This window comes from Collinsella sp. BA40 (genome assembly GCF_008014645.1).
GTDB lineage: Bacteria > Actinomycetota > Coriobacteriia > Coriobacteriales > Coriobacteriaceae > Collinsella.
In genome coordinates this window covers 1-57671 of record NZ_VOWY01000010.1, presented here as the reverse complement: position 1 = coordinate 57671, position 57671 = coordinate 1, and the positions used below count along the sequence as shown (strand labels likewise).

Here is a 57671-nt window from a genome sequence, read left to right as displayed (position 1 = left end):
GCCGGCAACACGCCCGTCGTCCTGGACGATTCCGCCGACATCAAGCTCGCCGTCAACTCCATCATCCATTCCAAGACCTTCGACAACGGCATGATCTGCGCCTCCGAGCAGTCCGTAACCGTTATCGACACCATTTATGACGAGGTCAAGGCAGAGTTCGCTCGCCGCGGCTGCTACTTCGTGAAGAAGGGCGCCGAGATGGAGGCCCTGCGCGAGGCCATGTTCAAGAACGGCGCCCTTGACCACCGCATCCCCGGCATGCCCGCCGCTAAGATCGCCGAGCTCGCAGGCATCGAGGTTCCCGCTAAGACCAAGATCCTCATCGCCGAGGTCGAGTCCACCGATCCCGAGAAGGAGGAGTTCTCCCACGAGAAGCTTTCTCCCGTCCTCGCCATGTACCATGCCAAGGACTTCCAGGAGGCCGTGGACAAGGCCGAGCACTTGGTCCTCGCCGGCGGCCCGGGCCACACCGCCTCGCTGTACGTGCACCCGGCTCAGAGCGATAAGATCGCCCTGTTCGAGAACACGATGAAGGCGTGCCGCATCGTCATCAACACCCCCTCTTCGCAGGGCGGCATCGGCGACCTGTACAACTTTGGCATGAAGCCCTCCCTCACGCTGGGCTGCGGCTCCTGGGGTGGCAACTCCGTTTCCGAGAACGTAGGGGTGAAGCACTTGCTGAACGTTAAGACCGTGGCCGAGCGCCGCGAGAACATGCTCTGGTTCAGGGCTCCCGAGAAGGTCTACTTCAAGAAGGGCTGCACGCCCGTCGCCCTCGACGAGCTCGGCACCATCATGGGCAAGAAGCGTGCCTTCATCGTTACCGACCAGTTCCTCTTCAAGAATGGCAACACCCGCGCCATCGAGGCCAAGCTCGACGAGATGGGTATCGCCCACGACTGCTTCTATGACGTCGAGCCCGATCCCTCGCTGCAGTGCGCTCGCCGCGGCGCCGCCCAGATGGCTCTCTTCGAGCCTGACGTCATCATCGCCGTCGGCGGCGGCTCCGCCATGGACGCCGGCAAGATCATGTGGATGATGTACGAGCACCCCGAGTGCAACTTCGAGGATATGGCCATGGACTTCATGGATATCCGCAAGCGTATCTTCACCTTCCCCGAGATGGGCAAGAAGGCCTACTTCGTCGCCGTGCCCACGTCTTCGGGCACCGGCTCCGAGGTCACGCCGTTCGCCATCATCACCGACAAGGACACCGGCATCAAGTGGCCGCTCGCCGATTACGCGCTGCTGCCCAACATGGCCATCGTCGACGTCGACAATGCCATGACCGCGCCGCGCGGCCTGACCGCTGCATCCGGCATCGACGTCATGACCCATGCCATCGAGTCCTACGTCTCCATCATGGCTTCCGACTACACCCAGGGCCTGTCCATGAAGGCCGTCAAGCTGGTCTTCGAGAACCTGCCCTCCGCATACGAGAACGGAGCCAAGGACCCGCACGCCCGCGAGGAGATGCATAACGCCTCCTGCATGGCCGGCATGGCATTCGCCAACGCCTTCTTGGGCCTCAACCACTCCATGGCCCACAAGCTTGGCGCCTTCCATCACCTGCCCCATGGCATCGCCAACGCGATCATCCTTACTCGCGTCATGCGCTACAACGCCGCCGAGGCCCCGGTCAAGATGGGCACCTTCTCCCAGTACCCCTATCCCAACGCTCTGCACAACTACGCCGAGCTCGCCCGCTACGCCGGCATCCAGGGCAAGGACGACAAGGAGGTCTTCGAGAACTTTGTCACCGCGCTCGAGGAGCTCAAGGAGACCATCGGCGTGAAGAAGACGATCGCCGACTACGGTGTTGACGAGCAGTACTTCCTCGACACCCTCGACGACATGGTCGAGCAGGCCTTCAACGACCAGTGCACCGGCGCCAACCCGCGCTACCCGCTTATGAGCGAGATCAAGGAGCTCTTCCTCGATGCATACTACGGTCGCGAGCCGCAGTCCTACGAGGTCTAAACCTCCCTTGGGTATCCACCGTCCGAATGCCGCCGCTGAGCTATTCCGCACGAGGCGGCGGCTTCGGACGCATTACGATGGTGCAAAACCTACAGAAAGGATGGAAGCGCCATGATTCTTCCCGATTCCAAGACCCTCGTCGCCGAGCGCGGCAACAAGAAGGTATATGACCTCGGTGACAAGATGGCTAAGGTGTTCAACGCCGCCAAGCCCGTCTCCGATGTTTTCAACGAGGCACTTAACCTCGCCCGTATCAACGAGACGGGCATTCGCTCTCCCAAGGCCCTCGAGGTTTCCGAGGTCGCCGGCGAGGGCTGGGGCATCCTCACCGAAAAGGTCCCCGGCGTGACCCTGGCCGAGAAGATGGCCGAGGATCCCAGCCGCTTCTACGAGTATCTCGAGCAGTTCGTCGACCTGCAGATCGAGATTCACGGCTTCCAGGCTCCCCTGCTCAACCGCCAGCGCGATAAGTACGCCCGCATGATCAATGGCCTTACAGAGATCAATGCCACCACGCGCTACAACCTCATGGAGCGCCTGGACGGCATGAAGAAGGAGTTCCACGTCTGCCACGGCGACTTCAACCCCACCAACGTCATCGTTGGCGAGGACGGCAGCCTCTACGTCTGCGACTGGGCCCATGCGACTCAGGGCTCCCCTGCCGCCGACGCTGCCATGACCTACCTGCTCTTCGCGCTCGAAGATAAGCAGCAGGCCGAGGCCTACCTCGAGCTCTACTGCGATCGCGCCGACGTTCCCATGCAGATCGTCCGCCGCTGGATGTCCATCGTCGCCGCGTCCGAGCTCGCTCGCAGCCGCGCCGATCAGGATGCCGAGTTCCTGCTGAGCTGGATCGACGTCGTAGACTACCAGTAAGCCCGACCGCACCCTTAGCGCACAGAGGCTACTGAAGAGTGCCCCGGCAAGCATCGTCTTGTCGGGGCACTCGTTGTTTCAGCAGTTTTCCGAGCGCGCTAACGCATGTCGATGAAGACCCATGCGCCCAGCGTTCCCGCATGGCACGCGATGCTGCCGTCAGGAAAATCAAGCTCGTTGGATATGCCGCGATCGCTCAGGAGCGGCAGCGGCACATGATCGAGCTCCCAGCGCATACGCGATTCCGACACCACGCAGCCGCAGCTCAAGGGCACGAAGGAGAAACGGCAGCCGCGGTACGGACCCACATCCCAGGTATCGCCGGCGTGCAGGATGCGCCCGATGAACCCGTCTTCGCGCAGCTCGACGGAACCCGGCCAGGCGCACAGGCGTCCGAGTGCCGCCAGCATATGGTCGGGTCGCCCGCCAGATAGGCAGGTCGCGACGATATCGACGGCACCATATCGGCTTTCGATTGCGCGCAAGGCGAGGTCGAGATCGGTTGCATCCTTATGCGGGTTATACCGCTCGATCTCGCAGCGCACACCATCCAAAACGAAAGACGAAGCATCGCCGGAATCAATAGCCGCAGCGATAGCCGGGCTGGATGAATCAACGTCTCCGCAAAACAGCTGCGGTCGCAAGCCCGCAGCACGTAAAGCATCCATCCCGCCGTCGACGGCCACGATAGCGTCACATCCGCAAGCCGCTTTTCGAAGTAGCCCGATAGAAGCGCGCTCTGGGGAGCCACCAGCCACCAGCACGCGCATCAGGACTCCCCCTGACCGTACGCCAGAATATCCGCAAGGGAGAGCTCGTCGAACTCATCGATGAACAGCTCGCAGTTTGCCAGCACATCCGTACGCGCGCTCCGGCCGTTCGGGTCGAAGATGCCGACGCGCCGATAGCCACCGGCCCCCGCACCCGTCAATCCAAACAAGGCATCCTCGAACACCCAAACATCGCCTGCATCGCATGCGCCCGTGCACCCTGTATCCTGCAGCCGCGCAAGCGCAAGGTCGTAGATATCGGGAAAGCCCTTGGGGCGCGCCGACTCCGCCGTAGTGGTAATGCCGGAGAAATACCCCGCAAGGCCGTTGTGTTCGAGCCCCATCTGCACCAGGTGTTTCGGAGTGGACGTTGCGATGCACATCGGGATCCCGGCGGAACGGGCATTCTCAAGAAACCGGCGCACGCCCGCACGCGCCGGGATCGATGTTGCATACCGCGCACGCAACATGGACTCGAGCTCCGCATACACCGCCTCGCCCGACTCGCCGATACCCCACACATCGTGATAGGCATGGCACTCCTCCTCGAGAGAAAGATGCTCGAAGCGGGCGAAATCCTTCGGCGTGAGGCTAAACCCATACCGAGAAAGCAGCTCGGGCTGGATGCTCAGCCACATACCCATGGAGTCGAGCAGCGTGCCATCGCAATCGAAGATAAACGCCTTTGGCTTACTCATGGTGTCATCCTTTACACGTAAAACACGGTTAAGAAACAGAATTTTGAAAATTGTAAAATATACTACAAGAATCAAACGTTGCTGTAACGAATTTTAATGAACCGATGTCGCCGTCTTAACGATATTGGAACATAAGACGTGGTTAACAGATGCAACAGAATGCTCAACAGTACCTTTTAGCAGCACATATGTCATTCAACGAAATAATCGACCCTTCTCGAGTCTTGTCGGGGACAAGCATACTCTACCGTGCTACATTATCCAAGTGTCACAGGTTCCACACATGCAAGACTGTGGAGCAGATACTGCCCGACCTCGTTCGTCGTATGCATGTTGAGCCCGCGACCTGCCTTACGTAGGAGACGCGGCGCAGCCGCATGTAGGATGGGAAGGTCACTTTGAGCACGAAGAACGCTGCCAACTCAACCGAGCAGCCCTGCCTCATGATCACCGAAGACGATCTTCATCTCTTCTCGGAGGGTTCCTGGCAACGAAGCTGGGAGAAGATGGGTGCGCACCCCGCTATCAAAGATGGAATCCAGGGCTGGTCGTTCTGCGTATGGGCCCCCGAAGTTGCAAGCGTGCACGTCGTAGGCGATTTCAACGGCTGGAACGCGACGGCAACTCCGCTCGAACGCATCATGGATAGCGGCTTGTGGCATGGGTTTATCCCCGGCCTCAACCAAGGCGACCTCTATAAATACGTTATCGAGACCATCGAGGGAGAACTGCTCTATAAAGCGGACCCCTATGCATTTTATTCCGAAGTGGCCCCCGGCACCGCATCACGGCTGTGGGACCTCAGCGGTTATGCCTGGAAAGATGCTGCGTGGCTGCGCAAGCGCTCCAAGCGCGACCACATGCACACCCCGCTCAACATCTACGAGGTCCATCTGGGCTCCTGGAAACGCCATGGAGACGAACCCCAAGGCGAGCCGCGTGAGGATGGCACCTATCCCGGCCCGGGCGACCCTTTCCCGGCACAGCGCGGTACGTTCTACTCGTACGACGACCTCTCGGTCGAGCTCGTGGCCTATGTCAAGAATATGGGATACACCCATATCGAGGTCATGCCCGTTATGGAGCATCCCTTCGACGGGTCCTGGGGCTACCAGGGAACAGGCTATTACGCGGCAACCGCCCGCTACGGCACCCCGCAGCAATTCATGCACTTCGTCGATGCATGCCACAAGGCGGGCATAGGCGTGATTCTCGACTGGGTCCCCGGCGGTTTTTGCGCGGATGCGCAAGGCCTTGCGACCTTCAATGGATCCATGCTCTATGAGCGCGAGATCCATCCCAACTGGGGTACGCATAAATTCGATTTCGGTCGCCCCGAGGTCGTGAGCTTCCTACTCTCCAACGCGCTGTTCTGGATCGACATGTTCCATGCCGACGGCATCCGCATGGACGGCGTTTCCAGCATGCTCTACCTCAATTTCGGCGTAGACAACCCGGCCGATAAAAAGTTCAACAAATTCGGCACCGAGGAAGACCTCGATGCTTCGGCATTTATTCGCACCGTCAACGAGGCCGTTGGCGAAACGCATCCCGACGTCATGATGATCGCCGAGGAGTCTACCGCCTGGCCGCTCGTAACCTACCCACCAGCCGACGGCGGCCTGGGCTTTCACTACAAATGGGACATGGGATGGATGAACGACACGCTGCACTACATGCAGACCGATTTCCCTTGGCGCCCGGGCAACCATCGACTGCTCACGTTCTCGATGATGTACGCCTTCAACGAGAACTTCGTCTTGCCCCTTAGCCACGACGAAGTCGTCAACGGCAAGTGCTCGCTCATCGGACGTATGCCGGGAGATCCGTGGCGGCAGTTCGCCGGCCTTCGCAACCTCGCGTTTTACCAGATGATGCATCCGGGCGCCAAGCTCAACTTCATGGGCAACGAGCTTGGCATGTTCATCGAATGGCGTTATTACGAGTCGCTTCAGTGGTTCCTCGCCCGCGATTTCGAGACGCATGCGCACCAGCAGGCATTCATCGAAGCCCTCAACCACCTCTATCTCAAAGAGGCGGGCCTGTGGCACTTCGCATACGATGCGCAGGGCTTCGAGTGGATCGACGCGGACAATAACAAGCAATCCATCATTTCCTTCGTGCGCCGCGGCAAGAAACCGGCCGACGACCTGGTGATCATCATCAACTTCGATCCCGCGTCCTACGAGACGTTCCGCATGGGCGTTCCGCGCGAAGGCGACTGGAAGCTCGTGTTCAATACCGACGATCCCGCTTTCGGTGGCAGCGGCTATCCCGTAGTCGAGATGGCATCCAGTAGGCCCGAAGCTTGGAACGGCCGGGACGACTCCATCGAGATCTCGCTTCCCGGCATGGGCGGCCTGGTCTATAAGCGTTCGCGCGCCTCCTCTTACGTCTCTCCGACAAAGGCGAAAGCCGTTCATACCAAGAAAGCTCCTGCGCCCAAAAAGGCGGCACCCAAACGTACCCGTACGAAGAAGTAGAGGGCGGAGCATTCCGTCCGCGTCTTCACTGGGGGCGTGTGGCAACGACGCCCCCATGTTATCTGAAAGGAAACCATGAATAAGATTTTCGAAAACAAGGAAACGTTCATCGAGGAGTATCGCGAGGCGGTCAAGGAGCTCTCTGGCAAGAGCTTCGAGATCACCAGCGATATCGACCGCTTCAATGCGCTCGCCGGCCTTATCGCCTCGAAGGCGCGCGCTGTTTCGGCCGAAACCGACAAGCGCTTTGCCAAGGATGGAAAGAAGCGCGTCTACTACTTCTCGATCGAGTTCCTCATCGGTCGCCTCCTCGACAACTACCTCATCAACTTCGGTATTCGCGACATGGTGGCCGATGCCCTCTCGGAGATGGGATGCGACCTCGACAAGCTTTGCGACCTCGAGCCCGATGCAGCGCTGGGCAACGGCGGCCTCGGCCGCCTGGCAGCCTGCTTCCTGGACTCCATGGCCCACGAGGGCATCGCTGGATACGGTAACGGCATGCGCTATCGCTACGGACTGTTTAAGCAGGAGATCGTGAACGGACGCCAGGTCGAAGTAGCCGATGAGTGGCTCTCCAAGGGCTATCCGTGGGAGGTTCGCCGCCCCGATAAAGCCGTGCGCATCGGCTTCGGCGGCCACGTCGTCTCGCATACCGAGGGCGACCGCACCTTCTACGATGTGGTCGACACGCAGGATGTCCTGGCCTTGCCCTACGACATTCCCGTGGTGGGCTTTGGCGGCGAGACCGTCAACAAGCTTCGTGTTTGGAGCGCCGAGCCCATCGACGAGCACTTCGACCTCGACGCCTTCAACCGCGGCGAGTACGCAAATGCCGATGCCAGCCGCGCCGATGCTGAAGCGATCTCGGCCATCCTCTACCCCAACGACGCCGGCGAACATGGTCGCCTCCTGCGCCTTAAGCAGGAATACCTGTTCGTAGCCGCAGGCCTTAAGACCGCCCTCGACGTCTTCCGTCGCGAGCATGGCAACGATTGGGCAAAGCTCCCCGAATACGTTGCCATCCACACCAACGACACCCATCCCGCTATGTGCGGCCCGGAGCTCATGCGCATCCTCATGGATGAGGAGCGCCTCACCTGGGACGAAGCATGGGATATCGTCACCAAGACCATTTCCTACACCAACCACACCATCTTGCCCGAAGCGCTCGAGAAGTGGCCCATCGCGACGTTCAAGAAGCTGCTCCCCCGCGTATACGACATCATCGACGAGATCAACCGCCGTTGGCGCGACGGATTCGACACCACCCAGGACGGATGGCAGGAACGCCTGCGCAAGACCTCGGTCCTATGGGACGGAGAGGTCCGCATGGCCAATCTCTCCGTCATCTGCAGCCACTCCGTAAACGGCGTCGCCAAGATCCACACCGACATCCTTGAGCGCTCCGTCCTCAACGATTTCTATGCGCTCACGCCGGAGAAGTTCAACAACAAGACCAACGGCATCACGCCCCGACGCTTCCTCGCCGAAGCCAACCCGTCCTATGCAAAGCTCATCACCGAGGCAATCGGCGATGGGTGGCTCGATAACGCCGAGGAACTCAAAAAGCTCGTCGACTTCGAGAGCGATCCCTCGTTCCTCAAGCGCGTCGCCCATTCCAAGCGCCAGAACAAGATTCGTCTCGCCGAATACGTCCGCCGCGAGTGCGGCCTCGTAATCGATCCCGACTCGGTCTTCGACGTTCAGGTCAAGCGCTTCCATGCATACAAGCGCCAGGTCATGAACATCATGAAGGTCATGGATGTTTACAACCGCCTCATCTCGGACAGCTCGTTCCATGTTCAGCCCACGACGTTCATCTTCTCCGGCAAGGCGGCTTCAAGCTACACCTTCGCCAAGGAGGTCATACGACTCATCAACTCGGTGGCCGAGGTCGTGAACAACGACCCACGCGTCAACGACCTCATCAAGATATGCTTCATCCCGAATTTCCGCGTTTCCAACGCGCAGCTCATCTATCCCGCAGCCGAGATCTCAGAGCAGATCTCGACCGCCGGTAAAGAGGCCTCGGGTACGTCCAACATGAAGCTTATGATGAACGGCGCGATCACGCTTGGCACCATGGACGGCGCCAACATCGAAATCGCCCAGCTCGCCGGCGAGGAGAACGAGAAGATCTTCGGTCTGACCACGCCCGAGGTCGAACAGCTGCGTGCAAGCGGTAGCTACTTCGCATGGGATATCGTGAACGCGGACCGCGACCGCTTGGGCCGTGTTATGGACGAGCTCACCGATGATACGTTTGCCAAGCTCTCCGGCAACTTTGAAAGCATTCATACTGAGATCATGTCCAATAACGACTATGACCTCGTTTTGAAGGACTTCCACTCCTACGTTCAGGCATGGGAGGAGCTCACCTCTACCTACACCGATGCGCAGGCTTGGAACCGCTGCGCGCTGCACAACACCGCCATGTCGGGCTGGTTCTCGAGCGATCGCACCATTCGCGAATATCGCGACGAGATCTGGCACGCCTAGACGGCAACGCGAAGCTTTGGGGAAGGATTTGTAGGCTCAGCACGTTTTGAGAGGAAAGATTCGATGAGCAAGAAAGAATGCATCGCGATGCTCCTCGCGGGAGGACAGGGCAGCCGGTTGGGGGCGCTCACGTCTAAAATCGCCAAACCCGCCGTCTCGTTCGGCGGCAAGTTCAGGATTATCGACTTCTCGCTGTCCAACTGCGCGAACTCGGGCATCGATACGGTGGGCGTACTCACGCAGTACCGTCCCTACCAGCTCCACGAGTATGTTGGCTCCGGACGAGCATGGGACCTGGACGAGCATGGTGCCGGCGTTTCGATCCTGCCGCCCTACGCCACCCAGGACGGTGGCACCTGGTATGCGGGCACGGCCGATGCGATCACTCAGAACCTTGACTACATCAAGGGTCATGACCCGGCATACGTCCTGATTCTCTCCGGCGACCACCTGTACCGCATGGATTACCGCAAGATGCTCGAGAGCCACATCGAACATGGCGCCGACCTCACGGTGTCCGTAATGCCGGTTCCCTGGGAGGAGGCCAGCCGCTTCGGCATCATCACGGCCAATCCCGATGACGGCCGCATCGAGAAATTCACCGAGAAGCCCGAAAAGCCCGATTCCAACCTCGCTTCCATGGGCATCTACATTTTCAGCACCGATATCCTGGTCCAGGCACTCGAGGACGACGCCCTGGACCAGCGCTCCAGCCATGACTTCGGCAAGGACATCATTCCGAAGCTCCTCGCCGAGGGCAAGCGCCTGTACACCTACGAGTTTCATGGATTCTGGAAGGATGTCGGCACGATCTCCAGCTTCCATGAAACCTCGATGGACCTACTGGGCGAAAATCCCGAGTTCGACCTATTCGACAAGAGCTTCCCGGTAATGAGCAACGACTCCACCCGTCCCCCGCACTTCATCGGACCCGACGGGCGCCTTGACGACTGCCTGGTATCGAACGGCTGCCGCATCTACGGCTCCGTTAAGCATTCGATCCTCTCCACCGACTGCGTCGTTGGCGAACGTGCCATCGTCGAGGACTCCGTCCTGCTTCCCGGTGCCATCGTAAAGGACGGCGCACATGTCGTGCGCGCGATCCTGGGCGAGAACGCCATCGTGGAAGAAGGCGTTAAGCTCGGCAGCGTTGACTCTACGAAGGATACGGCCGTCGTTGGAAACGACGTCGTCATCGGAAAGGGGGAATGAACCGATGGTCAATCGTAAGGCAATCGGATATATCACCGCTAATTACACCAGCAAGGATAAGAGCGCGCTCCTTGAAAGCCGTCCCCTGGCCAGCTGTCCTTTCATGGGGCGCTACCGCCTGATCGACTTCCCGCTGTCCAACATGATGAACGCAGGTATCCGCACCGTAGGCGTCGTGCTTCCTGGCAACTACCGCTCGCTCGTCGACCACCTCGGAAGCGGCCGTGAATGGGAGCTTGACCGCAAGAAGGGCGGTTTGTTCCTGCTCCAGGGAAGCGCCTACGGCACTGCAAAGCATGGCCTGCGCTTCCTGCTCCGCGACATCATCGCCAACAAGATGATGTTCCAGCGTGCGAGCGAACCCTATGTCGTCATGAGCGCAACCAATATCGTCTTCAATATGAACCTCTCCGATGTCATCGACGCGCATGAGCGCAGCGGCGCCGGAATCACCATGATCTACACGCACGCCGACCGCGATGTGGACGACGCCACCCGCCTCAACATCGGCGATTGCGGACGAGTCCAGGCCGTCGACCACGGCTGCCCCTACGGCGATAACGAGTTCCTCGACTGCTTCGTCATCAGCCGCGATGTCTTGCTGGATATCTGCGAGAGCTATGCCAGCGCCGATTATCTCGATCTGTTCGAGGCCATCCAGGACGACTTCGGCCGCATCGATGTGTGCAGCTACGAATTCAAGGGTCTCGCCGTCGGGATGTTCAACGAAGAGACGTATTACAAGCGCTCCATGGAGATGCTCAACCCCGACATCATGCACCAGCTCTTCACGCACGACCGTCCCGTCATGACGAAGGCGCACGACGTCGCTCCGGCAAAATACGCAACCGGCTCGAACGCATGCAACTCCTTCATCTCGGCCGGCTGCCACATCCAGGGCACCGTGCGCAACTCCATCTTGTCGCGCGACGTCGTCGTCGAAAGCGGTGCGAGCGTCAGCAATGCCATCATCATGCAGTCCTGCGTGATCAAGCGCGGCGCACGCGTCGATAACGCTATCATCGATAAGAACAACGTCATTCCCGCCAACACCGAACTGCGCGGCACGCCCGACGACACGCTCGTCGTTCCCAAGGTCCCACTGAGCTAGCACGGGCAGGGACAGGCAAGAATGCGCTGAATTCACCGAAGATCGCCGCTCGACCACTCGGGCGGCGATTTCCTAACTCCCAACCATTGGAGCTTGCATGACCATTTCCAAGAAAATGCATATACTGTTCGCTTCCGCCGAAGCAGCGCCGTTCGTGAAGACAGGCGGCTTGGGCGATGTTGCAGGCTCTCTGCCCGCCGCCCTCAACCAGGCTGGGGCCGAGACGATCGTCATGGTGCCGCTTTACAACACCATTCCGCAGAAGTTCAAAGACCAGATGGAATTCATCACGAGCTTCTACGTGAGCCTTGGCTGGAGAAACGAGTACTGCGGATTGCTGCGTCTCGTGCACAACGGCGTCACGTATATGTTCATCGATAACCAGCGCTATTTCGGCCGCGACTACCCGTACGGCTTTTTCGACGATGGCGAGCGCTTCGCGTTTTTCTCCAAGGCCATCTGCGAAAGCATCCAGCACCTGCCTGACGGGTTCGCACCCGACATCCTGCACTGCAACGACTGGCACACCGCATTGGCTCCGGTGTTCCTCCGCGAGTTCTATCAGGGCTTGCCGCTATACGAGAACATCAAGACCGTGTTCTCCATCCACAATATCGCGTTCCAGGGCCAGTTTAGCGCCAAGGTGCTCGAAGACATCTGCGGGATGGCACATATCCCTGCCGCCGCATTCCAACTGACCTGCGGCCCCGATGCCGTCAACTACATGCAGGGCGCGCTCAACTACACCGATGCCATCACCACGGTCTCCCCCACGTATGCCGGCGAAATCCAAACGCCCGCCTACGGCGAGAACCTCGATGGCGTGCTGCGTCGTAAGCGCGAAAGCCTGCAGGGTATCGTCAACGGAATCGACGTAGATCATTTCAACCCCGGAACGGACCCCGCCATCGCGCAGAACTACTCCGTATCCGACCGAACCGGCAAAGCCGTATGCAAGCGCGCACTGCAGGAAGAGCTCGGTCTTACCGTTCGAACCGACCAACCGCTCATGACCATGGTCACGCGGCTCACGCGCCAGAAGGGCATGGATCTTGTCACGTACTCACTCGACCGCATCCTGTCCAATGGAGTACAGGTGGCGGTTCTGGGAACCGGCGACCAGGAATACGAAAACGCGCTTCGCTACTTTGCATCCAAGTATCCCGGCCAGATGGCGGCCTGCATCCAGTTCGACCCAGCGCTGTCTCAGCGCATGTACGCCGGCTCCGACCTCTTCCTCATGCCATCGCTGTTCGAGCCTTGCGGCCTGTCGCAGATGATCGCCATGCGCTACGGCACCCTGCCCGTCGTCCGTGAGACGGGCGGCCTGAAAGACACCGTCATACCCTATAACTTCGTCACGGGCGAGGGAACGGGCTTCTCGTTTGCCAACTTCAACGGCGATGAGATGGGCGATGCCGTATTCCGCGGCGCCCGCCTATTCTGGGACAACCGCGACGCATGGGACCAGCTGGTCACGCAGGCTATGGAGCAGGACTTCAGTTGGAAGCGCTCGGCCGGCAAGTACATGGACCTGTACTACTGGCTGCATCCCGACGTCCCGCATTGGGTGGAACAGCCCGTTGTCGAGCCCGACCCCGCAGTCGACCCCGCACATGAAGCTGCACAGGCCGATAAACCCGTGAAGAAGCCGGCTGCCAAGAAGACCGCTGCACGCAAGACGGCTGCAACCAAGCGCTCCGCTACCACGAAGCGCGCCACGAAGGCTGCCGCCACCGCAGAAGCGGCTGATACCGCAGCGGCAAATGAAACCAAGACCGCTGCCAAAACCACTGCGAAACGCACCACCGCGCGCAAGACCACGACTGCCAAGAAAGCCGATGCAGCTGACGCGCAGGCCGAGCCCGACCTGAAACCTGCCGTCCCCAAGACCACCGCACGCAAGACCGCGAAGCGTCGTTAGGCCGCACCCTTAACCATCGAGCATCGATGCCCCCGGATCCAGCATGCCTGAGTTCGGGGGCATACCCTTGCGCTGTACCTAGGTAAACCGCCGAATTGTCTATAATTGGATAGTTACCTGCAAGCGCCCCCTTTCGCGCAGCGCCCGAGCGCGCGAATGTAGGAGGATCAACAATCATGAACTTCATTCACAACAGCCGCCTTGCGACCTGCCGCACACCCTACGGCGCGGTCGTGGCCGGAACCACGGTGGAGCTCGCCGTCCAGGCAATCGACTGCGATGCCTCGCGAACGTCCATCACCCTGCGAACCTGGATCGACGGCGAGGGCGAGACCCTGCTCCCCCTCGAGCACAGAGGCGGCGGCCGCTATACGGTGTCCCTACCCTGCCCCGATCCCGTCCTGGTATGGTATCGCTTCATCATCGATGCGCCCGACGGCACCCGGCTCTACCTGGGCGCACCCGAGAGCGCTACAGGCGGCGAGGGCACGGTATATGGCTATGCGGATGCGCCCTCGTTCCAGATCACCGTCTATAAGCACCGTGCAACCCGCCCCACCTGGTACGAGCGAGGCATGGTATATCAGATTTTTCCCGATCGCTACCGCCGTGACGCCGCCTGGCGCGAGCGCGCTACCGCCGAGGTCGACGTGCCTCGCAAGGGTCCTGGCAAGCGCATCGTGTGGGACTGGAACACCCCGCCCGTCTACGACCGAGCTTCCGACGGCTCGATCCGCACCTGGGACTTCTACGGCGGCTCGCTCGAGGGCATCCGCGAGGACCTGCCGCGCCTCCAGGAGATGGGCATCACGGCGATCTACCTCAACCCAATCTTCAAGGCCGCCAGCAACCATCGCTACGACACGGGCGACTACCTCACCATCGACCCCATGTTGGGCACGAAAGAGGATTTCGAGCGTCTAGCAGCCGATGCGCGCGAGCACGGAATCAGCATCATCCTCGACGGCGTGTTCAACCACACCGGCGACGATTCGCTATACTTCAACCGATTTGGCAACTATCCAACCGAGGGCGCCTGGGAGAACGAGGACTCGCCCTGGCACGACGCCTTCCATTTCCACGAGGACGGATCGTACGACGCCTGGTGGGGCATCGGCAACATGCCGTCGCTCAACGAAGAAAGCCCGCTGGTACAAGACCTCATACTGGGTGAAAACGGCGTGATTCGCACATGGCTGCGCGCCGGCGCTCGGGGCTGGCGTCTTGATGTTGCAGACGAGCTGACCGACGATCTCATCCGCAACATCAAGACAGCGCTGCTCGAAGAATGCCCCGACGGCCTGCTCTTGGGCGAAGTCTGGGAGGACGCCTCGAATAAGATCAGTTACAGTAAGCTGCGCGCCTATCTGCAGGGCGACGAGCTCGATTCGGCCATGAACTACCCCTTCCGCGACATGGTGCTCGGCTTCCTTCTGGGCGGCGAGACGGCCTACCAGGCTGCCGAGCATATCGAGACCCTGCGCGAGAACTATCCGCCCGAAGCCCTGCGCTGCGCGCTCAACCTGCTCGGCAGCCACGATAAGCCGCGCATCGCCTCGGTCCTGGGCGACGGTCCGGACGAATCGCAGCTCCCTGAATACGAACGCGGGCGCTTCCGCCTGGACGAGAACTCCATCGGCCGTGCGAAAGGCCGTTTCTGGCTGGCGACGTTGCTGCAGATGACGCTGCCCGGCGTTCCCTCGATCTATTACGGCGACGAGTTCTGCCTGGAGGGCCTGTCCGACCCCGGCAACCGCCGCACGCTTCCCGAAGACCCCGACATCCATGACCGCGACATGCTCACCATGATCCGCAACGCATCGGGCCTGCGCCGCGCGCTGCCGTTCCTCATCGATGGCACGCTGCAAGCAAGCGCCTTAAACGATGACGTCTTGTGTATCAAGCGCCGCAGCGCCGACGGCCAGATCGCGAGCGTCCTCATCAACCGAAGCCTGTCCAACACGCGCGTCGTACGCGTCCCCATCGAAAACGATACAGCCGTGGACCTGTTGAACGGCGACGACCTCGTTCGCGAAGCCGACGGCTGCGCCGAGTTGAAGCTGTGGCCCATGGGATCCTCGGTCATCTACGGCCACAGGCGTTCGCGTCTGCAGAAGCCCCTCGAACACGGCGCCGGCGTGATCGCCCACATCACCTCGATTCCCAACAAGCGCGGAGAAGCCGGCACGCTCGGCGAGCCGGCCAAGCGCTTCATCGACCACCTCGCGGCCATGGGCATGCGCTACTGGCAGGTACTGCCCGTCAACCCCACCGATTCGTATGGCTCCCCCTATGCGGGCCCCTCCGCGTTCGCAGGCAACACCAACCTGCTGGCCGAAAGCGATAGCGAGCTGCGCCAGTCGTTCGCCGCATTCAAGAAGGCAGGCGGCCTCACCAGCCCTGAATACCTTCGTTTCGCGCGCGAAAACGAGCAGTGGCTCGACTCCTACTGCGCTTATATGACGCTCAAGGAGTCGCACCAGGGCGCATCGCGCCACTGCTGGCCCGCCGAACAGCAGCGCTACTCCATCGGCATGTTGTCCGACGAGCGCTTTGCAGAAACCGCGGAGTTCCACGCGTACGCGCAGTTCCGCTTCGACCAGGAGTGGCGAGAGATGCTCGATTACGCTCACGAGCGCGGCATCCTCGTCATCGGCGATATCCCCATGTATGTGTCGGATGATTCGGCCGATGCCTGGTCGGAACCGGGCATGTTCTCACTTGGCAAGGACGGCAAGCCCTACGAGATCGCCGGCGTTCCACCGGACAGGTTCTCGGCAACGGGCCAGGTGTGGGGCAACCCGACCTATCGCTGGGAGAGCATGAAGCAAGACGGCTACGTATGGTGGATGGCGCGCCTGCGCCGTTCGTTCAAGCTCTACGACTACGTGCGCCTCGACCACTTCCTGGGCTTCCAGAACTACTTCGGCATCCCCGCGGGCTGCTCCGGCGCCGAGGGACGCTGGCTGCCCGGCCCCGGCATCGAGTTCTTCGAGCGCGCCTATCGCGAGTTCGGCCCCCTGCCGTTCATCGCCGAGGACCTGGGCCTGCTCACGCCCGCCGTTCGCGCGCTGGTGGCGAGCTGCGGCTTCCCGGGCATGGACGTGCTGGAGTTCGCAGACTACGACATCCGTCACCAGATAAGCCCCCACAACGACAAGGTGCTGTACACCTCGACGCACGACACCTCGACCCTCGCGGGCTTCGTGGGCCGCGCCTTCTGCTCCGACAACGACGACGCCAGCGCCCGCTACCTCTCGGGAGAGATACTCGCACGCTGCATGGGCAGCAACGCCCGCGTGGTCATGATGCAGCTGCAAGACGCCATGCTCCTGGGAGACGACGCCCGCATGAACAAGCCGGGTATCGCCGAGGGAAACTGGAACTGGCAGGCGGACGAGGAAAAGCTGGCAGCCGCCGAGCGATCAGTGGCCAACCTCTTGCACGAGGCGGGGCGCTTTCATGATGCTTCCAGCACATCGGAGCACTAGAACGCCTAACTTCGGGTAAAGTACTACACGTACAACGCATCGCCCGCCGGGGATCCATCCCATGGCGGGCGAAATCTTGCTTATAGAAAGGCATCGACCATGGCACGCTACGATTATCGCTGCACGTCGTGCGGCACCGTATTCGAGGTAGAGCACGGCATGACCGAACATCCTGCGATCACCTGCCCCTGCTGCGGCAATCCCGCCGACAAGGTTTTCAGCGCCAGCGGCATCAAGTTCGAGGGCAGCGGCTTCTACAACACCGACATGCGCAGCGGCGGCTCCAGCACCGCCGCCACCTCGGCCCCCGCCTCCGAGGGCGGATGCTCGTGCGCCGACTGCCCCCACCAGGACGCCTAGCAGCCGCACGAGAACAAAACCGCGCACGAAAACGCCCTCCCGCTCGCAAGTGCGAACGGAAGGGCGTCATGGTATCGATGGGGACTCGTTGATTCGGGCGCTTACGAAAGCCGCACGAGTCGGGCGCAGAAATGACCGTCTGCGGCAGAACGCGCGGGCGAAGTCCGCAGCATGCCGCGTGCCGTCATCGCGCCGGCTGCAAGCTCGCGCGCGCCCTGGTAGGCCTCGAGCTGGAACAGCGGCGCCTCGGTAACGGGGACGAGCTGGAAGCCGCTGCCGGCCTCGGACGCGAGAAACGCGTCGACCACGCCCTCGTTCTCGGCGGCGAGCACGGAGCACGTCGCATAGAGCAGCGAGCCGCCCGGCGCGACGCGCGCGGACGCGGCGACGAGAAGCGATAGCTGAAGCGCTGGAAGATCGCGCTGGCAGTCGGAACGGTTCAGACGCCAGGGAATCTCGGGGTGCCGGCGCATGGTACCGGTGCCCGAACACGGCGCGTCGAGCAAAACGACGTCGAACAGCGCGGGAGCTCCACCCTGGTCGAGCGGCTCCAGCACGCTGCTCAGATCGGTCGCATCGCCCGCGAACGCCCGAACATCGTTGAAGCCCGCCGCATGCAAGCGCTCGAGGTTCTGCGCGCACTTCTGCTCGAAAAGGTCTACGGCCACATGACGGCGCCCCTCGATTCCCGCACGGCGAGCCTGCGCGAATATGACGAACGACTTCGTTCCTCGGCCGGCTCCGATCTCCAAGCATGAACCCTCCTGCGTCACCATAGTGGCCACGAGCTGCGCGTGCTCATCGGAGGCAACCGCATGCGCGGTATCGAGTAAGCCCGAACGTAGCAGCGCGCCGGGGTGCGCAGGAACGACGCAGCCGGGAAAGGGCGAAGGGGAATCGACTACCAGGGACTCCGCATCGCATGCGGGATGCAGATGAAACGCCACCGGTGCAGGTTCGAGCTGGGAACCGACGAGCGCCTCGAAGCAGCCGCCATCGAGCGATGCCATGAGCTCGCGTACAAGCCACACCGGAAGGCCCGAACGGCGGGCGGCGCGCACGACCGCTCGGTGCTCGGGGGCGGCATCATCGGCTACCAAGAATCCCGCAGCGCCTTCGGCCACGCGACGCAGCACCGCGTTGGCGAGCGGGGCCGCCGCCGAAGCCTGCGAGCGCACGAGCTCGACACCCTGGCTCACCGCCACCTCGGACGGTGTAGCCAGATACAACAGCTCGAAAATGGCGATACGCAACGCCATGCGAACGCGGGGCGACACCTTGCCCGGCTTGGATAGGAACTGGTTGAGCAGGTCGTCCAGGCACCCGACCGTAGCGGTAACGCCCAGTGCGAGGCGCTGCGCAAACGCCTGGTCACGGGAGTCGAGCTGCCGGTAGGCGGTAGACGATTTTAGGACCTCGCGCGTATAGGCCCCGCGCCGCTCCGTCTCGACCAAAACCTCCAGGGCCACGCGGCGAGCGGGCGCCGCGGCATGCTCGCGCGAAGACGCGCGGCGATTCGAATCCACGTGCGCACCCATTACGCCAGAAGCTCCCAGCTGCCCTGCGGCTCGCGGAGGCCGGCAGCCCACGCGGAGGCGGACATGGCGCGCTTGCCGTCGGGTTTGATCTCCAGCAGCTCAAAGGAGCCATCGACGCAACCCAGGAACACGCGCTTGCCCGCAACCCGGAAGCTGCCGGGAGCCGCCTCACAGGCATCGCTCGCTGCAACGCCCAGCACGCGCAACGCCTTGCCCGCAACGGCGCAGCGGGCGGGAGCCGCATCGGAGGAGGCGAAGACGCGACGGACATTGGCCTCGACGCTCGACGCAGGATCGAGCTTCATCTCGGACTTGGAGATCTTGGCGGCATGCGTGACGAGACCCTCGTCCTGAACCGTCCATGCGACGCTTCCGTCGACCACGGACGGCAGCACCTCCACCAACAGCTCGCCGCCGAGCCGCGCGAGCTCGGCCGTAAGCTCATCGGCGGTCTTGCCCGCAACGGCGCATGAGGCCTGCGCGCAGTAATCGCCGGTATCGACGCCGTGGCCGATGCGCATGATGGATACGCCGGTCTCCTCATCGCCCTCGAGGATGCAGCGCTGGATGGGGGCGGCGCCGCGCCAACGCGGCAGCAACGAGGCATGCACGTTCACGCAGCCGCCGGGCGCCATCGTGAGCACCTCGTCGGGCAGGATGCAGCCGTAGGCGGCAACGCAGAAGACATCGGCCCGAGCGTCGCGCAGCGCCTCGAGCACCTCGTCGGTCATCCGGGACGCCTCGAGCACAGGAAGCCCGAGCTCGATCGCAGCCGCTTTCACAGGCGAGGGCTCGAGCACCTTGCCGCGCGAACGCACGGCGTCGGGGCGGGTGATGACGAGGGCGACGTCGTAGGCGGCGGCAAGCGCCCGAAGCGACGGCACGGCAAACGAGGGGGTTCCCATAAACACAACGCGCATGATCGCACTTCCTTCCACTCGAAGACAAAACAAAGGCTCGAAGGCCGAACGAGGCCTCCGAGCCATCGGTTGCACGCGGACGCGGTCGCCCGCGAAACGCAGGCTACTCGGTTTCGCCGGGCTTGGCTCCGCGCGCGAGGGCGTCCTGATAGGCGCGCATGGCGCGCATGCGTTCGCCGGGAAGCAGGCGCTCGAACATGGTCTTGCCATGCAGATGGTCGATCTCGTGCTGCAGGCATACGCAGAACAGGTCGCCTGCCGCCTCGTAGCGCATGAGGTTGCCGTCCAGATCGTATGCCTCCACGACCACATGGTCCGGACGGTTGATCTCGCAGTTGATGCCGGGGATGGAAAGACACCCTTCCGTATAAGGCGCGAGCGTATCGGACTGCTCGACGATCACGGGGTTGATAAGGACGTAGGGATCATAGTCCTTGGCAGACGTGTACTCGGTATCCACGATGGCCAGCTGGATGAGCTCGCCCACCTGCGGCGCAGCCAGGCCGCAACCCCCGTTCTCGAACATATCGCGCTTCATGCGCTCGACGAGCTGCTCGATCTCGGGCGTGATCTCCTCGATCTGCGCGCACTCCTGGCGCAGGCGCGGATCGGGAGACAGCACGATGCCGTTGCACTCCATAGTTGGTCCTCCTACATAAGATCATACGCGTCTACGTCGACGCTCACGGATATATCGGACTGGGAGCCCAGCTCGCGCAGGCACTCCCCTAAAACCCTAGAGACATGGTACCCCAGCGGGCACTTCACCATAAAGTGGAACCGGAAGCGATCTTTAGCACGCTCGACCACACAGCTCGTGGGACCCAGCACCACCGGTGAGCGCGCAGGGTCGGCCAGGGAGAGCTCGCCCTCCTGAACAGGGTCGACGAAGGCGAGCGACACGTCGGCCACCGCCTCGCGCACCAGCGCGGCGAAGCGCTCGGCGTATGCCCGCGTAGCCCGCTCGTCCCTGCCCCATACCACGACGTTCGCCAGACGCACATACGGCGGATAACTCGCCTCCTCGCGCTGAGCAAGGTCGTAGGCGGTGAACAACGAGCGGTCGTGGCCGGCGACGGCGCGTATGACCGGGTTGTCGGGCAGATAGGTCTGGATGACCACCGTACCCGGGCGCTCGCCGCGCCCCGCTCGTCCAGCCACCTGCTCGAGCAGGTCGTAGGCGCGCTCCTGCGCACGGAAATCGGGCATCTTGAGCGCGTAGTCGGCGTTGACCACGCCCACGAGCGTTACCTCGGGGAAGTCGAGGCCCTTCGCGATCATCTGCGTGCCCAGCAGCACCGCGCACTCGGCGGCGTCGAACTGCTCGAGCAGCTGCTTGTGTGCATCCTTGGCCTTGGTTGAGTCGGCATCCATGCGGATGACCTGCACATGCGGCGGCATGATGGCGCGCAACGCGTCCTCGACCTGCTGCGTGCCCAGGCCCATCTTGGCGAGATACCTGCTGCCGCACTTGGGGCAGGCGGAGCCCACGGCGGGATAGGGCCGTACGTGGTAGGTTGCGCCGCACGTATGGCATTCGAGCGTGTGCGTGCGTTCGTGGTAGGTGAGGGCGGTGGAGCAATGCTTGCACGTGGGCACGCACCCGCATTCGCGACACATGAGAAACGGGGCGAAACCGCGCCTGTTATGGAGCAGCACAGCCTTCTCGCCGCGTTCGGCTACACCCATGAGCTCGTCGTAGAGCACCTGGGAGAACATGGAGCGGCTGCCCGCTGCGAACTCGCGGCGAAGATCGGCCACGACGACGCGGGGCAGCACCGCGCCGCCGGGTCGCTCGGGCATCTCCACGCGCTGCCAGCGCTGCCCAAGGTACGAGCCCTCGGCACAGCGCCCGAGCGCCTCGGCGGAAGGGGTGGCCGACCCCAGCACCAAGGGAATCCGCAGGCGCCGCGCGATATGCGCGGCCACCTCGCGCGCATGGTAGCGCGGGGCGGAACCCTGCTTATACGACTGTTCGTGCTCCTCGTCGATCACGATGAGCTTGAGGTTGCGAAACGGGCAGAAGAGCGCGGAGCGAGCGCCCACCACGACGCGCGCCGCTCCGGTTCGAACCATATCCCACTGGTCGAGGCGCTCGCCCGCAGACAGCCGGGAGTGAAACACCGCCACCGACTCGCCGAAGCGCGAGCGGAACCTGCCCACCGTTTGGGCGGTCAGCGAGATCTCGGGCACCAGCACGCACGCCTCTCCGCCGTCAGCAAGCACGCGCTCGATGGCGGACAGGTAGACCTCGGTCTTACCCGACCCCGTAACGCCGTCGACGAGCACCACCGATGCCGCACGTTCGCGCCGCGCGCGCTCGATGGCGTCGAGCGCCTCCACCTGCCCCGCGGTGAGCTGCCGGGGCTGCACGGCGCAGGCAGAAGACAGCGAGGTCCCGCTATCGGCGCGGCGCCAGGCGCGGCGCTCCTCGACCTGCACCACGCCCTTCTTCTCGAGCGTGCGGATGGCGGCGGAAAGATCGGTGTAAAGGAGGTTGAGCTCGCGCGTGGTCACGGGGCCGCACGACAAGGCGGCGAGCAGCTGTCGTTGGCGCGTAGCGTTGGCAGGGGGCACGTAGGCGTTGCCGTCGATGGTGAGGGATACCACGCGCTCGCGCGCCTCGGCGACCGCCGGCGGCTCGACCTCGTAGGTACCGTCGGCCCGACGCTTCAGGCGCGGCGTGCCGCCCGGCGGCAGGAAAAGCCTCAAGCACTCGGCGAGCGATGCCACATACTCCCCGCTCATCCACAGCGCGGCTTCGGCGAAATACGATGCACAGGACGAACCGGCGACGATCGCGCGCAAGGGCTTCACGCGCGCGGGGCTCACGCCCTCGACAAACGAGAGCTCGTCGAGTTCAGGCGCGATATCGATCACATAGCCGAGCGCGACGCGGCGCCCAAAAGGGATGAGAACGCTACAGCCGAGCTCGATATCGCAGGCGAGCTGCTCGGGCACCCCGTAAGCAAACGGCTCGGAAAGCGCGCGCGAAGGAATGTCCACCACAACCGCAGCGAAGCACGAGTTGCTCGCACCCATATCGGAAAGCTGCATACGGGAATCATCGCAACACGATGAAACATCTTCCAACAAGGTCATCTGCTCGGCCACTTCGCTCCCCTCCCTACCGCGACTCCAAACAAGCGTACGCCAGAAGCCGAAATCAACCGCCCGCGATGCCCACCGCACCGAGTTTCCACGAGAAAACACTACACGCACTATAGGTTCAGCGTTCCATACCCATACGCTCCGAACATACTGCGACCATAGATGAGCTACGGGCTCGTGATGGTCCCGGCCAGCCGATGCGGGCTCCAAACGCTGGCAGGCAACCACGCCTCATCAACAAGAAAGGGCGCTGCTCCGCATTGAAGCGAAGGCAGCGCCCTTGAGGCACGTTTGCCGGAATCGAGACCGCGGCGCTACGCCAGGCCGCAAGCGGAGCGAAGCTCGTCCACGCGGTCGCAACGCTCCCACGTGAAATCGGCGTCCTCGCGCCCGAAGTGTCCGTAGGCGGCCGTCTTCTCATAGATGGGACGACGCAGGTCGAGATCGCGGATGATGGCACCGGGTCGCAGATCGAACACGGTCTTCACGGCGTTCTCGATAACCTGCTCGTCAACCTTGGCGGTACCGAAGGTGTCGACCATGATAGACAGCGGGTGCGCGACGCCGATCGCATAGGCGAGCTCGACTTCGCAGCGGTCGGCGAGGCCGGCAGCGACCACGTTTTTGGCTACCCAACGCGCCGCATACGCAGCGGAGCGGTCAACCTTCGTGCAGTCCTTGCCCGAGAACGCGCCGCCGCCGTGACGGCCGTAGCCGCCGTAGGTATCGACGATGATCTTGCGGCCGGTAAGACCCGTATCGCCCATGGGGCCGCCCACGACGAAGCGGCCGGTGGGGTTCACATAGAGCTCGGCGTCATCCCAGTCCACGCCCGCCTCATGCATGACCGGGGCGATGACATGGGCCTTGAGGTCGGACTTGATATAGTCCATCAACTCGATCTCGGGAGCATGCTGGGTGGAGATCACGATGGTCTCCACGGCAACGGGTCGGCCGTCCTCGTAGCGCACGGTCACCTGAGTCTTGCCATCGGGACGCAGATACGGCAGCGTGCCGTCGTGGCGGACGGCGGCCAGGCGCTCGGCGAGGCGGCTCGCCAGGTAATGCGGCATGGGCATGAGGGTGGGCGTCTCGTTGGACGCGTAGCCGAACATCATACCCTGGTCGCCCGCGCCGATGAGGTCGAGCGGGTCGGTGGTGCGTCCTGCCTGGACGTCGTAGGACTCGTCGACGCCCTGCGCGATGTCGGGGCTCTGCTCGTGGATCATGTTGATGACGCCGCAGGTCTCGCAGTCGAAGCCGAACTTCGCGCGATCGTAGCCGATGCGGCGCACGACATCGCGCGCGATGGCCTGCACGTCGATATAGGCCTCGGTGCGAATCTCGCCCGAAACGATGATGCTGCCGGTGGTGACGAGCGTCTCGCATGCGCAGCGAGCGTTCTCGAGTTTGGCGGGCACGCCGTTGGGGGCAACGTAGCCCTTGGATTCAAGCTCGGCCTCCTTGGAGAGGATCGCGTCGAGGATGGCATCCGAGATCTGGTCGGCGATCTTATCGGGATGGCCCTCGGTCACCGATTCGGAAGTGAAAACGAACGAACGCGAAGCGTTCAGCTGTTCCTCGGTGGAACGATTAGTATCTGGCATAGAAGCCCCTTTCAAAAAATGCGCCCGGCGACCGTTACCATTCCGCCGGGCATCTTTCGAAATAAGTATAGGCATCCGCGTCACGCAGCCAGGGCACTTCGGACCACACCACGGTAATGACGCAAACGCGCGAGGCATCTCGATGGTCGCCTGGCACCAAATGCAGAAAATGAGTCTAAAAATATCGATGCATACTTTCCATTAGCTATTTAAATCCTCAGATGTCCACAAAGTCAGTCTTGTTGAACCTCATTCAATCGAAGCGCACCGTCCTCAAACGGCAGAACTGACAATAATGACCATTAATGTGCGAATCTAGAACGGTTGTCCGCTGACAAAAGACTCAAAACCTGTAATTAGTGCCACGACAACCCTGTACAAGAAGGCATGCGGCAAATACAAAACAAATAATATGCAGCAACAACGAGCAAATATGCATTCTGCACCCGCTTGCTTCGCAATCTCCCGCCTTCACCCTGCAGGGGGCTCGTCAACGGCTTCTCAATCAACTCGCGATAAGGACCCCATGCCGCGAGCAGCGGCTTTAACGCGCGCCGATCCAAAGAAGCTGCGTCAACGCCTCGAGCATATCACATCGGCTCTCGAGCGTAGCATGCCGCCGATGCGAACGCGGAATGCCGGCATGATTCCAACGCCTCCATTCCGACGCCCCCTTCGAACCGATGTCGGAATGTGCATAGTTTGACAATACGTCCGGCGTCTCGACACAGCGGGTTTAAGTCTCGCATCTGCGGTTTATAATAAACGACGATCTATACGGTATAGTCCTTGAATGAATAAGAGTATCGACCAAGAGGAGCAGTCCATGAGCTCAAACGTCCGCGTTCGCTTCGCGCCCTCGCCCACCGGCAAGCTGCACATCGGAGGCGCCCGCACCGCGATCTACAACTGGGCTTTCGCCCGCGCCAACGGCGGAACCTTCATCCTGCGAATCGACGATACCGACCCCACGCGCTCAACCGACGAGAACACCCAGATCATCCTGCGAGCCATGCGCTGGCTGGGACTCGATTGGGACGAGGGCCCCGAGGTCGGCGGCGATTTCGGCCCCTATTCGCAGACCGAGCGCCTCGGCCTCTACAAGCAGACCGCCGAGCGCCTGCTGGCCGAAGGTAAGGCCTATCCCTGCTTCTGCACCCCCGAGCAGCTGGCCGCCGACCGCGAGGCCGCCCAGGCCCGCAAGGACCCCTTCCAGGGCTACCAGCGCCGTTGCCGCGACCTCTCGCCCGAGGAGGCCCAGGCGCGCATCGATGCCGGCGAGCCCTACGTGCTGCGCATCAAGGTACCCCAGGATCGCGGCAACGTTGTGATCAACGACGCCGTGCACGGCGAGGTCACCTTCGACGCCAAGGAGCTCGACGACTTCGTGATCTTCCGCTCCGACGGCACCCCCACCTACAACTTCGCCACCGTGGTTGACGACGCGCTCATGGGTATCACCCACGTCATCCGCGGCGACGACCACCTCTCCAACACCCCGCGCCAGGTCATTGTCTACGAGGCCATGGGCGCCCCGGTGCCCACCTTCGCGCATATCTCCATGATCTTGGGCGCGGATGGCAAGAAGCTCTCCAAGCGCCATGGCGCCACCTCCGTGGAAGAGTACCGCGATGCCGGCTACCTGTCCGACGCCTTCGTGAACTACCTGGCCCTGCTGGGCTGGTCGCTGGACGGCGAGACCACCGTCATCCCGCGCGACGTGCTCGCCAGCCAGTTCAGCCTGGAGCGCATCTCCAAGAACCCGGCGACCTTCGACCCCAAGAAGCTCGACTGGATGAACGCGGAGTACATCAACGCGATGGACGACGCGACGTTCGCAGACGAGATCATGCTGCCCGAGCTGCTCGAGGCCGGCCTGATCGACGAGGGCTTCGAGGCCGATGAGGCATGGGTCGACGCCCTGGCAGCCATCGTGCGCCCGCGCACCAAGATGCCCGCCGACGCCGCCGCCGTGGCCGCCCCGGTCTTCATGACGGCCGAGACCTTGGAGTACGACGAGAAGTCCGTCTCCAAGGGCCTGGCCAAGGAAGGCATGGGCGCCGTCCTCGACGCTGCGCGCGCTGCGCTCGAAGCCGTTACCGAGTGGACGCCCGCTCACATCGACGCTGCGCTCGAGCCGCTGCCCGAGGCGCTCGACGTGAAGAAGCGCCTCGTCTTCGGCGCCGTCCGCGTTGCCGAATGCGGCAACATGGTGAGCCCGCCGCTGGGCGAAACCATGGCGCTCATCGGCCGTGACGACTGCCTCGCCCGCATCGACCGCGCCCGCCCGATGGCGCTCTAATCCATCCCCCGGCCCCGGTACATATCCCCCTCGCTCAGCTTCGCTTTGCTCAGAAATCGCTCGGGGGATATGTACCGGGGCCTTTGTTGAACCGCTCGGGGCCATCGGGCGGGGGCGGGCGCTGCGGTGCAGGACGACCCGGCCATTCGCTAAGATAAATCTTGTTGTATTGTTTCGATGTTTGAGGCTTCGACTTGCTCGAGCTGCAGGCCACGAGGGCTGGAAAGAGCTCCGTGCGTTTGTTGAGCGAGGCGAAGCCGGCCGCAGGGGCCACACCGGCCCCTGCGGCCGGTCGAGCAGGAGGAACCATGGCAGCTAAGCCGCAATCGTTTGCCACCACATCGGCGTTCGAGGTGCTCGGTCCCGTTATGGTGGGACCCTCGTCGTCGCATACGGCGGGCGCCCTACGCTGCGCGCGCGTGGCGGCGACGCTCATCGAGGGCGACGTCGCATCCGTTCGCTTCACCCTGTGGAACAGCTTCGCCCACACCTACCGCGGGCACGGCACCGATCGCGCCCTCGTAGGCGGCATCCTGGGCTTCGATACCGATGACGAACGCATTCGCGACGCCTTCGAACTGGCTCGCGAACACGGCCTGGCATACGAATTCGCCATCGGTGGAGACGACCCGTCCATCCATCCCAACACAGTCGATATACACCTTGAAAGCACGAGCGGCGCCATAACCGACGTGCGAGGCGAGAGCCTGGGCGGCGGGCGCATGCGCATCAGCGCGATCAACGGCGTCCACGTGGAGATCTCGGGTCTGTATACCACGCTGTTCGTTGCCCATCGCGACGCACCGGGCGCCCTGGCAGCACTCACGGGCGCCCTGGCGAAGGCTCAGCTCAACATTGCCTTCTGCCGCACCTACCGCACCGAGGCGGGCGGCCAGGCGTACTCCGTGTTCGAAACCGACGGCGCCGCGCAACGCGATGTACTCCCCGTCGTACGCGCGCTCGACCTGGTAAACTACGCCACCTTCATCGAGCTCCCCGGCTCCGTCTCCACCCTGGGTCCCGGGGTATCCGTGCCCGACCTCTTCGACGATGCGGCCCAACTGCTCGCCGCAAGCGCCGAACGCGACCTCGGTATCGGCGCGGTGATGAGGCTGCGCGAGGAGCTCATGACCAGCCCCGATATCGCCCGCAGGCAGATGGACCGCGTGATCGAGGTCATGCGGAGCGAGACCACCGCCCCGCTCGAGCATCCGCAACGCTCGCTCGGCGGCTTCCTCGACGGACAGGCGCGCGACGTGCACCAGGCGGGCGGGCGCCTGTCCGCCAGCCTCATGGGCCCCACGCAGACCGAAGCCGTAGCCCGCGCCATGGCCGTGCTCGAGCGTTCCGCCACCATGGGCGTCATCGTAGCGGCGCCCACCGCCGGCTCCGCAGGCGTTGTCCCTGGATGCGTGCTCGCAGCGGCGCATGCGCTCGAGCTTGACGACGACGCCATCGCCGATGCGCTCTACTGCGCGGCCGCCGTCGGCCTCATCCTTTCGACCTCGGCCTGCGTAGCCGGCGCCGAGGGTGGATGCCAGGCCGAGGTGGGTTCCGCCGCCGCCATGGCCGCGGCCGCACTGGTAAGCATGCATGGCGGCACGCCGCAGCAATCGCTCGATGCTGCAGCTATCGCCCTAGCCAACCTGCTCGGCCTCGTATGCGACCCCGTGGGCGGCCTCGTGGAGGTACCCTGCCAGAACCGTAACGCCATCGGCGTGGCATGCGCGTTCTCCTCGGCGCAGCTCGCGCTCTCAGGCGTGCCGAGCCTCGTTCCCTTCGACGAGATGGCATCCGTCATGCTCGCCGTGGGGCGCGCGCTGCCCGCCTCGCTGCGCGAGACCGCCAAGGGAGGCATCGCGCAGGCGCCCTCGGCCAAGAGCGCGTGCGCGCGGTGCGGGGCGTGCTCGACGGCTCTGTAACCATGTAATCCCTACGCTCATGCCAACTTCATATCGTCTTCGGCCTATAATGAAGAATTGCTAACCAATTACCTTCAATAGCGTTTTCGAGGAAGCTTGCCCATGCACACTTCTCAGCAACAACCCCAAGACGATTCCAGCCAGACGCGCGCAGCGACGGACCAGCCCATCAATCCCCCGTGCGATGCCCAGCGCGCCGCGGCCATGCGAAACCTTCCTGATCCCGCCACCCCTCGAAGCAACCCCTCGCACACCGAGCAGGCCGCGTCGATGGAGACGCAAGCCATGGAAGCTGCGGGGCCGAAAAACGTCACCGCCCCGCAGGCGCCCATCGCCGAGCCGTGTGAACCCATCGCCGGGTCATCGCGCCAGACGACGAAGCCCGGCACCCGCTCCAACCGTCGCGCGCTCATCGGAGCGGGTATCGCCGTCGGCATCGTAGCCGTCCTCTATCTCGGAGGCGCCTTAGCGTTCTCGAACATCTACTATCCGGGCACGACGATCGCCGGCGTAGACGTCTCGTTCATGGGTCGAGACGCTGCTAAGAGCCGCGTCGAGGCATCCGCGCAATCCTACACCCTCGCCGTTGACGGCAACGACTTCTCATGGACCTATTCCGCAAAAGACAGCGGGCTGCCCGTCGATGTAGCGAAATGGGCGGATAGCCTCATCAAGGAAAGCGAGCCCTTCGCCTGGCCGTTCAAGCTCGCAGAGGCACTTGCCGGGCAGGGCGGCGAGGGTGCAGCCGCAGCGTCCCCCCAGGACCCCGCCCCCGGGTTCGACGAAGCCGCGTTCGACACCTCGTTCGCCCAGGCGGTCGAAGCCTATAACGAGGGCCGCAGCGGCACCTTCGATGCCCCGAGCGCCTACGATGAGGAGCAGGGCATCTTCACGCTCGAACGCGCCAAGACCAATGTGAAGCTCAATTACGAGCCCGCGCTCAAGCACGTGAAAGAAGCCCTGTTCAAGCTCGAATCCAGCGTACAACTCGACGCGAGCGATTTTGCGACCCTGGGCGGCGACGCTACCGATGAGCAACTTGAGGCTGCCTGCAAGGCGGCAAACGAGCTCATCGGCACCAATGTCGACATCAAGATGGAGGGCCATTCCGTCGCGAAACTCGGCGGAAAGGAACTCGCCGCCTGGATCGTATTCGACGAGAACCTCAAGCCATCGCTCGATCTGGAGAGCGTCACGGCCTGGGCTTACGAGCTCGATGACGACCTCGACACCGCCGGCAGCGAGCGAACCTACACCCGCCCCGACGGCAAAGTGGTAACCGTCGGCGGCGGCAATTATGGCTGGATCGTCGATTCCGCAGGGCTTGCCAAGGCCATCGAGCAAGCGGTCGCCAACAAGCAGACGGGTGATCTGGTCGTACCGCTCAAGAGCAAGGGCGCGGTCTACACCAAGCCCGGCGAGAAGGATTGGGCCGAATACGTCGATATCGACCTGTCTGAGCAGCATGCCCGCTATTACGACGCCAACGGCGCCCTGCAATGGGAGTCGGGATGCATCACCGGCAATCCAAACCTGGGAAACGAAACGCCCACCGGTATCTACCGAATGAATAGCTGCGGCACCAATATCGTTCTGGTGGGCAAGAAGGACCCCGAAACGGGCGAGCCCGAATATAAGACGCCCGTCAAGTATTGGATGCCCTTCGTCGGCCAGGCCATCGGCCTGCACGATGCCAGCTGGCAGGCCGCGTCGAACTTCTCCAACCCCAACGCATATAAGAGCGTGGGCAGCCACGGCTGCATCAACCTGCCGCCCGAGAAGGCTGCAGAGCTGTACGGCCTGATCAAGGAAGGCATCTGCGTGATCGTGCACTGGTAGCGAATGCCCCAGGCAACGCCACCGTCCATAGAGTGAGGCGCCGCGGGCGCCGGATGCATCGCGGCGTCCGGCGCCCGACATCGTTATCGACGAGGTCAACCGAATACGATAGCCGACCGGCAGCCCTACACGTTCATGTTGAAGTACACGATATCGAAACGAGCACCCAGCACCGCCCCGTTCGCATCGCGCGCGTTGGATGCGCGCATAGCGCCGCCCTGGGCGGCCACCAAGCTCTGCGCAAGCGATAACCCGATGCCCACGCCGCATGGATCGACCTCGGAGGAGCGGGCGTCTTCGCCATCATCGGCCGAGCCGCGGTAGAACCGCTCGAAGATATGCGGTAGGTCCTCCTCGGAGATTCCAGGCCCGGTATCTTCCACGCGAATGCGGCACGCGAGCGCATCTTGGCTCGCCGTCACGCGCACGGCGCCGCCGCGCCCCGCATGCTCCAGGCAGTTCTTAAGAACGTTGGACAAGGCCTCGACGCTCCACGCCTCATCACCCCAAAACGCGGCCTCGGGCTGAACCTCGACGGAAAGCGATACATCGGCCAAGTCGAAGGCAATCGCGAGCGCCTCCGCAGAGCGACGCACCACGTCTTCGGCGCGGACTTCGGCCCGCGCGAGGTCGATCGCGCCGGCATCGAGCCGCGCCATCTTGAGCAAGGCCGAGATGAGCCATCGGATGCGCTCTTGAAGCCCCTGCATCACGCGTAGGCGATCGATCATATCGCGAACATCCTGAGGCGAAAGGCCGTCTCGAGCCTCCATGAGCCGCTTGCGCATAAGCTCCGAAAGCAAGGATAACGACGTGAGCGGCGTCTTCAGCTGATGGGAGATATCCGCCAGGGAATCGGCCAGAGCATGGGTCTCGCCCTCAAGCTCATCGGCCGTGAGATACAGCCGGGAAACCATCTTATCGAGCTCGCTTGTAAGGACCGCCAGCTCCCCCTCGCGCATATGGGACAGGGAGAGGTCTCGCTCGCCATGCAGCACCGCGTCGATACGGGCCGAGATACGTGCGATATCGCGGTAGCGAAGGTAGGTGAACAGCCCCACCGCGGCCCCGAGGACCAAGCTGCACGCTGCAGTCCACAGGGCGATGGAACGACCCCAGCAAGCGTGCGCGCATGCGCACAACGCAAGCGATAAGCCGATATACAGCAGGAAGAACCGTCGTAGCTCGCGGTTGCGCATGAGCATCGCGACCACCTACCCAAACGCCTTGTAGCCCAAGCCGCGCACCGTCACGATCATGCGAGGCTCCGAGGGATTATCCTCGATCTTGTCGCGCAGCCGCTTGATGTAGACAGAAAGCGTGTTCTCCTCGATATACGTACCCGCCTCATCCCACAGAGCTTCGCGAATCATATCGCGCGAGACGAGCTTGCCCCTGTTGGTGGCAAACAGCAGCAGCAACCGGTATTCAAGCGCCGACAGCACGATATCGGCCCCGTCGCGCTCGACATGCGCGCGGTCGACATCGATGCTCAACGGTCCAAACTGCAGAACCCCATGAGATGCGCCTGAACGACGGATGGCCGCCGCGATGCGCGCGAGCAATTCGCGGGGCCGAAACGGCTTTGCGATATAGTCGTCGGCACCCATCTGGATACCGGCCACGGTATTGAATTCATCGCCGGAAGCCGTGAGGAAGATGACGGGGACATTCGGACGAGCCTGCTTGACCGCACTGCACACGGCGAAGCCGTTGCCCTGTGCCAACGTCACGTCGAGGAGGAGCAGCGCATATGGACGAGTAGCAAGGTCATCGGGACCGGCACCCAGCGCCAAGGCGATCGCCTCGTCTTGCGTAGAAGCCACATCGATAGCATAACCCTCGCTGCTCAGTAGCTCCGACAAGGCCTCGATGATGAGACGGTCATCTTCAACAAGTAATATGCGCGGTGCCATGCACGAGACCTCCCACGTCAAGCTGCCAGGGGCCGTTATACTCTCCTGGGTATGCTAGCACAGCGCGCGTCACCGCCCGGCACCGATGTTACTGGACGCCGCCCGGATTCCCAGCCGATGCGGAACCCGGCTCGTCCTCAAGTCCCCGCAGCCCGTTGAGAATCAGGTCGTTAGCGATGCTCGAAACCTCCTCGATGGGGATGGAGCGATCGGACTTGAGCCACGAGCGATAGATGGAGAAGATCCCCGCCATGAGAAACGACAGGTAGAAATCGAGCTGATGTGGCGGAAGCTTGGCCACCTGCAGGTCGCGTTCGATGAGCTTGCGCTTAAAAGGCACGAGGAACCGTGAAAGGAGCTCCTCGGCGGGAATCGAGTTGCGATCCATACAGTGCTGAACGAGCCTGGAATACACAAGGCGGTTGGCGATCTCGAAGAACCGGCGCAGAGCGAGCGAGATCTCTTCGTCCTTAGGCGCATCGCGATACGCTTCCTCCATAGCGTCGAGCAGCTCTTCAACCCGCTCTTCGGCGATGGCATCGAGCAGGCCGTCGATCGTTCCAAAATGGACGTAGAAGGTCTTGCGGTCGATGTTGGCCTCTCGCGCGATAGCCGACACCGTGATCTGTTTGAAGTCGTGGTCTTCGAGCAGGCGATCGAAGGCGTCGATGATCGCCTTACGGCTCCTGAGCACGCGGCGATCGATATGGGTGCCGTTCTTAGGCATATGCGCATCCAATCGAATTTCGGCATACGCCTATTTCAAAGGCGCAGCAGTTCCAACCTGTTTTTCCAAGATACTATTACCCCATTTGTCCGTTAGTCAACTACTGTGAGCTTTCTACACAGGCCGAGCAGCCTTTATGACAGAACTGTCATCGAGAGGACACGGTCAGGTAACCCCAGCTGGCAGTATGCTAATACGCATATTCGGAAGGGGCACCACGCGACTCGGCACCCCTTCCCCGCCAAAGGAGGTGCATGTGAGCATCCTGAGCATCGAACACCTCGGCAAGGTCTACGGATCGGGCGACACCGCCGTACGCGCGCTCGAAGATGTAAGCTTCACGGTCGAGGTGGGCGAGTTCGTCGCCATCGTCGGCTCGTCGGGGTCGGGGAAGTCCACGCTCATGCACCTTATGGGCGGCGTCGACCGGCCCACATCGGGCACGGTCAAGCTGCAAGGGCAGGACATCTTCGCGGGCAGCGACGAGCAGCTTGCAGTCTTCCGTAGGCGCGAAGTCGGCCTCATCTACCAGTTCTACAACCTCATCCCCGTGCTCGACGTCGTAGAGAACATGACGCTTCCCGTTCTTATGGACGGGCGCGAGGTGAACCAGAAGCGCTTGGCCGAGCTCATCGATGCGCTCGGCCTTGCAGGAAAGGAGCGCTACCTTCCCAACCAGCTCTCCGGCGGACAGCAGCAGCGCGTCGCCATCGGGCGTGCCCTCATGAACGCACCCGCCGTCATTCTGGCCGACGAGCCCACGGGCAACCTGGACACGCGCAATTCCGCCCAGATCATGCGGCTGCTGCGCGCGTCCAACCAGCGCTTCAAGCAAACCCTCGTGGTGATCACGCACGACGAGGACATAGCCCTCATGGCCGACCGCGTCATCGCTATCGAGGATGGTCGCATCGTCCGCGATACAAGCAGGCCGCAGCCATGAGCAACGCTCCCACCCCGCAACCGGCACCCATCGGCAGCCGTGGCGGCACGCAGCTGCGCCGCGACGCGCTCGGCAGGTTCGTGCGTCGGTCGCTCCAGCGCAACCCCGCGCGCACCATCGTCGCCATAACGGGTATCGCGCTCTCCTGCGCGCTCATCACCGCGATCTTCACTACAGCGGCCACCCTCTACAGTGGCCTGCTCAACGCAGAGCTCATCGCCCAAGGCGCGTGGCAGGTGCGCATCCACGACATCGATAACGATGTTCTCGAGGACCTTTCGAGCGACGAGCGCGTAACCGACTACTACGACCAGGCAATCTACGGGCATGCGCTGATGCCGCGCAGCTTCGAGGGCTACTGGGGGCGCTACCTCACCTTGGAGCCATGGCCCACCGAAGAGCGCGTGCGGGGCCTAGCCTCGCTCCCCTATATCGCAGAAGGCCGCGCGCCCCAAGCGCCCGGCGAACTCGTGCTGGGACGCGATCTGAAGGGCGCGACCACGGCAGACGGCCAGCATCTCTACAGTCCGCTGCCCTCATCCGGCAGGGACGATGACGTTCCTCGCGCCAACTGGGATGGGCCCATCGCCGTAGGCACCACGATCGAGCTCGCGGTGGGCCAGCGCGTCTACAGCGACGAGCAAAGCGGGGGCACACGGGCCGCGATGGCGCGGGGCGGCACGAAGATGACGCCGTCGCCCGCGGGCGACGTCATAACCGAGTGGCTGGCGGACGCACAGCCCGTGCAGCGCTTCACCGTCGTGGGCTTCTATAGCGGCGACATGGACTATATACCGGATACGTGGTCGAGCAACGCAGGCTACCTGGGATTCGTACAGCCCGATAGCCTGGCGGCCCGGTCGCACGACGTATTGATAACGACGAATATGCGTGCGCGCGACGATATCAGCCGCTTTATGGAAGAGTATTCGAACGACGATGCACGGGAAGCCGAGATTTCGAAGACCGGCATCTCGCCGGCGCCCGCCACCGCAGAGCCCCATGAAGACCTGCTGAAATATCAAGGCATCTACGATGAGGAATCCGTTTGGGGATCGCTCTACGCCCTCGCAGCGCTGTTGGCGCTTATCGTGTCCCTCGCCTCGATCACCCTCATATACAACGCGTTCGCCATCGCGGTGGCCGAGCGCACGCGCGAATACGGGCTGCTCGCCTCGATCGGCGCGAGCGCGCGCCAGATTCGCGCCACCGTATTCACCGAGGCCGTCATCCTCGCAGCCATAGGCATCCCGCTGGGTATCGGACTCGGTATACTGGGCGCCAACTCGGTCCTCTCCTTTGCAAGCGAGGGCGTGAGCGCCCTGGTCGACCAGACGACGCTCCACACGGGCGGAGCGGCCCCGCTCACCGTGAGGCCCGGCCTCTTGATAGCGTCGGCGCTGCTCACCGCCGCCGCCGTGGCGATCAGCGCTGCTTGGCCGGCCCTGCGGGCCGGGCGCGTGCCCGCCATCGAGGCTATCAGGCAGACGCGAGACTATGGGTCGCGCGCACGCAGGCGGAGCACGCGCCGTCGCCGCATGCGCTCGCGCATCGACGAGATGCGCCTGCGGCTCTTCGGCGTACCCGGCCTGCTCGCACACCGAAGCATGACGCGCGGGCCCGCGAAGAGCCGTGCGGGCGTCGTTTCGCTCGCGGTCGCCGTGGCGCTTATCCTCATTTCAGGCTCGCTATCCCAGTACATGGACGAGCTCATGGCCTCCGTCGATCCGGGCTTCGGAGATATCGATATCACACTTGAACGCACCCTCCTGGAATCGGAAACAACCGCGGACGGCATCGACGCGATCGAATCGGCATACCGCTCGCTCGGGTCCGTATCGGGCGCACGGCCCCGCGGGTACAGCATCTACCTGTCGCTCTATGGGCGGATGGAAGCCGGCCTACTCGATCCGGACGATTCGGCAGATACCGATGGGGGCCAGCGCCGGGAAGCGGACGACGGAAGCATATACACACCCGTTACCGCCCTGTTCGTTGACGCAGCCAGCTGGAAGGGCCTGCTGGATGGGAACGGACTGGACCAAGCACGTTACAACGACCCCGCCCACCCCGTGGCGCTCGGGCTCAACGGCACCATGCGCGCACGCGATTCGCGCACCGTCCGACGCGACCCCTTCGAAGACACGGGTTCGTTACAAATATTCACGCATCTACGGGAACATGAAGGCCTCTATTTCACCGATGTGGCGGTAAACCCCAACGGCGAACCATGCGCCTATTACGATCAACTCGATGATACCGCCGCGCATGATGACGAGCCGGCGGAGATCCCGCTCAGCGAAGCGCTCCTCGATTCCGAAGACATACCGATCGGGGCGATCATAACGACGAGCCCCGGCTCTCTGGTTGGAACCGATTACTATTGGCCCACCATCGTCTTGCCCGCAACAGCGCTCCCCGCCCTCGCCGCCGCCTCGGAACATCTCGTAGCCTCCCCCCTTGTCGGCGGCATAGGGACGCCGCTCGCCTTCCACACCGAACCGGGATCCTCGAGCAATTCGATACCGGTCTACCTCGCGTTCGACGTCGAAGATGCACGAGCAGCCGAAGCGGCGATGAGGAACATCATGGCCGGTGAATTGAGCGATGAGGCGTGGCAGCGGACCTGGCTCACCAACAACGCCGAGAACACTCGGACGTCGCGCCTCGCCTACGACACGATCCGCCTCTTCGTCAGCTGCTTTACCGGCATCACGATCGCCATCGCCATCGGCAACGTGTTCAACACGCTGAGCAATTCACTGATCCTGCGACGGCGCGAGTTCGCCATGCTCAAAATCATAGGCATGGACGACCGGGCGTTTTGGCGCATGATAACCCTCGAATGCCTGTCGTACGCGCTGAGGGGTCTGCTGGGAGGCTTGGCCGTAGGGGCAGGCGCGGCCTATTTCTTCTACCGCGTCATAGGAGTGGAAGCTGTAGGAGCTGGCTTCGTCCTGCCCCTCGGCTGGGTGCTTCTAGCCGTCGCGCTCGTGGCCATCGTGCTGGCCGCGTCCACCATGTTCGCCCTGCGGCAGGCAAGATCGGATTCGATCGTAACCACGCTGCGCGAAGAATCGATATAGCCCGTTTCAAACACCCCTTTCATGTCAACTATAAGGAGGACCCATGAGCGACCCCATCAAGCCCCTCAACGATGCCCCTGCATCCAGCAGCGCATCCCCCGTCCCCGCCAGTCCGGACGTGCCGGCCATCCCGCGCCTCGAGGCCAATCCGACCCAGGCGCTACCGCCCCTCATCGACTCGAGCGTCCCCGCGGGCGACGCCCCGGACGACGACATGGCACCCGGTAGCGATGCCGAGGCCTACGCCGCGCTCAAAGCCCGGCGTGCGGAGCGTCGCAAGAAGAAGCTCATCCGCCGCGGTATCGCGGTGGGTACCATCGCAGGCGTCCTCGCGCTGGGCGCGCTCGGCGTCGCCGTATTCGACCCCAAAGACGACGCGGAATCGGGCGTGGTGACCGACTTCGCCATGCGCGGCGACTACGATACCGCCATCGGCGCATCGGGCACGCTGCAACCGCTCTCGAGCACCGTGATCGCCCCCGAGACGGGCGGCACCATCGCCGAGATCCGCGTGGCCGCCGGCCAGGCCGTCAACAAGGGCGACGTCCTCATGGTGATCAGGAACGACGAGCTCGACCGCGCGGTGAAGGAGGCCGAGCGCTCGCTCAACAGCGCGAAGAGCGCCCTCGCCGCCGCTCGGCGAGGTGACGCCGTCGTCGATCCCGAGACGGGCCAGCAGACGACCGCGGTCTCGCAGGATGCCGTAGACGAGGCGACGCTCGCACTCGAGGGCGCACGCGCCGCATACGACGCCGCCGTCGCAGCCGCGGGCGCGCGCACGGTGGTGGCGCCCATAGCCGGAAACGTCGTGGCCATGAACGCGAAGGTGGGCGCCCCCGTAAGCGCCGCCACCGAGAACGGCCAGCCGCTCATGCAGATCGCCGACCTCTCCCAGATGAAGGTGACTATCCAGGTGAGCGAGGAGCAGATCGCCACCGTGGCGAAGGACCAGCAGGCCTCCATCACCTTCCCCGCCTTCGAGGACCTCACCCTCACCGGAAAGGTATCCAACATCGCGTCGACCGCCACCGGCGACGCGTCGGGCATGTACTACGGCGACTCCGGCGCCGTGCAGTTCGCCGTTGACGTCCTCATCGAGGCGCCCGACGCCCGCCTCAAGCCAGGTATGACGGCCAACGTGGACCTTATGACCGAGCATCTGGCAGATGTGGTGATGGTGCCGTCCATCGCCCTTATGAGCGACGACGGCGAGCACTACTACGTGGTGGTGGAAACCGACCCCGAGACTTCCGAGCATACGCGCGTGGACGTTCAGGTGGTGGCGCAAAACGACGACTTCGCCGTGGTGGGCAAGCCCGAGGACGCGCCCGAAGGCGAGAACCCCGACATGGTGCGCTCGCCGCTCACGGGTGACGAGGCGCTCGTCATCTCGGGAGCGATGCTTGACGGCGAGATGGGCGGCGACGCGGTGACCGGCAGCGGAACGGCGGTCCTGAAATGAGGCCGGTCATCGATATCCGCCATATTCACAGGATCTTCGAGTCCGAAGCCGGCCTCGCCCACATCCTGCACGACATCTCGCTCAGCGTGATGCCCGGTGAGTTTCTGGCGATCATCGGCCCCTCGGGCTCGGGCAAGTCAACCCTCATGAACATACTGGGCTGCCTCGACACGCCCACTTCGGGCACGTACCTGCTCGAAGGGATCGATGTGGCGAAGCTCACCGACGACGAGCTGGCCGAGGTTCGGGCAACGCGCATCGGATTCGTGTTCCAAAGCTTCAACCTGCTGCCGCGCATGAGCGTGCTGGACAACGTGATCCTGCCGCTCGCCTACACCGATGTGCCGCGCGCGGACCGCGAACGGCGCGCCGTCCACGCGCTACGCGCCACAGGCCTGCCCGTCGACCACTACGACCACCGCACCAACGAGCTGTCGGGCGGCCAGATGCAGCGCGTCGCCATCGCCCGCGCCCTGGTCAACGACCCCGCTATCATCCTGGCCGACGAGCCCACGGGCAACCTGGACTCGGTCACCGGCCGCATGGTGCTCGATACGTTCCACGCGCTCAAGCGTCAGGGCAAGACCATCGTGTTGATCACCCACGACGCAAGCGTTGCCGCCGAGGCCGACCGCCGCGTAACCATCCGCGACGGACGCCTCTACCGCGAGGCCGCCAGCGCACCCAGCATGAGAGGAGGCACCCTATGAACGCACGCGACCTGATGCGCGAGGCGCTGCGCGCCCTCGAAGCCAACCGCGGCCGCACGCTGTTGACCGTGCTCGGCATCGTGATCGGCATCGCCGCCGTCATCGCCATGACGTCGCTCATCGGCGGCGTCCAGCAGACGCTGCTGAACGGCCTGGGCCTCAACGCGGCGCGCATGGTGCAGATCACCACGTCCAAGCCGCTCACCGACTCCGATATCAACAAGCTCGAAAAGCTCAACGCCTCGATCGACTTTGCCGAGGGCATCGTATCGGGCTTCAGCACCACCAAGATGGATGATCGCGATATCAGCGTATCCGTCACCGGCGGGTCGACCAGGCTTTTCGAACTCACCGGGCAGGTCAAGCTCATCGAGGGCCGGCTTTTCAACGCCCAAGAGGAGGCAAGCGGGGCGCGCGTGCTCATCATCGAACGCGGCGGCGTGAAGACGTACTTCGGCAACCCCGACGCCGACGTGATAGGCAAGCAGATCAAGCTCAACAACGCGAGCTATACCATCGTGGGCGTAGCCGACGCGGCAAGCGGCGGAATGGGCAACGACAACTACATGAACGTGTTCATGCCGGCAAAGACCGTCTCACGCGGGCTATCGTGGCTTCCCCAGGGGTCCTACGACCAGGCGATCGCCTTCGTTCGCGAGGGAACCGACCCCGAAGGCGCTCTTGAGGGAATCAAACAGGCCATCGCCAAAGCTCAAAACGTACCCGACGACGAGATCGAGAACTACATCTGGGTCTACAGCATGAAGGCGCAGATCGATGCGCTGCAGAGCTTCACCACCGCCTTCCAGCTCATCACAGGAGCCGTAGCGGGAATCTCGCTGCTGGTGGGCGGCATCGGCATCATGAACATGATGCTCACCAACGTAACCGAGCGCATCCGCGAGATCGGCGTGCGCCGCGCCCTGGGTGCGCGCGGACGCGACATCACCAACCAGTTCCTTATGGAATCCATCGCAATCTGCATGCTCGGCGGAGTCATAGGCACCATCGTGGGCTACCTGGCCGCCTGGGGCATCGCGTTGGTCGTCACCAACATGGGCATCCTGCAGGCATTGTCTGCCAACGGCGGCTCCGTCACGCTGGCGCCCGCGTTCTCCGTTGGAACCATCGTGCTCGCGGTGGGCATCTCGCTCATCATCGGCGTGCTGTTCGGCTTCTATCCAGCACGGCGGGCAGCCAAGCTCGATCCGGTGGAATGCCTGCGCTACCAGTAGCGCCTTGCAGCGCAAGGAGCTCAAAAGAAGCGACGAGGGATGGATGCGGCACCAAACGGGGTACATACACAAGGTCATCTCTTTAGCACAAGGAGCAATCATGTCCCATTGCCATCTTGATAGGAACCCCGTCTTCTCCGATACCTTCCAACGCAACCTCGATGCCATGGTCGGCCTGCTTGAAGGTGGCGAGAAGAATCCCGGCGCAAAGCTCATCGGCTTCGAGCTCGAGCGCATCCTCGTGGATGCAGCCGATCGCCCGCTCCCCTATGCAGGCGAAAACGGCGTCGCATCCATACTCGGGGCGCTGGCCGCCATGCATCCCGAAGACGAGCGCGTGTACATCGACGGCCACCTACTCGGCCTCGACTACAAACTAGAGGTTGCAGGCGAGCGCATCGGCGTCACCGTGTCGCTTGAGCCGGCGGCCCAGCTCGAGGTGTCCGCCGGACCCGCAACCAACGTGCGCGCCCTCTACCGAGCCGTAGAGGCATTCGATGCGCAGCTCGCCGACGTGCTGAAGGAGCTCGAGATCGACGCGCGCCTCGTTGCGGCGGGATACGACCCGTTCGTAGAAGCGCCCGAAGACCTGGAGCTCATCCCCAAGGAACGCTACCGCGACATGGACGCCTATCTGAGTCGTCATGGCCGCTACGCCCGCGATATGATGCGCTGCAGCGCCTCCACGCAGGTATCGCTCGACTACGAGGACGAAGCGGACGCCATGCGCCTCTACCGCATGGGCACGTTGCTGGGGTCGCTCTTTGCCTTCCTCTTCGACAACGCGCCGGTCTTTCGTGGAAAACCCACGCCCGGCATGGCGCGTTCTCTCATCTGGCACCACGTTGACGTAGATCGCTGCGGCATCGTGCCCGGAGCGCTCACCGGGCTCACCTTCGAACAGTATGCGCTGTGGGTCGCCGGCGTGAAGCCTATCCTGTTCACCGATGAGCAGCACGTCACCAGCTCGACGGGAAGCCGCTATGCCCGCGACATCATGGCCGAGCGCGCGCTTACGCGCAGCGAGCTCTTCCACCTGCTCTCGATGGTCTTCCCCAATGTGCGGCTCAAAGGGTTTTGCGAGTTTCGCGAGATGGATTCGCTGCCACCGCGCCTCGCGGCCGCCTGTACGAGTTTCACCGGCGCCCTCTTCTACGACAAATGCCTTGAAAACAAGCTCGCCGCGCGTCTAAGCGCATGGCTTCCGCGCGGCTTCGAGGGCGTAGACGAGCACGATGCGGTAACGGCCCGCATGCACCTGGAGGAGCACGGCTGGGACGCCGAGATCTTCGGCGCGCCCGTAACCGCCGTAGTGGATGCCCTGGTTGCGATCGCGCGCGAGAACATCGAGCACGACGGCGCCTGCACGGGCCTGGAGGTCCGGGACGGCGCCGAAGCGACCGTACCGGTCGTCCACGGCGACGATGAGGCGCGCTCGTTCGATCTTGAAGGCATCGATATGCTCGACGCCCTCTGGAAGAAGCGTACGCTGCCCCGCAACGTCCTTACGCTCTAGCCCAGAGCCAACCGCAGCGGCGCGCCATTCATCCGGCGCGCCGCTTTTCTAGTGCGGCACGGAGCTGCCAGCACGGTGCGGCGCACCGTAACGAGTTTGGTGACGGTAACGAGCTTGGTGAACGAGCGGCTTCGTTCAAGCGGGCCCGCGAAGAAATCCTGCAAATGAACCGTGCTCGAAATACAAGAAAAATCCCCGGTCAAAGACCGGAGATAAAACTGTTGGTAGCCCGTACCGGATTCGAACCGGTGATCTCCGCCTTGAGAGGGCGGCGTCCTGAACCGCTAGACGAACGGGCCATATATGTAAGGGACTTACGAGTGTCCCGAGAACTCTTGGTAGCCCGTACCGGATTCGAACCGGTGATCTCCGCCTTGAGAGGGCGGCGTCCTGAACCGCTAGACGAACGGGCCGTGAGCACTAGGAGAACAAGCAACTGGCTGGGATGGAGGGAGTCGAACCCCCATTGACGGAACCAGAATCCGCTGTCCTGCCATTAGACGACATCCCAATTGGTTGTTGTCTGCGCTCCTCTGCGCGAGAAAGAATATTACGGGAGTCCCCCCTTCAGTGCAACACTTTTCTTTCGGGAATCCCTATTTTGTGTGCACCTTGTGGATTGCCCAGGTAGATAGCGGTGCGTTCGAACCCCGTTTAAGCTTAGCGAGCGACGGGTCAGAGACAAACTGCTGCAGGTCGATGCTCCGCGTAGCCACGCGCCGCACCAGCGAGGGCGAGTGGGAGACGAAGATCATGCCCATGCCCTCCTCTTCCTGCGTATCGATGAGCGCGCGGACGAGCTGCGCCTGCGTGACGGCATCCAACATGGCCGTCGCCTCGTCGGCAATGAGGTAGCGCGGGGATACCATGAGCGCCCGTACGATGCAGCACCGCATAAGCTCGCCGCCGGACAGCTCCGCGGGAAACCGCGAGAGCCATGCGGCCGATAGCCCGAATCGCTCGCTCAGCAGGTCCCAGCGATCGCCCTCTAGGCCACCCGCCTCGGCAAGGCTGCGACGCATGCGCAGCCGGGGGTCGAACGCCTGCTCGGGATGCTGCCAAAGCAGCTGAACGGCCCTGCAACCAGGCTCTGGGATCCGAAGGCCATCAACACTCACCTCACCGCGCATCGGGGCCATAAATCCACTCAGAACGCGGCAGAGCGTGCTCTTACCAAACCCGGAGGGAGCTAGAAGCGCCAATCGCTCGCCGGGCTCGACGGAAAGGGATAACCCGGATGCCAGCGGGGCCCGGCCCGGGTAGCCGATGGCCACATCGGCAGCGATCAGGCTCATAGCCCCTCCTCCCCTGCGCGCAAATCACGCGCGCAGAAATCGTGCTCGGGTAGCGCGTGCCAGAGCGCACGCGTAAACGGATGACGCAACAATTTCGGGTCGCGGAAGCTCTCCACCGCGGTCTCCTCAACCACCGCGCCGTCGTGAAAGATCGCCACGCGGTCGCTCACGCGCAGGGCGAGCTCGATATCATGCGTGATGAGCAGCACGCCGCCTCCCTCGTTGGCAAACGTGCGCAGGTCGTCAACGGCGCGCACCGCCAGGTCCAGGTCCAGGCCGGGCGTGGGCTCGTCGGCGATGAGCACCCGCGGCTCCTCCATGAGCGCGCACATGAGCAAGACGCGCCGCGCCATGCCGCCGGAAAGCTCATGGGGATACAGCCGCTCAACACCCTCGTCGAGACCATAGCGTGCGAACAGCTCGCGCTGCCGCCGCATGCGGCGGCGCCGGTCCGCCGACCGCTCGATGCGAGAGGACCCGCGTGCGACGCCGCGCACCTGGGCGCCCACGCGCATCAACGGGTCGAGGTTGGTCACGCTCTGGGGCACCATGGCGATAGCGCGCCCACGCAGCTCTTTCAGCGACCGCGCGTCGAGTGCGCGGCCGTCGAACCATATGCGGCCGCGCACCGTGGCGTTCGGTGCGAACCGACCCATGAGGGCGTCTGCGAGGACGGTCTTGCCCGAGCCGCTCGCCCCCACCAGTGCCAGCACCTCGTTGGTATGAACCGAAAGCGAGAGGCCGTGCAACACCTCGACGGGTTCGAGCCGCGCAGAGAAGTAGGGGGCATCGGCATCGTACATATCGAATGACACGGTCAGATCCTCCACCGAGAGCAAATGGTGCTCACCCGGGTGGTGCGACGCAGCCGCATGACTGTGATGGTGATGAAACTGCTCGGAACCATGCGGGCCATGCGCCACGAAAGCGTCTTCCCCCACCCTCATCGCTGCACCTCCGCTCCGCTCGCAAGGCTGCGCAGGCACGCCCCCATGCCGTCGAACAACAGCACGACGATGACCAACGCCGCGCCGGGAAACACGGCGAGCCACCACGACCCGCTCGACAGATAGGACATGGCCTCGGACAGGATCACGCCGATGGCGGGCTGCTCGGGCGACAGGCCGAAACCCAGAAAGGTGATGGAGGCCTCGTGCAGGATGGCATGGGGGAACATGAGCGCGAGCCCCACGATGTACTGGGGCAGCACCGCCGGCACCACATGGTTGAGAACAAGGCGCATGCGGCCCGTGCCGAGCGCTCGCGAGCATGCGAGAAACGGCTCGGCGCGCACCTGCATCATCTCGGCGCGCAAGACGCGCGCCAGACTCGGCCAGTGGGTAAGCGAGATGCCCACCAGCACGCCCAGCGCACCGCGGCCAAGCGCATAGGAGACCAAGATGAGCAGCACGATATGGGGCGCGCTCATGACGACGTCGATGAGCCACTCCACGGCCGCGTCAACAGCCGGACCGCCCACGGCAGCCAGCGCCGCCAGGATAAACGCGATAACCGACGAAACGAGCGCCGATACGAGCCCCAAACCGAGGGAGACGCCGAGTCCGGCGCAGGTCCGCGCCAGCATGTCGCGGCCCATCCAGTCGGTGCCGAACGGATGGGCCAACGAGGGTGCCTGGCTCTTATGGAGGAAATCGACCGTCACAGCGGCGTCGCCGCACAGCGCGCCGGCAGCCCCCACGGCGAGGAGCAGAACCGCCGAGACGCACAGCCCCGCTAGCAGCAGGCGCCTCCGCGACCCGGTGCACGCGCGGCGCGGACGATGATAGATGACCGTGCGGTCGCATACCGCGGTATCGGGATCAGGCATGGCGCACCTCCTTGCGCATACGGGGGTCGAGAAGCAACGCCAGGCCGTCTGCGAGCGCATTTGCAGCGAAGACCAGCATCGCCGACGCCAGCGCTATCCCCACCAACAGCGGCGCATCGCCGCCCAGGCCGGCCGTCACGGCCGCCTGTCCGAGCCCGGGATACGAGAACACCTGCTCGACCAGAATCGAACCGCCGAACAGCTCGCCGATGGACGCCAGATGCAGCGTGATGGCGGGCAGGGCGATGTTTCGCAACCCATGGCGGAACAGGGCGCTCCCCTCGCCCTCGCCGCGGCTCGCGGCGAAGCGCATATAATCGCTTTGAAGCGCGTCGATGCACTTCTCGCGGGTATGCAAGGCCACGGGTGCGATCCCCGTGAGCGAGAGCACGATCGCGGGCAACACAAGGTGATGCAGGCGGCTCAACGCGTCCACGTCCCGGGCCGCCATGCCGATAGGGGCCGCGAACCCGATGGGGAACCACCCCAACCCCACGGCGAAGACCATCAGAAACAGCAGGCCCAGCCAAAACGCCGGTGTAGCCGTGAGCGCGTAGCAGACGGCCTTGATGACGCGATCCACCGCGGTACCCCGCCGCGCGCCGGCGACCAGCCCCAGCGCGAACCCGAGGGCACCCGAAAGCAGCCATGCGACCGCGAGCAAGGCTCCCGAGGAAGCCAGACGCTCCCCCACCACCGTTACTACGGGCGCGTTGAACCGCAGACTGTATCCGAAGTCGCCTCGCAGCGCCCCGGCAAGCCAGCTGCCGAACCTCTCGAGCACGGGCCGGCCCGCACCCCAATACTCGGCCAGCGCAGCGCGTTTCTGGGCGCTCATGGCGAGATAGGCTGCTTGCCCCACGTTGGCCTGCACGGGATCGATAGGCGAAAGCCCAACCAAAACGAACGTGATGATGCTCACAGCGCCCAGGAGCGCCACGAAGCGGAGCGGCAGCCGGAGCCACCATGGCAGACGGGGCACATGCCTCATGCCGTCCCACCCTTTCAGACGAAGGCGCCGCTTTCCGGATGCAGTCCTTCCGGAAAGCGGCACGCAGCTGCTACTTCCACGCCCACGCGTCGACGTTGTTCACGAGCGACCAGCCGTGGCCGTGCGGATGCGGCTTTTGACCGGCAACGTCCAGCCCATCGCGCTTCCAGTACAGATGATCGACGTTGGCCATCCAGCACCACGTCGAAGCGCCCTGCGGCGCCACGCCCTCCTCGCCATCCCACATGGCCTTCTTCCAATACGGATACGACGCCTCCAGGTCGGTCTGGGCCAGCGCCTCGTCAAGGTAGGCATCGACCATCGCGTTCTCGTAGCACGGGTAGTTGCCCCAGCCCGTGGAGTAATGCAGCTCGTACACCTCCACGGGAGCATTGGAACCCCAGCCCCACAGCACGGGGCTCTCGAACTGGTGCAGGTAGATCTCGTCCCAGCTGCTGCCGCGCGGCGCGGCGTCGATACCAAGCTCGTGCAGTTGCTGGCACAACTCGTTGACCATAGCCTGTCGAGAGGAATCATCGGAGGAGTACCACACGTCGAAAGCCGCGCGGACGCCGTCCTTCCAGCGGACGCCGTCGTCATCCAGCTTCCAACCCGCCTCGTCCAGAAGCGCACGCGCCCCATCGCGGTCGAACTCGACAGCCATGTCCTCGCTCGACCACGGCATGCCGTCACCCACGCTGTATGCCACGCGACCGTAGCCGTTGAGCACATGATCGATGATCGCCTGGCGATCGATGCCCATATTGATGGCACGGCGAACGGCGACATCGCAGGTCACGTCGTTGCCCATGGCGTAGGCGATATCGCCTTCGAGCACCTTGGTCCCGCCGGCGGGAACGGTGGGGAGCGAGATACCGCGCGAGTCGACGGTGCGGTACGCCACGAGCTCGTAGCCGTCGACCGTCTGGTCCGAGTGCGTCGGGTAGGTAAAGGCCACGTCGACCTGACCGGAGCGCACGGCGGCCAGCGCCGCATCCTCCTCCATGAATACGACGACGACGCGCTCCATCGAAGGCGCGGGTCCGTAGTAGCGCGGATTTGCCGCGAAGATCACCTGCTGGCCTTTGTCCCACTGCTCCAGCACGTAGCGCCCAGACCCAATAGGGCTGGCTCCATAGCCCTCGCCGTACGACGCCTCGGGGACGATGCCCAGCACGGCGAGCGTATAAAGCAACGCGTTATACGGCTTGGTGAGATGAAGCTCGACGGTATGGTCGCCGGTAGCGACCGCCTCCCTCACCATGGAAAGGTCCGCCTCGGACGTATCGCCGTGAGCCACCGCGTTAACCGTGAACGCCACGTCCTGGGCGCGCAGCGGCTCGCCGTTCGAGAACACGACGTCGTCTCGCAAGTCGAACGTCCACACCATGCCATCTGCGGAGCATACGAACGATCGAGCGAGGTCTCCGGTGATGTTCATCTCGTCATCGGTGGTCACGAGCGTGGACTGGATAAGCGGTTCATGCACGTGCTCGCCGCAACCCCAGGCAACCAGGGGGTCGAAGCCGGCGGCCGGCTCGCAGCTGGCGTTCATGGCCACCGTCACCGTCTTCTTTGAGTCGATCGGGGCGGCCGAGCCGGCGCCCTGCGCATCATCGCGCCCGGCGCAGCCCTCGAGGGAACCAAGTGCCGCCATGCCGCAGGCACCAGCCATAAGACCGAAAACCGCACGACGCGGCACGGGACGGGAAAGAGTGGACGACATATGCGCTCCAATCGTGTTACGAGTTCATTCATTCGTGCTACGCACGGTGTGAACGATGCTACCCCGCTTCATACGTGCAGGCAATAACACATGGTAGCGATATATGTAAAGAGGCGACGGCGCCCTACGCGAGGCCGAGGTACGCCAGAAGCGGCTGCGCTTCGTTACGCACCCGCCCGTCCATAACGGCTTGCAGGGCGCGCTCGAGTAGCTCGCCCAGGCGCGGACCCGGACGAACGCCGGCATCGATAAGATCGCGTCCGCCGATGGCGAGCATCTTCACGCTATAGGCGTCGCCATTGGCTACCAGCTCGCGCACCATCTCGCGCATGCGCTCGATTTCTTCGACGTAATAGAAACACGAGGGAGCTTTGCCCAGGGTATCGGCGCGCTTGAGGTCGAACAGCTCGCCCATAAGACGAGCGACATCGCACCCCGCGCGATCGAACAACTGCATAGCGTGAAGCAAGCTCGTGCGCTCGGGCTCTACCGGCATATCGTGATAGCGTATGAGCGTGCAGGCGTCGCGAACCAGCATGTCGCTCAGGCCCAGACGACGCATGATGGACCGCGCCATCTTCGCCCCCTCCTCCGGATGCCCGTAGAAGTGACCGCGACCGCCCGCATCCTGCGTAAAGCACGCAGGCTTACCAACATCGTGCAGGCACGCCGCCCACATAAGCGAAAGCGATGCTTCGCTATCGGGGTCGCCGCCATCTATGCGGAAGCGGGAAAGCTCGCCGGCGACCGTGAGGGCGCGGGCGATATGCTCGTAGACCGAGAAGGCATGGTAGGGGCTGCACTGATCGAAATCGCGAGCCGCGGCCAACTCGGGGATCGCGGCGCATATCAGCTCCGGATAGCGCAGCATGGCGTCGCCACCGTGACGTGTGGCGAGGATACCGCACATCTCTATGCCGACGCGCTCGTTGGCGACGGCATCCAACAAGGGTGCGCATTCGGCGAGCGCGGCGCACGTGGCGGGCTCTATAGCAAAATCGAGACGGCAGGCAAACCGCACGGCGCGCAGCATGCGCAGGGCGTCTTCGCGAAAACGCACGGCGGGCTCACCGACGGCGCGAATAACACGAGCCTGAATATCACCGCGACCATCGAAGAGGTCGAGCACGCCGCGCTCGGGATGCCAGGCCATGGCATTCACGGTGAAATCACGACGCGCAAGATCCTCGGAAATGGTGCCGGCACGCACCACCTCATCCGGATGGCGGCCGTCGGTGTAGAACCCGTCCAACCGATACGTCGTGACCTCGATGCGCTCGCCTTCGACAACGGCCGTGATGCCGCCGAACTTGATGCCGCTGCGAACGACATCGATATCGGCGGACAGAAGGGCGCGCTCCGATTCCTCCCAGGAGCCCGAGCAGCACATATCGACATCGTGACTCGGTACACCCATGATGGCATCGCGCACCCAGCCACCCACATACCAGGCCTCAAGCCCGGCGCTCTCGAGCGCGCGAAGCACGCGCAGCGAGGCGGCAGACGGGACCACGCCCTCCAGCGAGCACGAATTATCAGAACGATACGCGTTCACAGCCATACCAACTCCTTTAGTAGTTGGTTTAGTATAGCCGCCCAGCGCGAGCCTCGCACACCAGGCGAGGGCAAAGAAAATGGGCCGCCGGATACCCGACGGCCCATGCAAACTCTAACGGCGCGGATACGGCTACAGGAACCGTATCGTATACAGCCTTTACAGACGCGGAAGCTTGCGAACGGCGATGCGCTTGCTGTACTCCTCGACATTGGCGAAATCGCCCAGGCCGACGCTTTCGGCGACGTTGGCACCGGTGGCAAGCGCGAGCTTGAGCGCCTCCTCGACGTTGTCGCGGTCGTCGTACCACTTGTGCAGGAACGCTGCGAGCGTGGAGTCGCCGGCGCATACAGAGGAGACGAGCTTGATGTTGAACTGGCGCTGGGCGTACCAGATATCCTCGCCGTTGGAGAAGTACGCGGAGCCGCGGCTACCCATGGTGAGCAGGACATTCTGGATGCCGATCTCGTGGGCCATGGCGAGCGCGCGACGAGCATCGTCATCGGTATCGATGGTCACGCCGAAGATCTCGCGCATCTCATGATGGTTCGGCTTGATGAGCAGCGGCTTCTTAACAGCCAGCTCCTTCAGCTTGTTGCTGGACAGGTCCAGCACGACGTCGGCGCCACGGGCCTGAGCGTGATCCATAACCTTGTCCAGGAAGTCCTTAGACGCGCGCGGCGGCACGGAGCCGGACACGACGAGGCAATCGAGGTTGCCGGCGGTGTCCAGGATCTTGAAGAGCTCCTGCTCGTGCTGCGGGGTGATGGGCGCACCGGGATTGAGGACGCCGTACTCGTTCTCACCGTCGTTGATGTAGGCGCAGATGCGCGTGATACCGTCGACCCACACCGGTCGGCACAGGCAACCCATGTTCATGGTCTCCTCGACGATGAACTTACCGGTGAAGCCGGCGAAGAAGCCCAGGGCGACGGAGTCGACGCCGAACTTCTTGAACGCGTAAGACACGTCCAGGCCCTTGCCGTTCGGCGTGTAGTTCGCAGAGCCAGAACGGACGTTCTCGCCCGGAACCAGGCCGTTGCAAGAAACGGTCATATCGACTGCAGGATTTGCGGTCAGAGTGTAAAACATATAGCCCCCTTTTTTAGAACGGGCCGATTCCAAGCGATTCGCCGTCAACGGCACGTTCCTAAAATCACATGAATCGAAGCGGCGCCCTAGCGAGCGGCCTCCTCGAGAATCGCCTTGACCTCCTCGGCCGTCGAGCAGGACAGAGCACGCTCGGCAAGCGCGTCGCAGTCGGCCTTGCTCCACTGGGAGATGGTCTTACGAGCGCGCAGGATGCTCGGCGCGGACATGGAGAACTCCTCCAGGCCGAACGAGATCAGCAGCGGCTCGAGCAGCGGATCGGCAGCAGCCTCGCCACACATGCCCACCATGATGCCGGCCTTCACACCGCTCTCGATGATGTTCTTGATCGAGCGCAGAACCGACGGGTAGTACACCTGGTAGAGGTTGGAGATGTGGTCGTTACCGCGGTCGGCGCACATGGTGTAGCCGATGAGGTCGTTGGTGCCGATGGAGAAGAAGTCGGCCTCCTCGGCGAGCTTATCGGCGATGAGGGAGGCAGCCGGGGTCTCCATCATGACGCCGACCTCGATGTTCTCGTCGTACTTCATGCCCTCGGCCTCGAGCTCGGCCTTGCACTCCTCGACGAGCGCCTTGACAGCACGGACCTCCTCGACGCAGGTGACCAGCGGGATCATGATCTTGACGTCGCCGAAGGCGCCGGCGCGCAGCAGGGCGCGGAGCTGGACCTTGTACTGGTCGGCGTTCTCGAGGCAGTAGCGCACGGCGCGGAAGCCCATGAAGGGGTTCTCCTCCTTCTCCATATGGAGGTAGGGGATCTCCTTGTCGCCGCCCACATCGAGCGTACGGATGATGACCGGAGCGCCCTTGAGGGCGGTAGCGACCTTGCGGTAGGCCTGGAACTGCTCCTCCTCGGAAGGAAGCTCGGTGGCATCCATGAACAGGAACTCGGAACGGAACAGGCCGATAGCCTCGGCATCGTGGTCGAGTGCGTTGGCCACGTCGTCCGGGCTACCGATGTTGCAGGCGAGGATCTTCTTGATGCCGTCGGCGGTGACGGTCTCCTTGCCGCGGAAGGCCTCGAGGGCGGCCTTCTCGGCGGCGAACTCCTCGGCCTTGGCCGTGTACTCGGAAAGGACGGCCTCATCGGGATCGGCGATGACGACGCCCTTGGAGCCGTCGACGATGGCGGTCATGCCGTTGCGCAGCGCAGAGCAGCTGTTGGCAACGGAGAGGACTGCGGGAATCTCGAGGGCGCGGGCGATGATGGCGGAGTGGGAGGTACGGCCACCGGTCTCGGTAACGATGCCGGCGACGTGCTCCTTGTCGATGGTAGCCGTCATGGACGGAGTCAGGTCATGAACGACGACCACGGTGTTCTCGGGAAGAACGGAGAGGTCGACGACCTCGACGCCCAGCAGCTCGGCCAGGATGCCGGTGCGGATGTCGGCGATGTCGGCGGCGCGCAGGCGGAACATCTCGTCATCCATGGACAGGAACATGTTCTCGAACATGGTGCTGGTGTCCACGAGGGCCTGCTCGGCGCAGGTGCCACCATCGATGGCCATGTTGATGCCGTCGGTCATGCCCGGATCCTGCGCAAGCACGATGTGGCCGGCCATGATCTCGGCCTCGGCCTCGCCCACGGCGACCTTCATGTGGTCGGCCTGGGCCTGGGTCTTCTCGCAGAAGACGGCGAGCGCGGCCTGGTAGCGCTCCTTCTCAGCAGCGACATCGGTGACCTCATGGGGTTCAAAAGTCAGGTCGGGATCGACGGCCACCATGACGGTGCCGATACCGATGCCCTCAGAAGCGTTGACTCCCTGGTACATTCCCATTTCCTCTCTCCGTGCGGCCCGGCGGGAACCGAACCGCTACAAAAAGCAGGCGTCCACGACCGTAGACGCCTGCGTACATTGCTATGAACTTACTTGTTCAATGGTCAAGCCCGCGGGCGAGTTACTCGCCGAGACCGCTCTTGATGAGCTCGATAGCCTGGGCCAGAGCCTCGGCCTCGTCGGCGCCGTCGCACTTAACCTCGACCTCGGTGCCGCAGGGGATGCCAGCAGCCATGAGAGCCATGGGGCTCTTGCCGTTGACCTCCTTATCGGGGGTGACGACGGTCACGTCGCAGGCGAACTTGCCCATGGTGGACGCGAAGAGACCAGCGGGACGCATGTGCAGACCCTGGGGATTGATGAGGGTGGCCTTCTCAGAAACCATAACTGACTCCTTTTCAACATGCCTTGCGGCGCGATGCCATGGGGCACGATATAAGACGGAATTATTCTACCGCATACAGGGATAAAAACCATGCAGAACACGGGATTAGTCTGCAACGCGATCGCCATTCGAAGCGTTTTCCCAGCTTATGCGCATTCATGTGAGATTCAAATGGCCGCATGGCGCCGCCGAAACACCTAAGGAAAACCCGCAGCACCGCACCCGGACCGGGCTGCTTAAGCCAGGCGATCGTTGACAAGCGCCGCTACAAGTTCGGGCTCGTCCTCAGCCTTCATCGCAGCGCGAAAAGCATCGTCCATAAGGGCTTCGGCCACTTTGGAAAGCACCATGAGATGCGACGTCCCGGCGTTGACCTCGGGGATGAGCAGGGCGATCGCCACGGTGACGGGCAGGTCGTCCATGGTGCCCCAGCCCTCGATGCCCACGGGATCTTTCAGGATAAGAACGGAAGCCTCGCACACCGATGGGCTTTTCGCATGAGGCACCGCGAACCCGTCGACCATGCCCGTATCGCCCTCGACCTCGCGCGCGATAAACGCTCGATAGAGCTCGTCGGCATCGGTTGCCAACCCCAGGTCCACGGCGACGCGGGCAAGATGCAGGAGCGCGTTATCGCGCGTGGCCAAACCCTCGGCGGAAATCACCTGGTGCGCCTTGACGAACTCGCAAGCAGGCGCCACGGCAGACTGCCCCTCCACTTCCGAAGGCCCGGCCCCATCGCCGCGCCGCTGCCCGTCATGCATCGTAAAGAACCCCACGCCTGACCCTCGATTCATTGCTCGTAAACTTCGTCGCCAAGATTATGAACTGAAAAAATATAGCACGCTCGGATATCGGGCGGCCACTTCGGCGCATCCATCGATTCGTTTTTGTCCCGACGCCCCGCTTTCGTCTATAATCACACCTACGCGCCGTTAGCTCAGCTGGATAGAGCAGGGGACTTCTAATCCCAAGGCCGTAGGTTCGAATCCTATACGGCGCACCAGAGATTGAAACGCCCGAATCACGTGCAGGTTCGGGCGTTTTTCTTGCTCGTACAGGATTCGGACCGGGAGGTCGCGAGCGTTTCCAAGCGAGCGTGCCGAGGCGTCTGTCGCCCATGGAGCATCTTCGAGTACAATACCCCGAATAGTCGAGACCCTCGCCGCGCACTGCGCCGCGGAACTCGAACAAGGAGCCTATTCTCAAGGAGACTTCCGTGACACATCAAGAGCATCCATCGACTACCCTATCGAGGCGCGCGCTGCTTGCAAGCGCCGGCGCCCTCGGCGCCATCGCGGCAGCGCCCAAGGCAGCGCAGGCGTCCGAGACCTCGAGTGCCCACGTCCATCTCGCCTCATTCGAGGAATACGTAGCTTGGGCCAACGAAAACTATCAACCCGACCCGCTGGGTCATATGGGCTCTGACGCCGCGACGCTCGCCTTTCGTGGATGGCGCGACCACCAATGGAAGGAAACCGCCGAAGGCAAAACGTTCATCGACGGAAATGGACGCGTATTCGCCTCCCCCGCCGTCAAGGTGATCGATGTATCCGAACACCAGCGGACCATCGACTGGGATGCCGTCAAGCGCTCCGGCGTGGACGCCGCGATCCTGCGCTGCGGTTACGGCATCGGCAACGAGGACGCATCGTTCGCGCGCAACCTTCGTGAATGCGAGCGTATCGGCATGCCCTACGGCGTCTACCTCTTCAGCTACGCCTACGATGCCGACTTCGCCGCGAAAGAGGGCGGGTGGACGGCGGAGCTTCTCAAGCGCTACGACGCAAAACCAACGCTTCCCGTTTATTACGACCTTGAAACTTGGACCTGGACGGGCCACAAGCCGCCCTCGGACACAAAGACCTACGAGGCTATCGTGGACGCCTACTTCAACGCCATGGACACAGCGGGCTTCGCAAACGTCTCCATCTACAGCTACGCAGGCCTCCTGCTGAAGGGCGCCCTGAAAAGCCCCGCTATATGGAAGCGGACGAGCTGGGTAGCGCAATACGCCGCGGAGCTCGAGTTTGATTTCAAGATGTATGCTTCCGACTTCCATGGGTGGCAATACACCGATATGGGCGTCGTGGACGGCATCTCGGGCTCCGTTGACATCAATGCGTTCACGCCCTTCAACCTGTATGGCTTCAACGACGTCACACCTGCAACGCCCCATCACGAGGACATCGGTTGGCTGAAAAAACAGGGCATCACGACGGGGTTCCCCGACGGATCTTTCCGCGGCGAGGCAAACGTTACGCGCCAGGATATGGCGGCGCTGCTCTACCGGACCGCCGGGAAACCCGCCTACGCGCCCAGCAAGGCGGACCTCGAGCGGTTCGCCGACATCACGCCCGCGACGCCGCATTTCAAAGAGATCTGCTGGCTGGGCTCGGAGGGCATCGCACAGGGATGGACCGATCGCACCTATCGAGGATTGAACACGGTAGCGCGCCAGGATATGGCGGCCTTCCTCTATCGTCTCGCAGGCTCGCCGAGCTTCGCGCCAGGTACCGACGACGTCCACCGCTTCGCCGATGTCACTTCCGCGACACCTCACGCCCGGGAAATCTGGTGGCTTGCCGGCACGGGCGTCACCGAGGGATTCCACGACGGCACGTTCCGCGGACTCGCTCCCGTCACCCGTCAGGATATGGCCGCGTTCCTGCATAGGCTGAGCACGTATCTCGGCGGGGTGTTCCCACGGTAGACGGAACAACGCGGAACCCGCGCCCCCTGCAATCGACAAGGACGCCGAGCACAGAAGCCCGCTGGCCATGGGACGGTGGGCTTCTGTGCAAGCGGCCGCGGCTTCGATCAGATGCGACGCGGAACTATCGTTCTCTAGGGCCGGCTACCACGCGGGAAGTAAATCGTAATCGGACATACGGTGCAGGAAGGCCGCCATATCACAGCGAGTAACGATGACGTACGGACGGAATTCCTTGACACCGCCACCTAGGTCCCAGCCCGTCGACACGCCAGTGGAAGCGAGCCACAGAATCTCACGCACGTGCGGCGTGTAGCTGTTCACATCGCTAAAAGCCTGCCGCTCCTCATAGGAGGGATAGAAGGCGGGCTTGCCGGCAAGGCGAAATAGGAAAGCAGCCATATCGGCTCGGGCAACCTCGGCATACGGGCGAAACTCGGCGTAGCCGCCCATATCCCAACCAGCGGATATGCCGGTGGAAGCGAGCCACCAGATCTCCTTGGCATGCGGCGTGTTCCAGGTAACATCCCTGAATTTCTGTATATCCTGCTTCGAGGGCGTATAGGCGGGCTCGCCAACGAGGCGGTACAGGAAGGCGGCCATATCGGCTCGGGCAACGTTGACATAGGGGCGGAACTCGCGACCACCGGGCACATCCCAGCCCTTGCTTACGCCGTTCTGGGCCAGCCACAGAATGTGGGCCTCATGCGGCGTGCTCCAGTTGACGTCGATAAAAGGGCTCTCCTGCTCGCTGTAGCCAACCGTGTAGGACTCGCCGCCGGCGCGCCAGTCGTCGGTAACCACGCCGATGTAATACGTTCCAGCAGGCAGCATACCGCAATCAAGAGCTACGGCACGGTGGTTTTCGATCGGCTCCCCCACATCTTCCACCCGCGCGAGCAGCTTTTTGCCGTTCTGGTCGAGCGATTGCGTCAATACGTTCCCGTTCCGGTCTTCGAGCGCGAGCATGGTGTTCTGGGGGCCGTTGAGCTCGAGCTTGATATGGCTGGGACGGACAAGCGTGAACGCATAGTAATCGAGGTCCCGATGGGCGTGCTGGGTATTGGCGAGCGCGTAGTTGAACAGGAAGCCAAAGCCGCGACGACGCGCATCAAGATGAGTCGCAACAGCGGCATTTCCGTTTGATTCGAATTCGAATACGTGGCCGTCGGCATAGGTGTCATAATCCTGGACCACGTTGTAGCCCAGTGAGAAATGGCCTGGTTTATCAGCCGAGGTAAACGCATCGATCGTATAGCTACCCGCAGGCAACGAGATGTGCGACAAGCCCAAAGACGATGCGAATTCCGCAGAGCCCAGCACGCAACCGTGGCCCTGGACGTCATTGATCGAAAATGTAGCCAGCCCTCCCTGAATATCGATAGAACCAAAGAAGCTGATAACGGTGGGCCGCGAGAGGGAGAACGTAAACTTGGTTAAAACCGTTTCGGGATCACTGATCTTTACCGACTGAGGAGAGCCCGCGACAAGCGGAATCGAATCCACCGCACGCCTTGGCTGCGCGAAAGGCTGGTTGAAGCCAGAAGCCGAAAACGACTGCGCGGCCTCATCCACCGCAGCGGCATATTCAGTCGCTATACCCGATCCCAGCGTTGACGTTTTGGATGATCCTTCTAACAGGGATGGCTTTACCTTGGCATAGGCCTGGCAAATCGACGATGTGCCACTTGATGAAAACTCGCCAGCCTGTGCAAAGGCACCCGCCGGCACCATCAGGCCGGCAGCCAGAGATGCCATGGCTCCCGCAAAAACCAGGGCGCGAACAGAACACGTACGCATGCTTCCCCTTCCCATGGATGACGCTACGAAACTGTATACCTGTAAGCTTATCTCATTTCTCCACGTTTGCACGGACTCGAAGATCAACGGGGTATTTGCAATTGTTAATGACGGGGCAACGAAACTCCATCAGGATACGGGACAGGATGGCGCAGCGGATGCATCTGCCAGCGCTACGTCCGAACAGAAGGGGGGTGTCTCTATGGTTTTGTCAACCATGGCCGCCCTCGTTTTTCAGCATGGTCCATC

Annotated in this window: 40 protein-coding genes and 4 tRNA genes (1 of these 44 running past the window's edge); 20 read left to right on the top strand and 24 right to left on the bottom strand. The window is 62.9% G+C overall.

Annotated features, from left to right (window positions below; genetic code table 11):
- Positions 1-1980: the 3' portion of a bifunctional acetaldehyde-CoA/alcohol dehydrogenase gene (adhE, locus tag E4J93_RS04145; RefSeq protein ID WP_147588214.1), read on the top strand. Its footprint begins 666 nt before the window's first position; the window shows 1980 of its 2646 coding nt (coding positions 667-2646); the start codon falls outside the window, past its left edge; its stop codon occupies positions 1978-1980.
- 111 nt (positions 1981-2091) lie between these two features.
- On the top strand, positions 2092-2856 hold the full coding sequence (locus tag E4J93_RS04140; RefSeq protein ID WP_147588213.1) for a phosphotransferase family protein: 765 nt from the start codon (positions 2092-2094) through the stop codon (positions 2854-2856).
- A 98-nt stretch (positions 2857-2954) separates the two neighbouring features.
- Here E4J93_RS04140 and E4J93_RS04135 read toward each other — a convergent pair whose 3' ends face one another.
- Both E4J93_RS04135 and E4J93_RS04130 read right to left on the bottom strand, forming a co-directional pair.
- The gene (locus E4J93_RS04135) at positions 2955-3626 is read right to left on the bottom strand and encodes a thiamine pyrophosphokinase (protein WP_147588212.1); all 672 of its coding nucleotides are present in this window, start codon (positions 3624-3626) and stop codon (positions 2955-2957) included.
- Positions 3626-4324: an HAD family phosphatase gene (locus tag E4J93_RS04130; RefSeq protein WP_147588211.1), complete on the bottom strand. Its 699-nt coding sequence runs from the start codon at positions 4322-4324 to the stop codon at positions 3626-3628. Before E4J93_RS04130 ends, E4J93_RS04135 begins: the two co-directional genes overlap by 1 nt.
- Positions 4325-4767: 443 nt before the next feature.
- Here E4J93_RS04130 and glgB point away from each other — a divergent pair, with 443 nt between their 5' ends.
- From glgB to E4J93_RS04095, 7 genes are all read left to right on the top strand, one after another.
- Positions 4768-6807 carry a 1,4-alpha-glucan branching protein GlgB gene (glgB, locus tag E4J93_RS04125; protein ID WP_147588389.1) on the top strand — a complete coding sequence of 680 codons (2040 nt, stop codon included), beginning with the start codon at positions 4768-4770 and terminating at the stop codon, positions 6805-6807.
- A 75-nt stretch (positions 6808-6882) separates the two neighbouring features.
- On the top strand, positions 6883-9309 hold the full coding sequence (locus E4J93_RS04120; RefSeq protein WP_147588210.1) for a glycogen/starch/alpha-glucan phosphorylase: 2427 nt from the start codon (positions 6883-6885) through the stop codon (positions 9307-9309).
- Positions 9310-9372: 63 nt separating this feature from the next.
- A complete protein-coding gene (locus E4J93_RS04115; protein ID WP_147588209.1) occupies positions 9373-10521 on the top strand; it encodes a glucose-1-phosphate adenylyltransferase in 1149 nt (382 codons plus the stop codon).
- Positions 10522-10525: 4 nt separating this feature from the next.
- Positions 10526-11632 (top strand): glucose-1-phosphate adenylyltransferase subunit GlgD, encoded by a 1107-nt coding sequence (glgD, locus tag E4J93_RS04110; protein WP_147588208.1) that lies wholly within the window; start codon positions 10526-10528, stop codon positions 11630-11632.
- Between the two features lie 97 nt (positions 11633-11729).
- Positions 11730-13556: a glycogen synthase GlgA gene (glgA, locus tag E4J93_RS04105; protein ID WP_255431913.1), complete on the top strand. Its 1827-nt coding sequence runs from the start codon at positions 11730-11732 to the stop codon at positions 13554-13556.
- A gap of 176 nt (positions 13557-13732) precedes the next feature.
- Complete coding sequence (locus E4J93_RS04100; RefSeq protein ID WP_147588207.1) at positions 13733-17047, top strand: 4-alpha-glucanotransferase; 3315 nt, start codon at positions 13733-13735, stop codon at positions 17045-17047.
- A gap of 99 nt (positions 17048-17146) precedes the next feature.
- Positions 17147-17407, top strand: coding sequence for an FmdB family zinc ribbon protein (locus E4J93_RS04095; RefSeq protein ID WP_147588206.1), 261 nt, complete (start codon positions 17147-17149; stop codon positions 17405-17407).
- A 101-nt stretch (positions 17408-17508) separates the two neighbouring features.
- Here E4J93_RS04095 and E4J93_RS04090 read toward each other — a convergent pair whose 3' ends face one another.
- The 5 genes from E4J93_RS04090 to metK all read right to left on the bottom strand — a co-directional run bounded on the left by E4J93_RS04090 (position 17509) and on the right by metK (position 24583).
- Positions 17509-18933, bottom strand: a complete 1425-nt coding sequence (locus E4J93_RS04090; RefSeq protein WP_255431912.1) for an RsmB/NOP family class I SAM-dependent RNA methyltransferase — start codon at positions 18931-18933, stop codon at positions 17509-17511.
- An 11-nt stretch (positions 18934-18944) separates the two neighbouring features.
- The gene (fmt, locus tag E4J93_RS04085; RefSeq protein ID WP_147588204.1) at positions 18945-19865 is read right to left on the bottom strand and encodes a methionyl-tRNA formyltransferase; all 921 of its coding nucleotides are present in this window, start codon (positions 19863-19865) and stop codon (positions 18945-18947) included.
- Between the two features lie 103 nt (positions 19866-19968).
- Entirely contained in the window at positions 19969-20505 is a 537-nt protein-coding gene (def, locus tag E4J93_RS04080; RefSeq protein WP_147588203.1) for a peptide deformylase, read from the bottom strand.
- A gap of 11 nt (positions 20506-20516) precedes the next feature.
- Complete coding sequence (gene priA / locus E4J93_RS04075; RefSeq protein WP_255431926.1) at positions 20517-22922, bottom strand: primosomal protein N'; 2406 nt, start codon at positions 22920-22922, stop codon at positions 20517-20519.
- A 368-nt stretch (positions 22923-23290) separates the two neighbouring features.
- Positions 23291-24583 carry a methionine adenosyltransferase gene (metK, locus tag E4J93_RS04070; protein WP_147588202.1) on the bottom strand — a complete coding sequence of 431 codons (1293 nt, stop codon included), beginning with the start codon at positions 24581-24583 and terminating at the stop codon, positions 23291-23293.
- Between the two features lie 826 nt (positions 24584-25409).
- Between metK and gltX the strand changes: the two genes are divergently transcribed.
- From gltX to E4J93_RS04055, 3 genes are all read left to right on the top strand, one after another.
- Complete coding sequence (gene gltX, locus E4J93_RS04065; protein ID WP_147588201.1) at positions 25410-26885, top strand: glutamate--tRNA ligase; 1476 nt, start codon at positions 25410-25412, stop codon at positions 26883-26885.
- A gap of 308 nt (positions 26886-27193) precedes the next feature.
- Positions 27194-28807, top strand: a complete 1614-nt coding sequence (gene sdaAA / locus E4J93_RS04060; protein ID WP_147588200.1) for an L-serine ammonia-lyase, iron-sulfur-dependent, subunit alpha — start codon at positions 27194-27196, stop codon at positions 28805-28807.
- Positions 28808-28909: 102 nt separating this feature from the next.
- Positions 28910-30646, top strand: coding sequence for a L,D-transpeptidase family protein (locus E4J93_RS04055; protein ID WP_147588199.1), 1737 nt, complete (start codon positions 28910-28912; stop codon positions 30644-30646).
- A gap of 125 nt (positions 30647-30771) precedes the next feature.
- Here E4J93_RS04055 and E4J93_RS04050 read toward each other — a convergent pair whose 3' ends face one another.
- From E4J93_RS04050 to E4J93_RS04040, 3 genes are all read right to left on the bottom strand, one after another.
- Positions 30772-31851 carry a sensor histidine kinase KdpD gene (locus E4J93_RS04050; RefSeq protein ID WP_255431911.1) on the bottom strand — a complete coding sequence of 360 codons (1080 nt, stop codon included), beginning with the start codon at positions 31849-31851 and terminating at the stop codon, positions 30772-30774.
- A gap of 9 nt (positions 31852-31860) precedes the next feature.
- On the bottom strand, positions 31861-32562 hold the full coding sequence (locus tag E4J93_RS04045) for a response regulator transcription factor (protein ID WP_147588198.1): 702 nt from the start codon (positions 32560-32562) through the stop codon (positions 31861-31863).
- An 88-nt stretch (positions 32563-32650) separates the two neighbouring features.
- Positions 32651-33289, bottom strand: a complete 639-nt coding sequence (locus E4J93_RS04040) for a TetR/AcrR family transcriptional regulator (protein WP_147588197.1) — start codon at positions 33287-33289, stop codon at positions 32651-32653.
- A 256-nt stretch (positions 33290-33545) separates the two neighbouring features.
- Here E4J93_RS04040 and E4J93_RS04035 point away from each other — a divergent pair, with 256 nt between their 5' ends.
- The 6 genes from E4J93_RS04035 (at position 33546) to E4J93_RS04010 (ending at position 42241) form a co-directional block, all read left to right on the top strand.
- The gene (locus E4J93_RS04035) at positions 33546-34232 is read left to right on the top strand and encodes an ABC transporter ATP-binding protein (protein ID WP_147588196.1); all 687 of its coding nucleotides are present in this window, start codon (positions 33546-33548) and stop codon (positions 34230-34232) included.
- Positions 34229-37318: an FtsX-like permease family protein gene (locus E4J93_RS04030; RefSeq protein WP_147588195.1), complete on the top strand. Its 3090-nt coding sequence runs from the start codon at positions 34229-34231 to the stop codon at positions 37316-37318. The genes E4J93_RS04035 and E4J93_RS04030 overlap by 4 nt, the downstream gene beginning before the upstream one ends.
- Positions 37319-37361: 43 nt before the next feature.
- The gene (locus E4J93_RS04025; protein ID WP_147588194.1) at positions 37362-38780 is read left to right on the top strand and encodes an efflux RND transporter periplasmic adaptor subunit; all 1419 of its coding nucleotides are present in this window, start codon (positions 37362-37364) and stop codon (positions 38778-38780) included.
- Positions 38777-39490: an ABC transporter ATP-binding protein gene (locus E4J93_RS04020; protein ID WP_147588193.1), complete on the top strand. Its 714-nt coding sequence runs from the start codon at positions 38777-38779 to the stop codon at positions 39488-39490. Before E4J93_RS04025 ends, E4J93_RS04020 begins: the two co-directional genes overlap by 4 nt.
- On the top strand, positions 39487-40725 hold the full coding sequence (locus E4J93_RS04015; RefSeq protein ID WP_147588192.1) for an ABC transporter permease: 1239 nt from the start codon (positions 39487-39489) through the stop codon (positions 40723-40725). The genes E4J93_RS04020 and E4J93_RS04015 overlap by 4 nt, the downstream gene beginning before the upstream one ends.
- Positions 40726-40825: 100 nt before the next feature.
- Positions 40826-42241, top strand: coding sequence for a glutamate-cysteine ligase family protein (locus tag E4J93_RS04010; RefSeq protein ID WP_147588191.1), 1416 nt, complete (start codon positions 40826-40828; stop codon positions 42239-42241).
- A gap of 222 nt (positions 42242-42463) precedes the next feature.
- On the opposite strand, the gene E4J93_RS04005 is transcribed toward E4J93_RS04010, so the two are convergent.
- From E4J93_RS04005 to E4J93_RS03945, 13 genes are all read right to left on the bottom strand, one after another.
- Positions 42464-42540, bottom strand: a tRNA-Glu gene (locus tag E4J93_RS04005).
- Positions 42541-42577: 37 nt separating this feature from the next.
- A tRNA-Glu gene (locus tag E4J93_RS04000) sits at positions 42578-42654 on the bottom strand.
- A 24-nt stretch (positions 42655-42678) separates the two neighbouring features.
- A tRNA-Gln gene (locus E4J93_RS03995) sits at positions 42679-42752 on the bottom strand.
- An 85-nt stretch (positions 42753-42837) separates the two neighbouring features.
- Positions 42838-43536, bottom strand: coding sequence for an ABC transporter ATP-binding protein (locus tag E4J93_RS03990; RefSeq protein WP_147588190.1), 699 nt, complete (start codon positions 43534-43536; stop codon positions 42838-42840).
- The gene (locus tag E4J93_RS03985; RefSeq protein WP_255431910.1) at positions 43533-44351 is read right to left on the bottom strand and encodes an ATP-binding cassette domain-containing protein; all 819 of its coding nucleotides are present in this window, start codon (positions 44349-44351) and stop codon (positions 43533-43535) included. Before E4J93_RS03985 ends, E4J93_RS03990 begins: the two co-directional genes overlap by 4 nt.
- A 128-nt stretch (positions 44352-44479) precedes the next feature.
- Positions 44480-45364 carry an ABC transporter permease gene (locus tag E4J93_RS03980; RefSeq protein ID WP_147588188.1) on the bottom strand — a complete coding sequence of 295 codons (885 nt, stop codon included), beginning with the start codon at positions 45362-45364 and terminating at the stop codon, positions 44480-44482.
- A complete protein-coding gene (locus E4J93_RS03975) occupies positions 45357-46355 on the bottom strand; it encodes an ABC transporter permease (protein ID WP_147588187.1) in 999 nt (332 codons plus the stop codon). The genes E4J93_RS03980 and E4J93_RS03975 overlap by 8 nt, the downstream gene beginning before the upstream one ends.
- A gap of 70 nt (positions 46356-46425) precedes the next feature.
- Entirely contained in the window at positions 46426-48081 is a 1656-nt protein-coding gene (locus E4J93_RS03970; RefSeq protein WP_255431909.1) for an ABC transporter substrate-binding protein, read from the bottom strand.
- A gap of 124 nt (positions 48082-48205) precedes the next feature.
- Complete coding sequence (locus E4J93_RS03965) at positions 48206-49642, bottom strand: CCA tRNA nucleotidyltransferase (RefSeq protein WP_147588186.1); 1437 nt, start codon at positions 49640-49642, stop codon at positions 48206-48208.
- A 153-nt stretch (positions 49643-49795) separates the two neighbouring features.
- Positions 49796-50728, bottom strand: a complete 933-nt coding sequence (locus tag E4J93_RS03960; protein WP_147588185.1) for a 1-phosphofructokinase family hexose kinase — start codon at positions 50726-50728, stop codon at positions 49796-49798.
- A gap of 86 nt (positions 50729-50814) precedes the next feature.
- Positions 50815-52518 (bottom strand): phosphoenolpyruvate--protein phosphotransferase, encoded by a 1704-nt coding sequence (ptsP, locus tag E4J93_RS03955; RefSeq protein ID WP_147588384.1) that lies wholly within the window; start codon positions 52516-52518, stop codon positions 50815-50817.
- 127 nt (positions 52519-52645) lie between these two features.
- Complete coding sequence (locus tag E4J93_RS03950; RefSeq protein WP_147588184.1) at positions 52646-52909, bottom strand: HPr family phosphocarrier protein; 264 nt, start codon at positions 52907-52909, stop codon at positions 52646-52648.
- Between the two features lie 236 nt (positions 52910-53145).
- Positions 53146-53610: a PTS sugar transporter subunit IIA gene (locus tag E4J93_RS03945; RefSeq protein ID WP_255431908.1), complete on the bottom strand. Its 465-nt coding sequence runs from the start codon at positions 53608-53610 to the stop codon at positions 53146-53148.
- 228 nt (positions 53611-53838) lie between these two features.
- Here E4J93_RS03945 and E4J93_RS03940 point away from each other — a divergent pair.
- Together E4J93_RS03940 and E4J93_RS03935 are read left to right on the top strand one after the other, a co-directional pair.
- Positions 53839-53915: transfer RNA gene (locus tag E4J93_RS03940), tRNA-Arg, on the top strand.
- Between the two features lie 213 nt (positions 53916-54128).
- On the top strand, positions 54129-55622 hold the full coding sequence (locus tag E4J93_RS03935) for an S-layer homology domain-containing protein (RefSeq protein ID WP_147588182.1): 1494 nt from the start codon (positions 54129-54131) through the stop codon (positions 55620-55622).
- A gap of 144 nt (positions 55623-55766) precedes the next feature.
- Here the strand turns inward: E4J93_RS03935 and E4J93_RS03930 are convergent, their stop codons facing one another.
- Entirely contained in the window at positions 55767-57380 is a 1614-nt protein-coding gene (locus E4J93_RS03930; protein WP_187231597.1) for an S-layer homology domain-containing protein, read from the bottom strand.
- Positions 57381-57671 lie beyond the last annotated feature (291 nt).

What these genes read in the sequence shown, in the direction of transcription:
- E4J93_RS04140 (WP_147588213.1), top strand. Translation starts at nt 2,092, where the DNA reads ATGATTCTTCCCGATTCCAAGACCCTCGTCGCCGAGCGCGGCAACAAG.
- E4J93_RS04135 (WP_147588212.1), bottom strand. Translation starts at nt 3,626, where the DNA reads ATGCGCGTGCTGGTGGCTGGTGGCTCCCCAGAGCGCGCTTCTATCGGG.
- E4J93_RS04130 (WP_147588211.1), bottom strand. Translation starts at nt 4,324, where the DNA reads ATGAGTAAGCCAAAGGCGTTTATCTTCGATTGCGATGGCACGCTGCTC.
- glgB (WP_147588389.1), top strand. Translation starts at nt 4,768, where the DNA reads ATGATCACCGAAGACGATCTTCATCTCTTCTCGGAGGGTTCCTGGCAA.
- E4J93_RS04120 (WP_147588210.1), top strand. Translation starts at nt 6,883, where the DNA reads ATGAATAAGATTTTCGAAAACAAGGAAACGTTCATCGAGGAGTATCGC.
- E4J93_RS04115 (WP_147588209.1), top strand. Translation starts at nt 9,373, where the DNA reads ATGAGCAAGAAAGAATGCATCGCGATGCTCCTCGCGGGAGGACAGGGC.
- glgD (WP_147588208.1), top strand. Translation starts at nt 10,526, where the DNA reads ATGGTCAATCGTAAGGCAATCGGATATATCACCGCTAATTACACCAGC.
- glgA (WP_255431913.1), top strand. Translation starts at nt 11,730, where the DNA reads ATGACCATTTCCAAGAAAATGCATATACTGTTCGCTTCCGCCGAAGCA.
- E4J93_RS04100 (WP_147588207.1), top strand. Translation starts at nt 13,733, where the DNA reads ATGAACTTCATTCACAACAGCCGCCTTGCGACCTGCCGCACACCCTAC.
- E4J93_RS04095 (WP_147588206.1), top strand. Translation starts at nt 17,147, where the DNA reads ATGGCACGCTACGATTATCGCTGCACGTCGTGCGGCACCGTATTCGAG.
- fmt (WP_147588204.1), bottom strand. Translation starts at nt 19,865, where the DNA reads ATGCGCGTTGTGTTTATGGGAACCCCCTCGTTTGCCGTGCCGTCGCTT.
- def (WP_147588203.1), bottom strand. Translation starts at nt 20,505, where the DNA reads ATGGAGTGCAACGGCATCGTGCTGTCTCCCGATCCGCGCCTGCGCCAG.
- priA (WP_255431926.1), bottom strand. Translation starts at nt 22,922, where the DNA reads ATGCAGCTTTCCGATATGGGTGCGAGCAACTCGTGCTTCGCTGCGGTT.
- metK (WP_147588202.1), bottom strand. Translation starts at nt 24,583, where the DNA reads ATGCCAGATACTAATCGTTCCACCGAGGAACAGCTGAACGCTTCGCGT.
- gltX (WP_147588201.1), top strand. Translation starts at nt 25,410, where the DNA reads ATGAGCTCAAACGTCCGCGTTCGCTTCGCGCCCTCGCCCACCGGCAAG.
- sdaAA (WP_147588200.1), top strand. Translation starts at nt 27,194, where the DNA reads ATGGCAGCTAAGCCGCAATCGTTTGCCACCACATCGGCGTTCGAGGTG.
- E4J93_RS04055 (WP_147588199.1), top strand. Translation starts at nt 28,910, where the DNA reads ATGCACACTTCTCAGCAACAACCCCAAGACGATTCCAGCCAGACGCGC.
- E4J93_RS04050 (WP_255431911.1), bottom strand. Translation starts at nt 31,851, where the DNA reads ATGCTCATGCGCAACCGCGAGCTACGACGGTTCTTCCTGCTGTATATC.
- E4J93_RS04045 (WP_147588198.1), bottom strand. Translation starts at nt 32,562, where the DNA reads ATGGCACCGCGCATATTACTTGTTGAAGATGACCGTCTCATCATCGAG.
- E4J93_RS04040 (WP_147588197.1), bottom strand. Translation starts at nt 33,289, where the DNA reads ATGCCTAAGAACGGCACCCATATCGATCGCCGCGTGCTCAGGAGCCGT.
- E4J93_RS04030 (WP_147588195.1), top strand. Translation starts at nt 34,229, where the DNA reads ATGAGCAACGCTCCCACCCCGCAACCGGCACCCATCGGCAGCCGTGGC.
- E4J93_RS04025 (WP_147588194.1), top strand. Translation starts at nt 37,362, where the DNA reads ATGAGCGACCCCATCAAGCCCCTCAACGATGCCCCTGCATCCAGCAGC.
- E4J93_RS04020 (WP_147588193.1), top strand. Translation starts at nt 38,777, where the DNA reads ATGAGGCCGGTCATCGATATCCGCCATATTCACAGGATCTTCGAGTCC.
- E4J93_RS04015 (WP_147588192.1), top strand. Translation starts at nt 39,487, where the DNA reads ATGAACGCACGCGACCTGATGCGCGAGGCGCTGCGCGCCCTCGAAGCC.
- E4J93_RS04010 (WP_147588191.1), top strand. Translation starts at nt 40,826, where the DNA reads ATGTCCCATTGCCATCTTGATAGGAACCCCGTCTTCTCCGATACCTTC.
- E4J93_RS03990 (WP_147588190.1), bottom strand. Translation starts at nt 43,536, where the DNA reads ATGAGCCTGATCGCTGCCGATGTGGCCATCGGCTACCCGGGCCGGGCC.
- E4J93_RS03980 (WP_147588188.1), bottom strand. Translation starts at nt 45,364, where the DNA reads ATGCCTGATCCCGATACCGCGGTATGCGACCGCACGGTCATCTATCAT.
- E4J93_RS03975 (WP_147588187.1), bottom strand. Translation starts at nt 46,355, where the DNA reads ATGAGGCATGTGCCCCGTCTGCCATGGTGGCTCCGGCTGCCGCTCCGC.
- E4J93_RS03970 (WP_255431909.1), bottom strand. Translation starts at nt 48,081, where the DNA reads ATGTCGTCCACTCTTTCCCGTCCCGTGCCGCGTCGTGCGGTTTTCGGT.
- E4J93_RS03965 (WP_147588186.1), bottom strand. Translation starts at nt 49,642, where the DNA reads ATGGCTGTGAACGCGTATCGTTCTGATAATTCGTGCTCGCTGGAGGGC.
- E4J93_RS03960 (WP_147588185.1), bottom strand. Translation starts at nt 50,728, where the DNA reads ATGTTTTACACTCTGACCGCAAATCCTGCAGTCGATATGACCGTTTCT.
- ptsP (WP_147588384.1), bottom strand. Translation starts at nt 52,518, where the DNA reads ATGTACCAGGGAGTCAACGCTTCTGAGGGCATCGGTATCGGCACCGTC.
- E4J93_RS03950 (WP_147588184.1), bottom strand. Translation starts at nt 52,909, where the DNA reads ATGGTTTCTGAGAAGGCCACCCTCATCAATCCCCAGGGTCTGCACATG.
- E4J93_RS03930 (WP_187231597.1), bottom strand. Translation starts at nt 57,380, where the DNA reads ATGGCATCTCTGGCTGCCGGCCTGATGGTGCCGGCGGGTGCCTTTGCA.